This window comes from Ralstonia sp. 110700041-2 (assembly GCF_056280165.1).
Map to the genome: position 1 here is coordinate 56,629 of NZ_JBSFAI010000021.1, position 57,303 is coordinate 113,931.

Annotated in this window: 49 protein-coding genes and 1 tRNA gene (2 of these 50 cut by a window edge); 41 read left to right on the forward strand and 9 right to left on the reverse strand. The window is 63.2% G+C overall.

Features of this window, described 5'->3' with window-relative positions; all coding sequences use genetic code 11:
* The 3 genes from ACUXH0_RS24990 to ACUXH0_RS25000 form a co-directional block, all read left to right on the forward strand.
* Positions 1-107: the 3' end of an ATP phosphoribosyltransferase regulatory subunit gene (locus ACUXH0_RS24990; RefSeq protein ID WP_012435324.1), read on the forward strand. It extends 1,057 nt beyond the left edge of the window; only the last 107 of its 1,164 coding nucleotides appear in the window; its start codon lies off the left edge, out of view; it ends in the stop codon at positions 105-107.
* A 95-nt stretch (positions 108-202) separates the two neighbouring features.
* The gene (locus ACUXH0_RS24995; protein WP_004626326.1) at positions 203-1,543 is read left to right on the forward strand and encodes an adenylosuccinate synthase; all 1,341 of its coding nucleotides are present in this window, start codon (positions 203-205) and stop codon (positions 1,541-1,543) included.
* A 115-nt stretch (positions 1,544-1,658) separates the two neighbouring features.
* Positions 1,659-2,231 carry a phosphoribosyltransferase gene (locus tag ACUXH0_RS25000; protein WP_004626329.1) on the forward strand — a complete coding sequence of 191 codons (573 nt, stop codon included), beginning with the start codon at positions 1,659-1,661 and terminating at the stop codon, positions 2,229-2,231.
* 370 nt (positions 2,232-2,601) lie between these two features.
* On the opposite strand, the gene ACUXH0_RS25005 is transcribed toward ACUXH0_RS25000, so the two are convergent.
* A tRNA-Leu gene (locus ACUXH0_RS25005) sits at positions 2,602-2,686 on the reverse strand.
* A 70-nt stretch (positions 2,687-2,756) separates the two neighbouring features.
* Between ACUXH0_RS25005 and rnr the strand changes: the two genes are divergently transcribed.
* The 3 genes from rnr to ACUXH0_RS25020 are packed head-to-tail and all read left to right on the forward strand — an operon-like array spanning position 2,757 to position 6,892.
* The gene (gene rnr / locus ACUXH0_RS25010) at positions 2,757-5,351 is read left to right on the forward strand and encodes a ribonuclease R (protein ID WP_012435325.1); all 2,595 of its coding nucleotides are present in this window, start codon (positions 2,757-2,759) and stop codon (positions 5,349-5,351) included.
* A gap of 39 nt (positions 5,352-5,390) precedes the next feature.
* Entirely contained in the window at positions 5,391-6,143 is a 753-nt protein-coding gene (gene rlmB / locus ACUXH0_RS25015) for a 23S rRNA (guanosine(2251)-2'-O)-methyltransferase RlmB (protein ID WP_004626332.1), read from the forward strand.
* Positions 6,143-6,892, forward strand: coding sequence for an SIR2 family NAD-dependent protein deacylase (locus ACUXH0_RS25020; protein WP_012435326.1), 750 nt, complete (start codon positions 6,143-6,145; stop codon positions 6,890-6,892). The genes rlmB and ACUXH0_RS25020 overlap by 1 nt, the downstream gene beginning before the upstream one ends.
* A 15-nt stretch (positions 6,893-6,907) precedes the next feature.
* On the opposite strand, the gene tal is transcribed toward ACUXH0_RS25020, so the two are convergent.
* A complete protein-coding gene (tal, locus tag ACUXH0_RS25025; protein WP_182594809.1) occupies positions 6,908-7,867 on the reverse strand; it encodes a transaldolase in 960 nt (319 codons plus the stop codon).
* 149 nt (positions 7,868-8,016) lie between these two features.
* On the opposite strand from tal, the gene rpiA reads away from it, so the two are divergent.
* Positions 8,017-8,703: a ribose-5-phosphate isomerase RpiA gene (gene rpiA, locus ACUXH0_RS25030; RefSeq protein ID WP_004626337.1), complete on the forward strand. Its 687-nt coding sequence runs from the start codon at positions 8,017-8,019 to the stop codon at positions 8,701-8,703.
* Positions 8,704-8,843: 140 nt separating this feature from the next.
* On the opposite strand, the gene ACUXH0_RS25035 is transcribed toward rpiA, so the two are convergent.
* Positions 8,844-9,119, reverse strand: a complete 276-nt coding sequence (locus tag ACUXH0_RS25035; RefSeq protein WP_004626344.1) for an oxidative damage protection protein — start codon at positions 9,117-9,119, stop codon at positions 8,844-8,846.
* A gap of 107 nt (positions 9,120-9,226) precedes the next feature.
* Positions 9,227-10,624, reverse strand: a complete 1,398-nt coding sequence (gene argA / locus ACUXH0_RS25040) for an amino-acid N-acetyltransferase (protein ID WP_004626346.1) — start codon at positions 10,622-10,624, stop codon at positions 9,227-9,229.
* Positions 10,625-10,695: 71 nt separating this feature from the next.
* Here argA and hrpA point away from each other — a divergent pair, with 71 nt between their 5' ends.
* The 6 genes from hrpA (at position 10,696) to ACUXH0_RS25070 (ending at position 19,406) form a co-directional block, all read left to right on the forward strand.
* Positions 10,696-14,697: an ATP-dependent RNA helicase HrpA gene (gene hrpA / locus ACUXH0_RS25045; protein ID WP_182594808.1), complete on the forward strand. Its 4,002-nt coding sequence runs from the start codon at positions 10,696-10,698 to the stop codon at positions 14,695-14,697.
* Positions 14,698-14,814: 117 nt separating this feature from the next.
* A complete protein-coding gene (locus tag ACUXH0_RS25050; RefSeq protein ID WP_182594807.1) occupies positions 14,815-15,810 on the forward strand; it encodes a YVTN family beta-propeller repeat protein in 996 nt (331 codons plus the stop codon).
* Between the two features lie 11 nt (positions 15,811-15,821).
* Positions 15,822-16,655, forward strand: a complete 834-nt coding sequence (locus ACUXH0_RS25055; protein ID WP_182594806.1) for a polysaccharide deacetylase family protein — start codon at positions 15,822-15,824, stop codon at positions 16,653-16,655.
* A gap of 1 nt (position 16,656) precedes the next feature.
* Positions 16,657-17,631 carry a sterol desaturase family protein gene (locus tag ACUXH0_RS25060; RefSeq protein WP_012435330.1) on the forward strand — a complete coding sequence of 325 codons (975 nt, stop codon included), beginning with the start codon at positions 16,657-16,659 and terminating at the stop codon, positions 17,629-17,631.
* Between the two features lie 77 nt (positions 17,632-17,708).
* A complete protein-coding gene (locus ACUXH0_RS25065) occupies positions 17,709-18,566 on the forward strand; it encodes an EI24 domain-containing protein (protein WP_004626355.1) in 858 nt (285 codons plus the stop codon).
* 21 nt (positions 18,567-18,587) lie between these two features.
* Positions 18,588-19,406 (forward strand): competence/damage-inducible protein A, encoded by an 819-nt coding sequence (locus tag ACUXH0_RS25070; RefSeq protein WP_182594805.1) that lies wholly within the window; start codon positions 18,588-18,590, stop codon positions 19,404-19,406.
* 16 nt (positions 19,407-19,422) lie between these two features.
* On the opposite strand, the gene ACUXH0_RS25075 is transcribed toward ACUXH0_RS25070, so the two are convergent.
* A complete protein-coding gene (locus ACUXH0_RS25075; RefSeq protein ID WP_004626360.1) occupies positions 19,423-19,899 on the reverse strand; it encodes a rhodanese-like domain-containing protein in 477 nt (158 codons plus the stop codon).
* 474 nt (positions 19,900-20,373) lie between these two features.
* Between ACUXH0_RS25075 and ACUXH0_RS25080 the strand changes: the two genes are divergently transcribed.
* From ACUXH0_RS25080 to ntrC, 4 genes are all read left to right on the forward strand, one after another.
* Complete coding sequence (locus ACUXH0_RS25080; protein WP_004626362.1) at positions 20,374-21,789, forward strand: 3-hydroxylaminophenol mutase; 1,416 nt, start codon at positions 20,374-20,376, stop codon at positions 21,787-21,789.
* 158 nt (positions 21,790-21,947) lie between these two features.
* A complete protein-coding gene (locus ACUXH0_RS25085; RefSeq protein WP_004626365.1) occupies positions 21,948-22,472 on the forward strand; it encodes a hypothetical protein in 525 nt (174 codons plus the stop codon).
* Between the two features lie 7 nt (positions 22,473-22,479).
* Positions 22,480-23,682 carry a nitrogen regulation protein NR(II) gene (glnL, locus tag ACUXH0_RS25090; protein WP_004626368.1) on the forward strand — a complete coding sequence of 401 codons (1,203 nt, stop codon included), beginning with the start codon at positions 22,480-22,482 and terminating at the stop codon, positions 23,680-23,682.
* Positions 23,683-23,752: 70 nt separating this feature from the next.
* Complete coding sequence (gene ntrC, locus ACUXH0_RS25095; RefSeq protein WP_182594804.1) at positions 23,753-25,261, forward strand: nitrogen regulation protein NR(I); 1,509 nt, start codon at positions 23,753-23,755, stop codon at positions 25,259-25,261.
* Positions 25,262-25,376: 115 nt separating this feature from the next.
* On the opposite strand, the gene ACUXH0_RS25100 is transcribed toward ntrC, so the two are convergent.
* Together ACUXH0_RS25100 and ACUXH0_RS25105 are read right to left on the reverse strand one after the other, a co-directional pair.
* Positions 25,377-25,706, reverse strand: coding sequence for a hypothetical protein (locus ACUXH0_RS25100; protein WP_182594803.1), 330 nt, complete (start codon positions 25,704-25,706; stop codon positions 25,377-25,379).
* A gap of 168 nt (positions 25,707-25,874) precedes the next feature.
* Positions 25,875-26,768 (reverse strand): HAD family hydrolase, encoded by an 894-nt coding sequence (locus ACUXH0_RS25105; protein WP_004626375.1) that lies wholly within the window; start codon positions 26,766-26,768, stop codon positions 25,875-25,877.
* A gap of 197 nt (positions 26,769-26,965) precedes the next feature.
* Here ACUXH0_RS25105 and ugpB point away from each other — a divergent pair, with 197 nt between their 5' ends.
* The 9 genes from ugpB (at position 26,966) to zapE (ending at position 39,207) form a co-directional block, all read left to right on the forward strand.
* Positions 26,966-28,282, forward strand: coding sequence for a sn-glycerol-3-phosphate ABC transporter substrate-binding protein UgpB (gene ugpB / locus ACUXH0_RS25110; protein WP_012435333.1), 1,317 nt, complete (start codon positions 26,966-26,968; stop codon positions 28,280-28,282).
* Positions 28,283-28,358: 76 nt separating this feature from the next.
* The gene (ugpA, locus tag ACUXH0_RS25115; protein WP_024973031.1) at positions 28,359-29,240 is read left to right on the forward strand and encodes a sn-glycerol-3-phosphate ABC transporter permease UgpA; all 882 of its coding nucleotides are present in this window, start codon (positions 28,359-28,361) and stop codon (positions 29,238-29,240) included.
* An 18-nt stretch (positions 29,241-29,258) separates the two neighbouring features.
* Positions 29,259-30,107, forward strand: coding sequence for a sn-glycerol-3-phosphate ABC transporter permease UgpE (ugpE, locus tag ACUXH0_RS25120; RefSeq protein ID WP_012435335.1), 849 nt, complete (start codon positions 29,259-29,261; stop codon positions 30,105-30,107).
* Positions 30,108-30,117: 10 nt separating this feature from the next.
* Positions 30,118-31,215, forward strand: a complete 1,098-nt coding sequence (locus tag ACUXH0_RS25125; RefSeq protein WP_012435336.1) for a sn-glycerol-3-phosphate import ATP-binding protein UgpC — start codon at positions 30,118-30,120, stop codon at positions 31,213-31,215.
* A complete protein-coding gene (gene ugpQ, locus ACUXH0_RS25130) occupies positions 31,212-31,964 on the forward strand; it encodes a glycerophosphodiester phosphodiesterase (protein ID WP_012435337.1) in 753 nt (250 codons plus the stop codon). The genes ACUXH0_RS25125 and ugpQ overlap by 4 nt, the downstream gene beginning before the upstream one ends.
* Before the next feature lie 291 nt (positions 31,965-32,255).
* Positions 32,256-35,120 carry a 2-oxoglutarate dehydrogenase E1 component gene (locus ACUXH0_RS25135; RefSeq protein ID WP_004626382.1) on the forward strand — a complete coding sequence of 955 codons (2,865 nt, stop codon included), beginning with the start codon at positions 32,256-32,258 and terminating at the stop codon, positions 35,118-35,120.
* A 134-nt stretch (positions 35,121-35,254) separates the two neighbouring features.
* Positions 35,255-36,505, forward strand: coding sequence for a 2-oxoglutarate dehydrogenase complex dihydrolipoyllysine-residue succinyltransferase (odhB, locus tag ACUXH0_RS25140; RefSeq protein ID WP_012435338.1), 1,251 nt, complete (start codon positions 35,255-35,257; stop codon positions 36,503-36,505).
* A 67-nt stretch (positions 36,506-36,572) separates the two neighbouring features.
* Positions 36,573-38,009 (forward strand): dihydrolipoyl dehydrogenase, encoded by a 1,437-nt coding sequence (gene lpdA / locus ACUXH0_RS25145; protein ID WP_012435339.1) that lies wholly within the window; start codon positions 36,573-36,575, stop codon positions 38,007-38,009.
* 100 nt (positions 38,010-38,109) lie between these two features.
* On the forward strand, positions 38,110-39,207 hold the full coding sequence (gene zapE / locus ACUXH0_RS25150) for a cell division protein ZapE (protein WP_012435340.1): 1,098 nt from the start codon (positions 38,110-38,112) through the stop codon (positions 39,205-39,207).
* Positions 39,208-39,227: 20 nt separating this feature from the next.
* Here zapE and ACUXH0_RS25155 read toward each other — a convergent pair whose 3' ends face one another.
* Positions 39,228-40,070 (reverse strand): 2-phosphosulfolactate phosphatase, encoded by an 843-nt coding sequence (locus ACUXH0_RS25155; RefSeq protein WP_012435341.1) that lies wholly within the window; start codon positions 40,068-40,070, stop codon positions 39,228-39,230.
* 176 nt (positions 40,071-40,246) lie between these two features.
* Here ACUXH0_RS25155 and ACUXH0_RS25160 point away from each other — a divergent pair, with 176 nt between their 5' ends.
* The 9 genes from ACUXH0_RS25160 (at position 40,247) to ACUXH0_RS25200 (ending at position 48,314) form a co-directional block, all read left to right on the forward strand.
* The gene (locus ACUXH0_RS25160) at positions 40,247-42,790 is read left to right on the forward strand and encodes a heavy metal translocating P-type ATPase (RefSeq protein ID WP_182594802.1); all 2,544 of its coding nucleotides are present in this window, start codon (positions 40,247-40,249) and stop codon (positions 42,788-42,790) included.
* Between the two features lie 10 nt (positions 42,791-42,800).
* Positions 42,801-42,980, forward strand: coding sequence for a cbb3-type cytochrome oxidase assembly protein CcoS (gene ccoS / locus ACUXH0_RS25165; protein WP_004626389.1), 180 nt, complete (start codon positions 42,801-42,803; stop codon positions 42,978-42,980).
* A 95-nt stretch (positions 42,981-43,075) separates the two neighbouring features.
* Positions 43,076-44,533, forward strand: a complete 1,458-nt coding sequence (ccoN, locus tag ACUXH0_RS25170; protein WP_012435343.1) for a cytochrome-c oxidase, cbb3-type subunit I — start codon at positions 43,076-43,078, stop codon at positions 44,531-44,533.
* Positions 44,534-44,543: 10 nt separating this feature from the next.
* Entirely contained in the window at positions 44,544-45,227 is a 684-nt protein-coding gene (gene ccoO / locus ACUXH0_RS25175) for a cytochrome-c oxidase, cbb3-type subunit II (RefSeq protein WP_012435344.1), read from the forward strand.
* A 3-nt stretch (positions 45,228-45,230) separates the two neighbouring features.
* Complete coding sequence (locus tag ACUXH0_RS25180; RefSeq protein WP_004626396.1) at positions 45,231-45,413, forward strand: cbb3-type cytochrome oxidase subunit 3; 183 nt, start codon at positions 45,231-45,233, stop codon at positions 45,411-45,413.
* 12 nt (positions 45,414-45,425) lie between these two features.
* Positions 45,426-46,349, forward strand: a complete 924-nt coding sequence (gene ccoP / locus ACUXH0_RS25185) for a cytochrome-c oxidase, cbb3-type subunit III (protein WP_012435345.1) — start codon at positions 45,426-45,428, stop codon at positions 46,347-46,349.
* On the forward strand, positions 46,346-47,809 hold the full coding sequence (gene ccoG, locus ACUXH0_RS25190; protein WP_004626400.1) for a cytochrome c oxidase accessory protein CcoG: 1,464 nt from the start codon (positions 46,346-46,348) through the stop codon (positions 47,807-47,809). The genes ccoP and ccoG overlap by 4 nt, the downstream gene beginning before the upstream one ends.
* Positions 47,810-47,835: 26 nt before the next feature.
* Complete coding sequence (locus ACUXH0_RS25195; protein ID WP_012435346.1) at positions 47,836-48,063, forward strand: FixH family protein; 228 nt, start codon at positions 47,836-47,838, stop codon at positions 48,061-48,063.
* The gene (locus ACUXH0_RS25200) at positions 48,060-48,314 is read left to right on the forward strand and encodes a hypothetical protein (RefSeq protein WP_004626404.1); all 255 of its coding nucleotides are present in this window, start codon (positions 48,060-48,062) and stop codon (positions 48,312-48,314) included. The genes ACUXH0_RS25195 and ACUXH0_RS25200 overlap by 4 nt, the downstream gene beginning before the upstream one ends.
* Before the next feature lie 21 nt (positions 48,315-48,335).
* Here the strand turns inward: ACUXH0_RS25200 and fnr are convergent, their stop codons facing one another.
* Positions 48,336-49,064, reverse strand: coding sequence for a fumarate/nitrate reduction transcriptional regulator Fnr (gene fnr, locus ACUXH0_RS25205; protein ID WP_080633364.1), 729 nt, complete (start codon positions 49,062-49,064; stop codon positions 48,336-48,338).
* Positions 49,065-49,240: 176 nt separating this feature from the next.
* On the opposite strand from fnr, the gene ACUXH0_RS25210 reads away from it, so the two are divergent.
* From ACUXH0_RS25210 to infB, 6 genes are all read left to right on the forward strand, one after another.
* Complete coding sequence (locus ACUXH0_RS25210) at positions 49,241-49,984, forward strand: sulfite exporter TauE/SafE family protein (RefSeq protein ID WP_182594801.1); 744 nt, start codon at positions 49,241-49,243, stop codon at positions 49,982-49,984.
* A 487-nt stretch (positions 49,985-50,471) separates the two neighbouring features.
* On the forward strand, positions 50,472-51,314 hold the full coding sequence (scpB, locus tag ACUXH0_RS25215) for an SMC-Scp complex subunit ScpB (protein ID WP_012435349.1): 843 nt from the start codon (positions 50,472-50,474) through the stop codon (positions 51,312-51,314).
* A gap of 90 nt (positions 51,315-51,404) precedes the next feature.
* On the forward strand, positions 51,405-53,189 hold the full coding sequence (locus tag ACUXH0_RS25220) for a pseudouridine synthase (protein WP_012435350.1): 1,785 nt from the start codon (positions 51,405-51,407) through the stop codon (positions 53,187-53,189).
* Positions 53,190-53,395: 206 nt separating this feature from the next.
* Positions 53,396-53,884 carry a ribosome maturation factor RimP gene (gene rimP, locus ACUXH0_RS25225; RefSeq protein ID WP_004626417.1) on the forward strand — a complete coding sequence of 163 codons (489 nt, stop codon included), beginning with the start codon at positions 53,396-53,398 and terminating at the stop codon, positions 53,882-53,884.
* Positions 53,881-55,356: a transcription termination factor NusA gene (gene nusA, locus ACUXH0_RS25230; protein WP_004626418.1), complete on the forward strand. Its 1,476-nt coding sequence runs from the start codon at positions 53,881-53,883 to the stop codon at positions 55,354-55,356. Before rimP ends, nusA begins: the two co-directional genes overlap by 4 nt.
* A gap of 62 nt (positions 55,357-55,418) precedes the next feature.
* On the forward strand, positions 55,419-57,303 hold the 5' portion of the coding sequence (gene infB / locus ACUXH0_RS25235) for a translation initiation factor IF-2 (RefSeq protein WP_012435351.1). It continues 1,010 nt past the right edge of the window; only the first 1,885 of its 2,895 coding nucleotides appear in the window; it begins with the start codon at positions 55,419-55,421; its stop codon lies off the right edge, out of view.

The window sequence follows — 57,303 nt, forward strand, 5'->3', positions numbered from 1 at the left end:
AGTCGCTGCCGGGCCACCCGGAAGACCTGGAGGAATTCGCCTACGACCGGCAACTCGTCGAAGAGAGCGGCCGCTGGATCGTCAAGCCGCGCAACGCTTCGATCTGAGGCTGTTGCATAACGTTGTGTAAATACCCCGTAATTTCAGGGAAGCCCCTGGCAACAAGGGTAGAATACGTTTTTAACCCATCTGCAAATTCAACATGTCCGCACCAGCAGTGAGCCAAGGACGCAATGTCGTCGTCATCGGCACCCAATGGGGTGACGAAGGTAAAGGGAAAATCGTCGATTGGCTGACCGATCATGCGCAAGGCGTGGTTCGTTTCCAGGGCGGACATAACGCAGGCCATACCCTCATCATCGGCGGTAAGAAGACGATTCTGCGTCTGATCCCGTCGGGCATCATGCGTGACGGCGTCGCGTGTTACATCGGCAACGGTGTTGTGCTGTCGCCTGAGGCGCTGTTCAAGGAAATCGACGAGCTTGAATCCGCCGGTGTGCAGGTGCAGAACCGACTGCGCATTTCGGAAGCGACCAACCTGATCCTGCCGTACCACGTGGCCATCGACAAGGCGCGCGAAGCCAAGCGCGGCGCCGCCAAGATCGGCACCACCGGTCGCGGTATCGGCCCGGCGTACGAAGACAAGGTGGCCCGCCGCGGGCTGCGCGTGCAGGACCTGTTCGACCCGGCTTACTTTGCCGAGCGTCTGCGCGAGAACCTGGATTTCCACAACTTTGTTCTGACGCAGTACCTGAATCATCCGGCGCTGGACTTCCAGCAAACGCTGGACGAGATGCTGTCCTACGCCGGCCGCCTCGCCCCGATGGTGACGGACGTGTCGGCTGAACTGTTCGCTGCCAACGCCGCCGGTAAGAACCTGATGTTCGAGGGCGCGCAAGGTACGCTGCTCGATATCGACCACGGCACCTATCCGTTCGTCACGTCGAGCAACTGCGTGGCGGGTAATGCCGCCGCGGGCGCGGGTGTCGGCCCGGGCCAACTGCATTACATCCTTGGCATCACCAAGGCGTATTGCACGCGCGTGGGTTCCGGCCCGTTCCCGAGCGAACTGTATGACGCGGACAACCCCGCGCGCCAAGATCCGATTGGCGTGCGTCTGGCCAATGTCGGCAAGGAATTCGGCTCGGTCACCGGCCGGCCGCGCCGCACGGGCTGGTTGGATGCTGCCGCGCTGCGCCGAGCGATCCAGATCAACGGTGTGTCGGGCCTGTGCATGACCAAGCTCGATGTGCTGGATGGCCTGGAAACCCTCAAGCTGTGCGTTGGCTACATGCTCGATGGCAAGCAAATTGACATCTTGCCGCGTGGCTCCGATGCCGTGGCGCGTTGCCAGCCGATCTACGAAGAATTCCCGGGTTGGAACACCTCGACCTTCGGTTTGAAGGAGTGGGATGCGCTGCCCCAGACCGCTCAGGCTTACCTGAAGCGCGTCGAAGAAGTGGCCGGTATTCCGATTGCCATGATTTCGACCGGTCCTGACCGGGACGAGACCATCCTGCTGCGTCATCCCTACAAGGACTGACGCGCAGCTCCCAGATTCGCCCGGTGATTTGCCGGGCGAATTTGCATGGAGCCCGTTTTCAACAGAACACGATAGCGGCAACTCACGCCGTATTGACGATACGAAGAGGTACACCATGAACCAGCCGATCAACGACGACTCGCACCTGTGGGTGTCCTGGGACGACTACCACGGCCTGATCGAGCGCTTGGCGCTCGTCGTGCACGAGTCGGGCTGGAAGTTCGACAAGATTCTGTGCCTGGCGCGCGGCGGCTTGCGTGTTGGCGATCAGCTTTCGCGCATCTACGATCTGCCGTTGGCCATCCTGGCGACCAGCAGCTATCGCGAAGCCGCCGGCACGCAGCAAGGCGATCTCGACATCGCGCAATACATCACTATGACGCGTGGCGAGCTGTCCGGCCGCGTGCTGCTGGTGGACGATCTGGTGGATTCGGGGGTCACGCTGGAGCGTGTCGGGCGTCACCTGAAAGAGCGTTATCCGGCCGTGACCGACGTGCGTACCGCTGTGCTGTGGCACAAGGGGTGCTCGAAGATCAAGCCCGACTATGCCGTTCAGTTTCTGCCGACCAACCCCTGGATCCATCAACCATTCGAGGAATACGATACGCTGCGTCCCCACAATCTGGCGGCGTGGATCAAGCGCGGCAAGTCGCGCCCGGCTGGCAACGGTGAGGCGCCGGGGGTTTGAGGCGTTGGTCGATTGCGTCGAGGCGCGATGGAGTGGCGTGTGCGGCTTGCGTCGTGCGTGCCACTTCGGTAACCTGATGTCACGGGCGCAGCGTTGGCCCGAAACCCGCGTACGGATTGGCTTTGCAGGAGTTGTCCAATGCGAGCTGCGCGGTTGATCGAAGCGTGGTGTGTCTTTTGTGGACGCATTGGCTTCGAGCCCACCCAGCGTTGGGGCAGGTGAGGCCAGTGATCCTGGTTCGGCCCTGGCGCGATAGCCAAGACACAATGCACGTCGCCCTTAGCGGAATGTCGCGTCAGCTACTGAACAACAACAATCCGGCCGCGGAAAAGAAAAACGGCGCAACTTGCGTTGCGCCGTTCCTAAACTCTGGTGCCCAGGAGAGGACTCGAACCTCCACGGAGTTACCCGCTAGTACCTGAAACTAGTGCGTCTACCAATTCCGCCACCTGGGCAGGTGTGCGTGTACCGAAGCTGTAATTATTACGGGATCCTGCGATCCTGTCAACACTCTAGAAGAAAAAATTGAATCAACCGACTTATCCGATCCCGAGCCGCGAGGAAATCCTCGGTGTGCTGCGCACGTCGGGGTCTCCGCTGTCTGCCACCGATATTGCCAAGGCGCTGTCGGTCACGCGCAAGGAGCATGACGGCTTTATCAAGCGTCTGACCGCCATGGAGCGGGACGGTCAGATCGAACTCAACCGCAAGGGGCACTACGAACTGGCGCACCAGCCCAATTTCATCGAAGGCCGGGTAATTGGCCATCGCGATGGCTTCGGCTTTTTCGTACGCGATGACGGCGAGCCCGATATCTTCCTGCCCGAACGAGAGATGCAGAAGGCCATGCACGGCGACCGCGCCCTGGTGCGCACCGTCGGCTACGATCGACGCGGGCGTTCGGAAGGGCAGATCGTCGAGATCCTGCAGCGGGCCAACAAGCGCGTCATCGGCCGGTTGCTTTCTGAAAGCGGCACGCTGGTCGTGGCGCCCGAAGACAAGCGGCTCGGCCGCGACATCCTGATCGCGCCCAAGGGCCAGGGCAAGGCCAAGGTCGGTCAGGTGGTGAGCGTTGAGATCCTGGAGTATCCGGATCGCTACGTGCAGCCGATTGGCCGCGTGGTCGAAGTGCTGGGTGAGATTGATGACCCTGGCATGGAGATCGAAATTGCCGTGCGCAAGTACGGCGTGCCGCACGAGTTTTCTGAGCCGACGCAACGCGAGGCGGAAGCGCTGTCCGACGTGGTGCGCGATGCCGATCTGGCTGGCCGCATAGACTTGCGCGATGTGTCGCTCGTCACCATCGACGGAGAAGATGCGCGCGACTTCGATGATGCTGTCTATGCAGAGCCGGTCAAGATCGGTCGCACCAAGGGCTGGCGCCTGATTGTGGCGATTGCCGACGTGTCGCATTACGTGCGGCCGGGGCATCCGCTGGATGCAGACGCCATTGATCGCGCGACTTCGGTCTATTTCCCGCGCCGCGTGATCCCGATGCTGCCGGAGAAGCTCTCCAACGGCTTGTGCTCTCTGAATCCGGAGGTGGACCGCCTGTGCATGGTCTGCGATGCGGTGATCACGGCCAAGGGCGAGATCAAGGCCTATCAGTTCTATCCGGCGGTGATGCACTCGAAGGCGCGCCTGACCTACAACGAGGTCTGGGCCATCCTGTCAAACGTAAAGGGTCCGGAAGCGGCCAAGCGGGCGCCGCTGGTGCCGCATCTGCAAGACCTGTACGAGCTGTATCAGACGCTGCTCAAGGCACGCCGCGAGCGTGGCGCGATCGACTTCGACACCACCGAGACGTACATCGTCTGCAACGCCCAGGGCAAGATCGAGCAGATCCTGCCGCGCACCCGAAACGATGCACACAGGCTGATCGAGGAGTGCATGCTGACGGCCAACGTCTGCGCGGCCGAGATGCTGGAGAAGTACAAGCACCCGGCGCTGTACCGTGTCCATGCAGGTCCGACTGAGGAAAAGCTGCAGGCTCTGCGCGCCTTCCTGAAAACCAGCGGCTTGACGCTGGGCGGTGGCGACAAGCCGCAGGCCGCCGATTACGCCGAACTCATGGAAAAGGTGGCCGCCCGTCCTGACGCACCGATGCTGCAGACCATGTTGCTGCGCTCGATGCAGCAGGCGGTCTACAGCCCGGACAACATCGGTCACTTCGGTCTGGCGTATCCCGCGTATGCGCACTTCACGAGCCCGATCCGCCGCTATCCGGACCTGCTGGTGCATCGCTCCATCAAGGCGATTCTGCATCGCACGCGTTATGTGCCGGCGCTGGCACCGGGCGTGCTGTTGAACAGCGCGCTATCGCCCAAGGCGCGTCGTCTGCAGGCCGAAGCTGAGAAAGGCGTGCCGGCTGCGGTTGTCAACAAGGCGAAGGTCGAAGCGATCTGGCATGAGCTGGGCGTGCATTGCTCGGCCAACGAGCGTCGCGCCGACGAAGCCTCGCGCGACGTCGAGGCGTGGCTCAAGTGCTACTTCATGCGCGACAAGCTCGGCAACGAGTTCTCGGGCACCGTCAGCGCCGTCACCTCGTTCGGCATCTTCGTGCAGCTCGACGAGTTGTACGTGGAAGGTCTGGTACACGTGACTGAGCTGGGCAGCGATTACTTCCAATACGACGAAGCGCGCAACGAGCTGCGCGGCGAGCGCACGGGCATCCGTTATCGCCTGACCGACCGCGTGCGCGTGCAGTTGCTGCGCGTCGATCTGGATGCCCGGAAGATGGATTTCCGCCTGATCCAGGAGCCGTCGACCAAGGCGCTGCGCCCGGCCAAGGTGACCGGCGCGCCCGAAGCCTCGGTGGCGCGTCAGCCTGCCGGGGCGACGCCGGCGCCGCCGGTTGGCCGCAAGAAGCCGCGCCAGTTGGCCGCATTGTTGGGCGGTACGGCCAAGCCGGAGGAGTCGTTCGACGAGACGCTCGATCGCGTCATCGAAGAGCAGCCGGTGTTCGAGCCGGGTAGCCGTGCACTGCCCCCGGGCCATGCCCACGCAAAGCCTGCGCGCAAGAAGCAGACGGCGCGTGGCACCAAGCCCAAGGGTGGCGCCAAGACCGCTGCGCCGCGCAAGGTGGCAGGCAAGGCCCCGCGCAAGACCAAGGGGCGTTAAAGCGGCCGGGGAGCGAGGGCGGGCGGGTACAATCGCGCCATGTCTAAATCCAAGCTCCTCATCGGCTTTCATGCCGTCACCGCCCGACTGCGCCACGGCGCCAAGTCGATCGACGAAATCTACTTCGAGGCCAACCGCCGCGACCGCCGCATGCAGGATTTCCTGAAAGCGGCGGAAGCAGCGGGCGTGCGCCTCATTCCCGCTGACGCCGACCGTCTGCGCGGCATTGCCGGTACCGACCGCCACCAGGGCGTGGTTGCCAAGGCAGAGTCGCTGTCGTTGGCGCTCAATCTTGATGAACTGCTCGACGGCATCGAAGGCACGCCGCTGCTGCTGGTGCTCGACGGTGTGACGGACCCGCACAACCTCGGCGCTTGCCTGCGCGTGGCCGATGCTGCCGGCGCGCATGCCGTGATCGCGCCGAAGGACCGCAGCGTTGGGATCAACACGACGGTCGCCAAGGTCGCCAGCGGCGCGGCTGAAACCGTCCCGTATATCACCGTGACCAACCTGGCGCGCACGCTGCGTGAATTGCAGGAGCGCGGCGTGTGGGTGATCGGCACGGCTGACGAGGCCGAACAGGATCTCTACCAGGCAGACTTCAAGGGCCCCACCGCCATCGTGATGGGCGCCGAAGGCGAAGGCATGCGCCGCCTCACGCGTGAAACGTGCGACGCGCTGGTCAGCATTCCGATGGCCGGCAGCGTTGAAAGCCTGAACGTGTCGGTAGCCAGCGGGGTTTGCCTGTTTGAGGCTGTGCGCCAACGCGCAGCGGCACCTGCCAGGAAGTAATGAGCATCGAACCCTCGGTCGCATCCGATGCGGCCGCATTGGCCCAGGCCCGCGCCTGGGTCGAGGCCGCCCAGCACGTCATGGTGCTCACGGGCGCGGGCGTCTCGGCCGAATCCGGTGTCCCTACGTTTCGTGATGCCCTGACTGGCTTGTGGTCGCGCTTCAACCCGGAAGACATGGCGACCGAGGCCGCGTACCGCAAGCACCCCCGCATGGTGTGGGACTGGTATCAGGAGCGCCGCGAGCGTGTGCTGCAGGTGCAGCCGAATCCGGCCCATCTTGCAATTGCCGCGCTAGCCAAGCGCAAGGCGGTGACGCTCGTCACGCAGAACGTCGACGGTTTGCATCAGCGCGCCGGCAGCGAAGGGGTGATCGAGCTGCACGGCAACCTGTTTGCCAACAAGTGGTTGGGTGGCTGCGGCAAATGCGATATCGCCACCGCCGAGCCGGGCAGGCCGCCGCGTTGTGCGACGTGTGGCGCGATGCTGCGCCCGGGCGTGGTGTGGTTTGGCGAGCAACTGCCGCTGGTCGCGAACTACCGTGCTGAAGAGGCGGCCAATACGTGCGACGTTTGTCTGGTAGTTGGCACATCCGGCATGGTATATCCGGCCGCTGGCTTGCCGGGGCTGGCGAAGGACCATGGCGCCAAGGTGATCGTCGTGAATCCGGAGCCAAGCGCCCTGGATGCAACGGCGGACCTCGTGATCCACCAGCCGGCGGGCGTGTGCCTGCCCGCCATGCTGGGATAAGACCCGGCTTTCTTCTTACGCCGCTGCGCGCAGCGGCTCAATCAACGCTTCCAACTTGATCGCGTCCGCTGCAAACAGGCGGATGCCTTCGGCCAGCTTTTCGGTGGCCATGGCGTCCGCGTTCATGTGCCAGCGGAACGATTTCTCGTCAGCCGGCAGGCGCACGATATTGGCCGCGTTGGCGTTGTCCGGAGACAGCTTGCGCTCGACCGGCGCGTCGGACTGCTGCAGTTGGGCGAGCAGATCCGGGCTGATGGTCAGGAGGTCGCAGCCAGCCAGTTCGACGATCTGCGAGATATTGCGGAAGCTCGCGCCCATCACTTCGGTCGGGTAGTCGAACTTCTTGTAGTAGTTGTAGATGCGCAGAACGGACTGCACGCCGGGGTCGTTCGGGCCGCCTTGGGCGATCGGGTCCCAGTTGGCGCCGGCATCCTTTTTGTACCAGTCGTAGATGCGGCCGACGAAGGGCGAGATGAGCTGCACGCCTGCTTCCGCGCACGCCACGGCCTGGGCCAGCGAGAACAGCAGCGTCATGTTGCAGCGGATGCCTTCGGCACGAAGCTGATCTGCTGCGCGGATGCCTTCCCACGTCGACGCAATCTTGATCAGCACGCGCTCGCGCGCCACGCCGCGCGCTTCGTACAGCGCAATCAGATGCTTCGCCTTGGCGACCGTCGCCTCGGTGTCAAACGACAGGCGAGCATCGACTTCGGTGGACACTCGGCCCGGGATGATCGACAGGATCTCGCAGCCGAATGCCACGAGCACGGCATCGATGATGTCTTCCACGCTGTCGCTGCGAGCGTCGCGCACGGCCTGTTCGAGCAGCGGGCGGTATTCGGCTTTCTGCACAGCCTTGAGGATCAGCGACGGATTGGTCGTTGCATCGTGCGGCGCGTAGGCGCGCATGGCCTGGAAATCGCCCGTGTCGGCGACGACGGTGGTGAACTGCTTGAGTTGATCGAGCAGAGTCATGAAGCGAGTCCGAAGTACGTTCCTGCGTTGCGCTGGAGGTGGAAGGATGAATCGATTGTACTCCGCAGGTCTCGCTCCGCCAGACGGCCGAGAGCTGTCGTGTTGATCCGGTACACTAGCGGGCTTTCCGATCCGACCGAGTGTTTGCGATGACGCAGGATGAACTGAAGGCGCTGGTGGCACAAGCCGCCGCAGACTACGTATTGGCCAACGTGCCCGAGGGCGCCGTGCTGGGTGTCGGCACCGGCTCGACGGCCAACCTGTTCATCGACGCGATGGCGCCGCACAAGGCACGCTTCGCCGGTGCGGTGTCCAGCTCCGAGGCTTCGACGCGCCGCCTACAGGGCCACGGCTTTACGGTGCTCGATCTGAACGAAGTCGACGCCATCCCCGTCTACGTGGACGGCGCTGACGAGATCGACGCCTCGGGCGCCATGATCAAGGGCGGCGGCGGTGCGCTCACGCGCGAAAAGATCGTTGCCTCGGTCGCCAGCGTGTTTGTCTGCATCGCCGATGGAAGCAAGCTTGTCGAGACGATGGGTGCCTTCCCGCTGCCGGTGGAAGTGGTGCCCATGGCACGTGCGGCCGTGGCGCGCCAACTGGCTGCGCTGGGCGGTCAGCCGCGCCTGCGCATGACCAAGGAAGGCCAGATCTACAAGACCGATAACGGCAACGTGATCATCGATGTGGTGGGCCTGCGCATTGCCGATCCGAAGGGCCTGGAATCGGTGGTCAACGAGATTCCGGGCGTGGTGACGGTCGGCCTGTTTGCCAAGCGCGGCGCCAATGTGCTGCTGCTGGGGACCGAAGCGGGCGTGCAGCGTCGCGATTTCTGATCGCTGTTTGCGCATTGTCGAAAAGCTGCTCATGCAAATGGGCAGTTTTTTTTGCGCCCGTTGCGGCACGTTCAATGGCGTTGCCCAAACAAAAAGCCGTTCAGTTTGCGCTGAACGGCTTTGTTGTTGATGGCGGCAGATCAGGCCGAGGGCGGCGGCACGTAGCCGGCGGCTTCATCTGCACCATCGCCAAAGAAGTACTTCTCGGTCTGCTTGAGCAGGTACTGGCGTGCGCGCGAATCGGCCATGTTCAGGCGGTTTTCGTTGATCAGCATGGTCTGGTGCTTGAGCCAGCCGGCCCATGCTTCCTTCGAGACGCTTTGCCAGAGTTTCTTGCCCAGTTCGCCGGGCAGGGGCGGGAAGTCGAGACCTTCGGCTTCCTTGTTGAGCTTGACGCAGTGGACCATGCGGGCCATGGGGGTTCCTCTTGTGTGGCGGAAGCGCCGCTCAAGCGCGACGCAGGTGCCGCTATTGTAAAGGTCGCGCGCCGCCGGGCTTGGATTCCACGACGCACGCCAAGGGTTTAGAGCTTCTTCATCAGCACCATCGAGCGCCGCTGCCAGTTGTACAGCTTGCGGCGGTCTTCCGGCAGATCGTCCACGCTGGCACGTACGAAGCCGCGCTTGAGGAACCAGTGTTCCGTCCGCGTGGTGAGCACAAACAGGCGCTTGAGGCCCAGCGCTCGGGCGCGCACTTCGGTGTGCTTGAGCAGGCGTTCGCCGTCGCCGGTGCCTTGGCTGTCGGGGGAGACGATCAGGCAAGCCATTTCGGCCATGCCGTCCTTCGGGTACGGATACAGCGCCACGCAGCCAAAGATGATGCCGTCGTGCTCGATGACCGAGAAGTTGGCGATGTCGCGCTCCAGCAGCCGGCGTTCGCGCGGCACCAGCGTGCCGTCAGCTTCGAGCGGTTCGATGAGCGAGACGATGCCGCCCACGTCATCCAGCGTGGCATCGCGCAGGTATTCCAGATCGGTGTGCGACACCATGGTGCCCACGCCGTCGTGCAGGAACAGCTCCAGCAGGATGCTGCCGTCCAGCGCGAACGGAATGACATGTGCACGGCGCACGCCACCACGCATCGCCTTGACGATGTGCTGCAGGTAGTACGCCGTGTCGTGCGACAGGCTGCCGTCGCGCAGGCGTTCGATGGCCGTTTCCATCGACAGATCCTGTTGCAGCTTGCCCACGCGGTCCATGATGCCGGGCAGCTCCGTGATGAAGATGAGCTTGTCGGCCTTGAGCGCCGTGGCGGTGTTGGCGGCCACGTCTTCCATCGAAAGGTTGAACGCCTGGCCCGTGGGCGAGAAGCCCAGCGGCGAGAGCAGCACGATCTTGCGGTTGGACAGTGAGTGCTGGATCGATTCCGCGTCGATCTTGCGCACCAGCCCCGTGTGCTGGAAGTCCACGCCGTTGACGATGCCCACCGGCCGCGCCGTTACGAAGTTGCCGGATACGACCGACATGCGCGCGCCTGCCATCGGCGTGTTGGGCAGGCCCTGGCTGAAGGCGGCTTCGATATCCAGGCGCAGTTCGCCGGAGGCTTCCTTGGCGGATTCCAGCGCAGCGCCGTCCGTCACGCGTACGCCATCCACGAACGTGGTTTTCACGTTGCGCAGGGCGAGCTGTTCTTCCACCTGCGGGCGCGAGCCATGCACCAGCACGATGCGCATGCCCATGGCGTGCAACAGGGCGACATCGTTGACGAGCGCGCCCAGCATGCCGGCCTGGACCAATTCGCCGCCAAAGCCGATCACGAAGGTTTTGTCGCGGAAGGAATGGATGTACGGCGCCACCTCGCGCAGCCAGTCCACGAACTGCTGCTGTTCGGGCGTGGGCGGGATCGGAGCGATATCGACGGGGGCGGGCGTGTGCGCCACCAGGGAAACGCCGGGGGCAGGGGCGGAGGAACGAGCGGTCACGGGCGGAGGAGGAAAAGCGGCACGGGGCGCGGGCCGGCGCGGGAAAGATGCGCGGATTATAATCCCGCCCGATGTCAGATTCCCACGCCCAGCCGCCCCGGCCACGCCCGCCGGCGCCCTCTCAGAAACCGCCGAAAGACACGCCGCCGCCCGAGCGCAAGCCCGGTGGCAATGCGCGTCCGCAGCGCCGCCAAAAGCCCACGCCAGAAGAACTCGCCGCGGCGCTCGAGGCGCGCCGCGCACGTGCGAACCGCGTCCCGCCGATCACGTTTCCCGAAGCGCTGCCTGTGTCGGCCAGGCGCGACGAGATCGCCCAGGCCATTGCCGCGAACCAGGTGGTGATCGTCTCGGGCGAGACCGGCTCGGGCAAGACCACGCAGTTGCCGAAGATCTGCTTGTCGATCGGGCGAGGCATCGGCGCGGGCGGTACCGGGCTGATCGGTCATACGCAGCCGCGCCGGATTGCCGCGACGTCTACCGCCAAGCGCATCGCGCAGGAAATCGGCACGCCGGTGGGCGAGCACGTGGGCTTCCAGGTGCGGTTCAATGACACGCTGTCGGCGGGCGCGTCGGTCAAGCTGATGACCGACGGCATCTTGCTGGCCGAGACGCAGAACGATCCGTTGCTGCGCGCCTACGACACGATCATCATTGACGAGGCGCACGAACGCAGCCTCAACATCGACTTCCTGATCGGCTATCTCAAGCAGCTTCTGCCGCGCCGCCCGGATCTGAAGCTGATCATCACCTCCGCAACCATCGACGCAAAGCGGTTTGCCGAGCACTTTGCCGGCCCAAAGGGGCCGGCGCCGGTCATCGAAGTCAGCGGGCGGTTGTATCCGGTCGAGGTGCGCTACCGCCCGATCCAGCGCGACGAGAAAGACAAGGAGCGCGATCTTTACGAAGCGCTCGTCGATGCGGTCGATGAACTCGCCCGCGAAGGCCCGGGCGACGTGCTCATCTTCCTGCCGGGCGAACGCGAGATTCGCGAGGCGGCCGAGGCGCTGCGCAAGCACCATCCGGCGCATACCGAGATCCTGCCGCTCTTTGCGCGCTTGTCCGTGCAGGAGCAGGAACGTGTGTTCCGGCCGTCCAACGCACGCCGCATCGTGCTGGCGACCAACGTGGCCGAGACCTCGCTCACGGTGCCGGGTATTCGCTACGTGGTCGATACGGGGCTGGCGCGCGTCAAGCGCTATTCCTATCGCAACAAGGTCGAGCAACTGCAGATCGAGCCGGTGTCGCAGGCTGCGGCCAACCAGCGTGCCGGTCGTTGCGGCCGGGTGGCCGATGGCGTCTGCATTCGCCTGTATGACGAGGCGGATTTCATTGCGCGGCCGCGTTTCACCGATCCGGAAATTTTGCGGTCGTCGCTGGCGGCAGTCATCCTGCGCATGAAGGCACTGCGGCTGACGGACGTCGAGCAGTTCCCCTTCATCGAGCCGCCGCTGGGCCGTGCGATTGCCGATGGCTATCAGCTCTTGCAAGAACTCGGTGCCGTCGACGATGAGAATGCGCTGACCCCGCTGGGCAAGCAGGTCGCTCGCTTGCCGCTGGACCCACGCGTGGCGCGGATGATTCTGGCCGGCCGCGACCACCAGTGCCTGCGCGAGATGCTGATCATCGCAAGCGCCTTGTCCGTGCAAGACCCACGGGAGCGCCCGCAAGAACTGCAGCAGCAGGCGGATCAAGCGCACCGCCAGTTTGCCGACGAGAAATCGGAGTTCCTCGGCTGGGTGAAGCTCTGGAAGTGGTTTGAAGAGGCCGTCGCGCACAAGAAGTCGAACAAGCAGCTGCAGGAGCAGTGCCGTTCGCACTTCCTGTCGCATGTCCGGCTGCGGGAATGGCGCGACGTGCATTCGCAGTTGCACACCACGGTGGCGGAGCAGGGCTGGAAGCTCAACGAATCCGATCCGACGTATGAACAGTTGCATCTGGCGCTGCTGACGGGCCTCCTTGGCAACATCGGTGTGCGCATCGAGGAGGCGGATGGGAAAGGCCGTGAATACCTCGGCGCGCGCGGCATCAAGTTCTTCCTGTGGCCGGGGTCGGTCATTGCGCGCAAGGCGGGCAAGTGGGTCGTAGGCGGCGAACTGATCGAGACCAGCCGCCTGTTCGGTCGCACGCTGGCACGCATCGAGCCGGAATGGGTCGAGAAGGTCGGGGCGCACCTGTTGAAGGTGTCGTGGAGCGATCCGCATTGGGAAAAGAAGGCCGGCCAGGTGATGGCCTTCGAGCGCGGCACGCTGTACGGCCTGCCGATCTATCAACAGCGCCGCGTGCACTTTGGGCCGATGCAGCCGAAGGAAGCGCGCGAGATGTTCATCCGCCGCGCGCTGGTCGATGGCGAGTTCGACACGCGCCTGCCGTTCTTCACGCACAACCAGCGCCTGGTGCGCGAGATCGAAAACCTCGAACACAAGTCACGCCGGCAAGACGTGCTGGTGGACGACGAGTTGATCTACGCGTTCTACGACAGCCAGATCCCGGCGGACATTTACAACACCGTGTCGTTCGAGCGCTGGTATGCCGAGGCCGCCAGCGCGGGCGGCAAAAGCGGCCAGAAGCTGCTGTACCTGAATCGCGATGACCTCATGCGGCATGAGGCGGCCGGCATCACGACCGACCTGTTCCCGAAGGTGCTGCCGATTGCCGGTATCGACATGGGCCTGACGTACCACTTCGAGCCCGGCAGCCCGCGCGATGGCGTGACCCTCACCGTGCCGCTGTATGCGCTTAACCAGGTCCCTGCGCAGCGCACCGAATGGCTGGTCCCGGGCATGCTCAAGGAGAAGGTGCATCTGCTGCTGAAGAGTCTGCCGCAGAAGCTGCGCCGCCATTGCGTGCCGTTGCCGGACTACGCCGCCGGCTTCGTGTCGCGCGTGCGGCTGGGGGATGGCGATCTGCTCGACCGCTTGATCGCCGACGTGCGCGAGCAGACCGGCATCGCGCTCAAGCGCGCCGACTTTAAGCTCGAGACGCTGCCCGCGCATCACTTCATGAACTTCAAGGTGATCGACGAGCACGGCCGGCAGCTCGACATGGGCCGCAATCTGGCCCAGTTGCGCGCGGAACTGGGCGGACGCGCGCAGCAGACCTTTCAGTCGATCGCCGCGCAGGATGCTGCCGTGGCTGGCACCCCGAGCGAGGGCACCAAGGCAGGCCAAGCCGGCAAGAGTGGCAAGGCGGAAGCCCCGGCCAACGCCGCGCTGTACTCGGGGCTGACCACCTGGAATTTCGGCGAGTTGCCGGAACTGCTGGAAGTCCGCAAAGGCAGCCAGACGCTGTTCGGCTATCCGGCACTCGTCGATGCCGGCGATCACTGCGACGTGGAAGTTTTCGACGACCCGGCGCAAGCCACGCGCATCCATCGCCTGGGCTTGCGCCGGTTGTTTGCGATCCAGCTGCGCGAGCCGTTGAAGTACCTGGAAAAGAACATCCCGGGCCTGTCGCAGATGGCGATCCAGTTCATGAACCTGGGCACGCAGGACGATCTGCGTGACCAGATCCTGGATGCCACGCTGGAGCGTGCCTGCCTGCAAGACCCGCTGCCCATCGATGACGCCAGTTTCGGTGCCCGCAAGGACGAAAGCCGCGCGCGCCTGACGTTGCTGGCGCAGGAAATTGCACGGCTGGTCGGCGCCATCCTGGCCGAATATGCGCAACTGCCGCGCAAGCTGCAGATCGCCAAGCCGTTTGCTGCAGCCACCGCCGACATCGACGCACAGCTCAAGACGCTGATGCACAAGCGTTTTATCGAGGCGACGCCGTATGCGCAGTTGACGCACTTTCCGCGTTATCTGAAGGGCATCGCGCTGCGCATCGATAAACTCAAGGCGGACCCGGCCCGCGATACGCAACGCATGCAGGAGATGGCGCCGCTCATCCAGCAATACCAACGCGCGGAAAAGGCGCTGCGCGTGCAAGGGCAGGGCGGCAACGACCCGCGCATGGAGGAATTCCGCTGGATGCTTGAGGAGCTGCGTATCGCTCTGTTTGCACAGGAATTACGCACGCCGGTGCCGATGTCGGTCAAGCGGCTGCAGAAGGTGTGGGAATCGATGCAGCGATAGCTGCACGATGCTTTCTTGCTGGCGGGGAAAGTTCCCGTTTTCTTTTTTTGATTTGTGTCAGCGGTGGCATAAATGCCAGCGTTAAAATGACTGGCTAAGTTGCTGAATCTTCTCGTTATGTCTGCCTTGCGCGCCTCGTTTGCCTCCCATTGGTTCTCCACGCTGGTCCTGTCGGTCGCTGCTCTGATGGCCGCGCATGCGGCGCGTGCTGAAGTCGTCACCGTGCTCAATTCGGGCGACGCAAGCGTCTCTTTGATCGACAAGGACACCCGCAAGGTGTTGGAGACGTTCCCGATCGGCAAGGAGCCGCACCACCTGATCGCCACGCCCGACGAAAAGTCGTTGATCATCGCCAACGCTGTGGGCAACGAGCTGGTGTTTCTCGATCCCGTGACCGGCAAGATTCAGCAGCGCGTGCCGCGCATCGACGATCCATACCAGATCGGCTTCTCGCCCGACCAGAAGTGGTTTCTGACCACCGGCAACCGGCTGGACCGCATTGATATTTACCGCTGGGACGGCCATGCGCTGACCATCGCCAAACAGATTCCAGCGGCGAAGACACCCAGCCACATCGCCTTTACCGCCGACAGCAAGATCGCGTTCGTCACCGTGCAGGATTCCAATGAAGTGATGGCCATCGACCTGCCCACGCAGACCGTGATGTGGCGCATGACCATTGGCTCCGCGCCGGCCGGCGTGTGGGTCACAACAGATCAGAAATACCTGCTGGTCGGCATGACCGGCGCCGATTACGTCGAAGTGATCGACTGGCACAACCGCACCAGCGTCAAGCGCATCCCGACTGGCAAGGGCGCGCACAACTTCCGCGCGCTGGGCGACAAGCGTCACCTGTTCCTCTCGAACCGCGTGTCAGGCACGATCAGCATCATCGATCAGCAAACGCTGACCAAGGTGGGCGACATCACAGGCCTGCCGCCCGGCCCCGACGACATGGAACTGACCGCCGACGGCAAGCAACTCTGGGTGACCTGCCGCTGGGCCAAGCGCGTGGCGATCGTCGACGTTGCAAGCCGCAAGGTCGTGGAAGAGATCAAGGTCGGGCGATCGCCGCACGGCATTTACTTCCGCACGCGCGCTCCACTGAATTGAGCGTCACGACCATGAAGCCCGGCCTGTCGATGTTGCGCACGGCCGCCGCTGCCACAGCGGCGCTGGGCCTGTGCGCGTTGGCCGCGGCTGCACCCGGTGGTGTGAACGCCGGTGCGTGCAAAGGCACCGTTTACCTCACTTTCGACACCGGCAGCATGAGCCAGGCGCAGTTGATTGCCGATACGCTGCGTCGCCATCGCATCCACGCCACGTTCTTCCTCGCCAACGAAAAGACCATCCACGGCGACAGCACGCTGGATGACGGCTGGGCCCCGTATTGGAGATCGCTAGCCGCCGACGGCCACGCCTTCGGTACGCACACCTTCGATCACGTCTACTACAAGGGCGAGGCAGGTGCGGGCAAGGTCCGCTTCCGCCCGCAGTTTGGCGAGGAGGGTGGCCGCAATGTCGTGTGGAGTGAGCCCGAATTCTGTGCGGAGCTCAAACGCAGCGCCGAGCGCTTCAAGGCCATGACCGGTCAGCCGATGGACCCGCTGTGGCGTGCGCCGGGTGGTCACTTTTCGGCGACGACAGAGGCTTGGGCGAAGCAATGCGGGTTCGCCCACGTGGCCTGGGCGCCCGCCGGTTTCCTGGGCGACGAGTTGCCGTCCGAGCATTATCCGAACGACGCGTTGCTGCAGAAGGCGCTGTCCAGCTTGCGCGATGGCGACATCACCATGGCGCACCTTGGCATCTGGTCGCGTAGGGATCCGTGGGCGCCGGCTGACCTTGAGCCGCTGATCACCGGCCTGGAACGCAAGGGTTTCTGCTTCGCCACGCTGCGCGATCATCCGCAGTACCAAGCCTGGTTGGGTGCCCACCCGGCACACACAGCGGCCCGCTGACATGTTTGACTGGATCGCCGACACCTTCACGCAAGCGCAGGATGTGCTCTTCCAGCACGTCGTGATGCCGATCACCTATACCATCGGCCTGGGTGGTTACGTTGAAGATGCCTACCCCGGCACCGAATGGCTGCTGATGGGGCTGCTGCAGATCGCGGTGCTGCTGCTGATCTTCCGCCCGCTGGAGCGCTGGCGCCCGGTAGAACCGGTGCAAGATCGCAAGGCCGTGCGTGCCGACATCTTCTACACGCTGTTCCACCGTCTGGGTTTCTTTCCGCTGTTGCTGTTCTTCACGCTGCACCCGCTGATCGACGCTCTCGACGGCAAGTTGCGCTTCTGGGGCTGGGCGCATCTGAACGTGGAAGATTGGTGGCCGGGCGTGACGTCGGTTGCCATCGTCAGCTTTCTGATCTATCTGGTGTTGTTCGACCTGCTCGACTACTGGTATCACCGTCTGTCGCACAAATTCCATTGGTGGTGGAACCTGCATTCGCTGCATCACAGTCAGCAGCAGATGACGCTGTGGTCTGATGACCGCAACCACATCCTCGACGATGTGCTGCGTGGTGCGGTGTTTGCCACTGCGGCGCTGGTTGTTGGGGTGGAACCCTCGCAGTACGTGCTGCTGGTGGCCATTTCGCAGTTGCTGCAAAGCTTGCAGCACGCCAACGTGCGGCTGCATTTCGGCTGGCTGGGCGATCGGCTGCTGATCTCGCCGCGCTTCCATCGGCTGCATCACGCCATTGGACTGGGGCATGAGGTGCCGGGCAAGCCTGGTGTGCTCGGCGGCTGCAATTTTGGCGTGCTGTTCCCATGGTGGGACATGCTGTTCGGCACCGCCATCTTCTCGCCCGAGTACCACGCTACCGGTATCCGCGATCAACTTCCCTCCCCGCAAGGGCGCTCGCGCGACTACGGGCGCGGCGTGCTGCGTCAGCAGTGGCTTGGCCTCAAGCGCCTGTTCGGCCGCGCGTAAAGCCCGGGCGGGACGGCGCGCGCGTGATTTCTGCACGCTATGCTAGGCTGTTCGCTCTCTGATTCCCCCATTTCTGCATGAACGACCTGATTCGCTCATTTGGCCGCGCGCTGCTTTCGCAACTGCATCCGCGCATGCTGTTCCTGACGGTACTGCCTTTCGCCGTGGCCGTGGTGGTCTGGGGCGGGGTACTGTATTTCGGCTGGGACGCCATGAACGGCATGGCCCGCAACGCCGTGGAAGGCTGGGCCTTCATGGGCTGGATCAAGAGCGGCCTGAACGCGATCGGTATGGCGGGGTTGTGGTCCGCGATCGCGCCGCTGTTGGTGATCACCTTGCTCGTGCCGGTGATTGTCGTGTCGATCCTCGTGCTGGTGAGCGTGGCGTCGGTGCCGGTGGTCATGCGCTATCTTGATCGCAGCTATCCGCAGCTTGAGCGTCGCAAGGGTGGCTCGGTGCTGGGCAGTCTTACGCATGCTCTGCTATGCACGCTGGTGGTCATTCTCGTGGCCATCGTCACGCTGCCATTGTGGCTGATTCCTCCGTTTTTCGCGCTGATTCCGCCGCTGCTGTGGGGTTGGCTCACGTACCGCTTGATGACGTACGATGCGCTGGCTGATCACGCGACTGCAGAAGAGCGCCGCGCGATCATGCAGCGCTACCGGGTGCCGCTGCTAGGCATCGGCGTCGCCGTTGGCATGCTGGGCTCGGCGCCGACGCTGCTGTGGGTGTCGTCGGTGGTGACGATTGTGCTGTTCCCGATCATCGCCATCGCCGTGATCTGGCTGTATGTGCTGATCTTTATTTTCTCGGCGCTGTGGTTTGGCCACTTCTGCTTGCGTGCGCTCACGCGTCTGCGTGCTGAAGCGCCGCCTGCGCGCATGGTCGAGGCCAGCGTGATAGAAGTCACTACCATTGAACTGCCTCGCGAATAATCAGAAACCATCGGAACTGACATGGCTTTCGGCATGATCATCATCGGCGACGAGATCCTCTCCGGCCGCCGCGAAGACAAACACCTGCGCAAGCTGATCGAAGTGCTCGGCGAGCGCGGCCTGACATTGGAGTGGGCCGAGTACGTCGGCGACCAGCCCGCGCGCATTACAAACGTACTCAAGCGTACGTTCGCCAGCGAGGACGTGGTGTTCTGCACTGGCGGCATTGGCGCCACGCCCGATGACCACACGCGCCAATGCGCGGCCGCCGCGCTGGGCGTACCGTTGGAGCTGCATCCGGGAGCGCGCGAGCAGATCACGCTGCGCATCGCCGAGTCGGCCAACGGTGACCCGGTCAAGGCGGATGTCTCAACGCCCGAAAACCAGCACCGCTTCAAGATGGGTGAGTTTCCCCAGGGCGCGCGCATCATCCCGAATAGCTATAACCGCATCCCCGGGTTCTCGGTGGCGCATCACCATTTCATGCCGGGTTTTCCGGTGATGGCATGGCCGATGATGGAGTGGGTGCTCGACACCTATTACGCTGATCAATTCCACCGCGCGCCGCGCGAGGAGCGCTCGTTCCTGGTGTTTGGCCTGCCGGAGTCGCGGCTTACACCGCTGATGGAGCGCATCGAAGCGGAGTTCGATGGCGTGAAGGTCTTCAGTCTGCCCAGCGTGGGGGATGCAGCGCGCGGTGAGCGCTATGCCCGCTCGCACATCGACCTGGGCGTCAAGGGCTCACCGGAAGCCGTGGCGCGCGCCTATGCGATGCTGCGAGAGGGCGCGGTGGCGCTGGGTGGTGAGATTTTCGAGGCGGACGCCAGCGCGGCGTCCTGACGCTCACCGGCGCGCCTCAGGCACCGTGCCAGGGCAGGCCTCGGAAACACCAGCCCTCCACGGTCTTGCGGTGGCCTTCGGTGTCTTTTGCACCCTCAAAACCTTCCAGCACATCCATTGCTGCCGCGTAACCGGCCTGTGCGGCGGCCGTTGCTGCATGCTTGGAGCGCGCTGCGCTGCGGCACAGGAACAGCACTGGCGCATCTTTCGGCACGGCAGCCTCGAGCGCGCTCAGGAAGTTGGCGTTGCGCGCGCCGCCCGGATACTGATTCCACTCCACATGGACAAACTGGCCCGGCGAAATGTCGGGCGTGCCAACCCAGTCGAGTTCAGCGCGCGTGCGCACGTCCACCAGGCGCGCCTGCGGGTCGGCGGCCAACAACGCGGCAGCCTCTTGCGGCGACAGCGCGCCGAAGTACGGCAGTTGGTCTGCCTCACGGCGGGCGGCGGCAGCCTCTAGCAGGGACTCGCGGGTAAGCGTGGTGGCAGTCATGGTGATCAAGGGGCGGGTGAAAGAGGAAGCAATCATTCTAGCGCCGCCGTCACATAGCGCGGGTAAAAATCCCCGTGATGGTGCGTGCTCGATCTACTTGCACAAAAGAGGTGCTGATAGCATTTTGATGCACCGTTTATGTGCGTTGGCTATGCTGCTTGAACAGCCTTAGCCCTATCAGCGGGAATTCGGCGGGAGGCGGTTCGGCCGGATTGCAGGGCGTGCGCACCGTGTCAGGCATGGGCTGGCGCAGTGCTGCACTGTTTGCGGGAGAGCTTGCCTGTTGTTGGGCCGGAATTGGCATAGTTTCTGCTAAGATTCCCGCGGTCTTTTTCAGGGGCGTCCGTCCGTGTCGGACGACCTTGCTGGAAAGAAGATGTTTCGGAGTGAGGGCGGGTTGCGGCCGATTGCGCAGCGATCCGTCACACAACCGGCTCACAATACTTTGCGTTATTGCGCTACCAGGAGAATGGCATGTCCCAAAGCATTGCAGACGTGATGAAGCTCGTGAAGGAAAACGACGTCAAGTTCGTCGATTTCCGCTTCACCGATACCAAGGGTAAGGAGCAGCACGTCTCGGTCCCCGTTTCGCATTTCGACGAAGACAAGTTCGAAAGCGGTCACGCATTCGACGGCTCGTCGATCGCCGGCTGGAAAGGCATCGAAGCGTCGGACATGCTGCTGGTGCCGGATGCAAATACCGCGCACATCGACCCGTTTTACGAAGAGCCGACCCTGGTCCTGACCTGCGACGTGGTCGAGCCGTCGGACGGCAAGGGCTACGACCGCGACCCGCGCTCGATCGCCAAGCGCGCTGAAGCCTACCTGAAGAGCACCGGCCTGGGCGACACCGCCTACTTTGGTCCGGAACCCGAATTCTTCATCTTCGACGGCGTGACCTGGAACATCGACATGCAGGGTTGCTTCGTGAAGATCAATTCCGAAGAAGCTCCGTGGTCGTCGGGCAAGGAGTTCGAACACGGCAACTCGGGCCACCGTCCGGGCAAGAAGGGCGGCTACTTCCCGGTTGCCCCGATCGACACGTTCCAAGACATGCGCTCGGAAATGTGCCTGATTCTGGAATCGCTGGGTATTCCCGTTGAAGTGCACCACCACGAAGTGGCAGGCCAAGGTCAGAACGAAATCGGCACGAAGTTCAGCACGCTGGTGCAACGCGCCGACTGGACCCAGCTGCAAAAGTACGTGATCCAGAACGTCGCGCACACCTATGGCAAGACGGCGACGTTCATGCCGAAGCCGGTCGTGGGCGACAACGGTTCGGGCATGCATGTTCACCAATCGGTGTGGAAAGATGGCCAGAACCTGTTCGCAGGCAATGGTTACGCTGGCCTGTCGGAATTCGCGCTGTATTACATCGGCGGCATCATCAAGCACGCCCGCGCGCTGAATGCCCTCACCAACCCGGGTACGAACTCGTACAAGCGTCTGGTGCCGGGCTTCGAGGCTCCGGTCAAGCTGGCTTACTCGGCACGTAACCGTTCGGCTTCGATCCGCATTCCGTACGTCGCCAACCCGAAGGGCCGTCGTATCGAGACCCGCTTCCCGGATCCGCTGATGAACCCGTACCTGGGCTTCTCGGCGCTGCTGATGGCCGGTCTGGATGGCGTGCAGAACAAGATCCACCCGGGCGAAGCTGCCGACAAGAACCTGTACGACCTGCCGCCGGAAGAAGACGCAAAGATCCCGACCGTGTGCTCGAGCCTGGATCAGGCCCTCGAGTACCTGGACAAGGACCGCGAATTCCTGACCCGCGGTGGTGTGTTCTCCAACGCCATGCTCGACGCCTACATCGAGCTGAAGATGGAAGAAGTCACGCGCTTCCGCATGACGACGCACCCGCTCGAGTTCGAGATGTACTACTCGCTGTAATCTGCGAGCGCCCCGAGCGATATGTCGGGGCGAAGAGACGGTTGTGAGAGGAGGGGCGGCGCAGGTCGCCCTTCCTTTTTATGAAGCGGAGTTTTGTGGCTAGAATGAGCGTCCGCCGGACTCCGGCGCCCGATCGACGTATCCGCCAGGTTCCATTCATGTTCCGTCCTTCCCCACGCATCGCATCCGGACTGCTTGCCGCCGCCGCGGCGGTGTTTGCCACGCTGTCCGTGCAGGCGCCCGCGTACGCTGATGATGTCTATCTGTGCACCGGCCCGAACGGCGTGCCGGAGTACCGCAACAGCGGCAATGTGAAAGGCTGTAAGAAGTTGACGCTGCCCGATGTAGTAACCGTTCCCGGTACGCGCAGCCCGCGCAGCGCAGGGGCTGCACCCGCACCGGCGCAAAACAATGCAGGTGGCGGTTTCCCCCGCGTGGACAACGCCACGCAGAAGGCACGTGACGGCGAACGCCGCCAGGTGCTGGAGGCCGAGCTGGCAGACGAGGAGCGCAAGCTCCAGGCGTTGAAGACCGAATACAACAACGGTCAGCCCGAGCGCCAGGGCAACGAACGTAACTATCAAAAGTATCTGGACCGCACCGCGCAGTTGAAGGGCGACATCGAGCGCAGCCAGGCCAATGTCGATTCCATCCGCCGGGAGCTGGGCAATCTCAAGGACTAGATGAACCATGCGTCGACTGATCCGCAAAGCGGCACGCCGCGATGAACAGGAACAGACGACGCCATCCGCGCCGTCACCCTCCGCCGCCGGTGTGGAGGTCTCCGTAGGCGAGCCCATCGACGGGCCGCCGCCGATTCCGTTTTCACATGGTGCACCGCCATCATTCCCTGGGCTCGACGCGGTGCCCAATCCCATCCTCTTCGTCCGCCATCCGGCGCTGACGGTCTTCTACGCCAACCCCGCCGCGGAAGCCGCGTTGGCCGTGTCTCGCCGCCAGCTGGTGGAGATGTCGCTGTACGAGCTGTTTGCCGACCCGTCGGAGCTGGGCGAGATGATCGCCACCGTGGCGGCTCGCCAGTTCGATGCCAAGCGGCGCGACGTGTCACTTGAGCGCGTCGGCCATGAGCCGCTGCACGCGCACGCCGTCGTGGGCGCGCTCGACTTTGTGCCCGGATCGGTGCTGCTTGAGCTGCTGCCCAACGAGCAGAAGATCCGTAGCGAGCGCGAGGAGCGTCTGCTCGACCTGACTTCCGCCAACAAAGAGCTGATCCGCAACCTTGCGCACGAGATCAAGAATCCGTTGGGCGGTATTCGCGGCGCGGCGCAGTTGCTGGAGTTCGAACTGCCGGAGCGCTCGCTGCGCGAGTACACGCAGGTGATCATCAAGGAATCCGACCGGCTGCAGACGCTGGTCGACCGCCTGCTGGAACCGCACCGGCATCCACATATCGTTGGCGATGTGAACATCCACGAGGTGCTGGAGCGTGTGCGCTCGGTGGTGCTGGCGGAGTTTCCGCAGGGCTTGCGGATCGTGCGTGACTACGACGCGAGCCTGCCGGAGTTTCGCGGCGACAAGGAGCAGCTCATCCAGGCCGTGCTCAACATCGTTCACAACGCAGCGCATGCGCTGGGCCCTCGCATTGCGCAGGGCGATGGCGAGATCATTCTGCGCACACGCGTCGCACGCAAAGTTACGATTGCAAAACGTCTTTACAAGCTGGCATTGGACTTGCATGTAGTGGACAACGGTCCTGGTATCCCGGACGACATCCGCGAGCGAATCTTCTTCCCGCTGGTGTCCGGCAGGGAGGGGGGAAGTGGGCTGGGCCTGACACTCGCGCAGACGTTCGTGCAGCAGCACGATGGTCTGATCGAATGCGAGAGCAGGCCAGGCCAGACGGATTTCCGCATTCTCGTGCCGCTGCACTGAAGCGCCTCAGCTTCAATAACGCAGCGCGAGGCGGCCCAGGCGAGACGAAGTCAAGCAGACGAACCAACACATGAAGCCAATCTGGATAGTCGACGACGATCAATCCATCCGCTGGGTCCTTGAGAAGGCGCTGGCGCGTGAGAGCCTGCTCTCGCGCAGCTTTACCAACGTGCGCGATGCGCTCAACGCGCTCGACGAAGAAACACCGCAAGTTCTGATCTCGGACGTCCGTATGCCGGGCGGCTCGGGGCTGGATCTGCTGCAGGCCATCAAGGCCAAACACCCTGGACTGCCGGTCATCATCATGACCGCATATTCGGACCTGGACAGCGCCGTGGCGGCGTTCCAGGGCGGCGCGTTTGAATACCTGGCCAAGCCGTTCGACGTGGATCGTGCGGTCGAACTGATCCGCCGCGCGCTGGAAGAGAGCCTGCGCGAGGAGGAAATCGACGATCGCCTGAGCGATGCGCCTGAGATTCTCGGGCAGGCGCCGGCCATGCAGGACGTGTTCCGCGCGATCGGGCGGCTGTCGCAGTCCAACGTGACAGTGCTGATCACCGGCGAATCCGGCACGGGTAAGGAGCTGGTGGCACGGGCGCTGCATAAGCACAGCCCGCGTGCGAACGGCCCCTTTATCGCACTGAACACCGCGGCGATTCCGAAAGACTTGCTGGAATCCGAGCTGTTTGGCCATGAGCGCGGCGCCTTTACTGGCGCGCAGACCATGCGCCGCGGCCGCTTTGAGCAAGCCGAGGGCGGCACGCTGTTCCTCGATGAAATCGGCGACATGCCGTTCGATCTGCAGACGCGCTTACTGCGCGTGCTGTCGGACGGCCACTTCTATCGCGTGGGCGGCCACAACCCGCTCAAGGCCAACGTGCGCGTCATCGCGGCCACGCACCAGAATCTTGAAACCCGCGTCAAGGACGGTCTGTTCCGCGAGGACTTGTTTCACCGCCTGAACGTGATCCGTCTGCGCTTGCCGGCGCTGCGCGAACGCCCGGAAGACATCACGCTGCTGGCGCGCCATTTCTTGCAGAAGAGTGCCAAGGAGCTGGGCGTGGAGCCCAAGCGCATGTCGGACGATGCGCTGGCGCATATCGCCACGCTGCCGTTCCCCGGCAACGTGCGGCAACTGGAAAACCTCTGCAACTGGCTCACTGTGATGGCGCCGGCGCAGACCATTGAAAGCAAGGATCTGCCCGCCGACCTGGTGCGAGGCAACGCGCAGATGCTACCGGTCATGGGCGAGGCCGCGGCTCGCCCAGCCTTCATCGGCGAGCCGTCGCATGGTGGCGAACCGTATGGTGTTACGCCGTCGGTCGATACGTTGCTTGCAAGCTCTGCAGCGGGGGCATCCATCGCAGCAGGTTGGGAGCGCGCGCTCGCGGGCGAGGCCAAGGCCATGCTCGAAGCGGGCCAGCCCGACGTCATGGACGCACTTACGCGACGCTTCGAGAAGGCGATTCTTGAGGCTGCGCTGGGTGTCACGCGCGGGCGTCGTGTTGAAGCGGCAACGCGTCTGGGCATCGGCCGCAACACCATCACGCGCAAATTGCAGGAGCTTGGCTTCGACTGACGTGCCGTCAGCGGGGCCAGTCCACTGGATATCGTCGAGCTTGGCGATTGGGATTGGGCGGATTTCCGATAAGGGAATCCGCCCTTTTTTTGGCGGCCGAGAATGCGTGCTGCGCTTAGTGCAGCTTGTGCTTGAGCTGCGACAGCTCTTCATGCGCGCGAATCACGGCAGATTCCACGGAATGGTCCACCTTGCCGCTGGCGTTCTGGCAGGCCATTTTTGCGCGGTCGGAACAGGCTTCGAGCTTGTCGATGGCTTCTACGAAAGTCAGCTGGTCTTCAGCGCCTTCCAGGCGCGAGTGGCATTGGCGGGCTTGGTCGTCCAGTTGCTGGATCGATTGCTTCAGCGCGTCAGGCACGTCCTTGTGCGAGGCGCAGGTCCGGGCCAGTTCGGCGATGGTGCTTTCCGCATGTTCAAAACGCTGGCGCAGTTTCTCTGGTTGCATGGGGGGCTCCTGTCGGTTGCGTTAAAAAGGCGTTGGCGCCGCATGCACCGTTATGAGGCCGTCACATGGTGCAAAGCGGTGCAACGCCCAATTTCGGCGCAAGCGGCATGCCGCGTGCGGCAAGCGACGCTGGGTCTCCAGCGCGTGTTGCGGTGCAGGAATGCCGCGTCAGTCGCGCGGCGCGGGGAGGGCTAGGGAACGCGCTTCCAGGATGCGCTCGGCGACTTCGGCAAAACCGCCGCCGCCTTCGGCCTCGGTGAGGTACGCGGGGGGCACGGGCAGCGTATCGATCACGTCCAGCACATTGGCCACACCCACCGAGAGCGGGAAGAACTCGAACATTGCCGCATCGTTGGCGGAGTCGCCCACGAACACCCAGCGTTCGCGCTCGGCATGCAGGTCGAGACCGAATGCGCGGCGCGCGAGCGACACGCTGGCGCTCAGCTTGTCGTGCTTGCCGAACCAGCCGTTGACGTGAATCGAACTGACGGTGGCGTGCATCCCGTGCGTACGCATGATGTCGACGATGTGCCGCACGGCGTGCTGCGGCAGCGGCGGGACTTGTTCGGCATGGTCGACGGCCAGATCCGCCGCGTGCCAGGCTTGATCCGTCGCCAGCGCTGAACCCGGCACGGCACGCCGGATCTCTGCACCCACTTCACGGATGCGCTCGAGGTTGCGTGCGCGCGTTTGCGCGTCGTCCACGAAATCGGTGGCCAGATGCCCGCGCGAATCGACGCGCATGGCAAACGCGCCGTTCTCGCCGATCACCGCATCAACGGGCCACAACCGCGCAATGACTTCGCACCAGGCAATCGACCGGCCGGTGACGGGCACGACCTTGATGCCGGCGCGATGCAAGCGCTCCAGCGCCGAGTACGTGTGCGCGGGCAGCTTGCCCTTCGTCGTGAGGGTTCCATCCACGTCGGTGAAGATGCCGGTGATATTGCGCAGTGCATCATCCGAGAGCTGATGCAGGGCCAGCGGAACACGCCGGTCGGCAACGAGGGGCGCGGTTCCAGGCGAGTCTGGAGCGGCAGGAGTGGTGGGTGGAGCGAGCATGCTGCGAGTGCAATAGAGAGTGTCTTCAACCCATTCTAACGGCCGTTGCAAGCCAAACCTTGGAGGGATTTCCCGATTTCTTTGTGACAGAAAGGCAAGTAACATCCCGCTGTCATAAAAATGACCGACCGTGCATATACAGTCGGCGCGCCGTGGGCAGAGCGAGGGAGCCCGCCGGGTCGAAACAAGGAGAAATGATGTCGATCAAGAAGATTGCGGGGGCGGCGGCAGTACTGGCCGCGTGTACGTTTGCGCAAGGCGCGTACGCAGTGACGGAAATCCAATGGTGGCATTCGATGGAAGGCGCCTTGAACGACAAGGTGAACGAGATCGCCACCAAGTTCAACGCCAGCCAGTCCGACTACAAGATCGTGCCGGTCTACAAGGGCCAATACGATGAATCGCTGGCTGCGGGCATTGCGGCGTTCCGCGCCGGCAATGCACCGGCCATCCTGCAAGTGTTCGAGGTTGGTACCGCAACGATGATGAACGCCAAGGGCGCCATTGTGCCGGTGGCCAAGATCATGAAGGACGCCGGCGAGAAGTTCGACCCGAAGGCCTATGTGCCGGCCGTGGCGGGCTACTACACGTCGAACAAGGGCGAGATGCTGTCGTTCCCGTTCAACAGTTCGACGACGATCATGTATTACAACAAGGACGCCTTCAAGAAGGCTGGCCTTGACCCGAACAAGCCGCCCGCAACGTGGCAGGAAGTGGCTGTCGATGCGGCCAAGCTGAAGGCAGCTGGTGTGCCCTGCGGTTACACGACCGACTGGCAGTCATGGGTGCATCTGGAGAGCTTCTCGGCGTGGCACAACGTGTCGTTCGCGACCGAGAACAACGGCTTTGGTGGCGCCAAGGCCCGCTTGAACTTCAACGGTCCGGTGCAGATCAAGCACATCGAGAACCTGCTCGACATGCAGAAGAAGGGCTACTTCACCTACGCCGGCCGCAAGGACGAGCCGAAGGCGAAGTTCATCGCGGGTGAGTGCGCCATGCACACGGGTTCGTCGGCAGCGCTGGCGAACATCCGCAAGAACGCCAAGTTCAACTTCAGCCCGGCACCGCTGCCGTATGAAGCCGGCGTGCCGGGTGCCCCGCAGAACACGATCATCGGCGGCGCTTCGCTGTGGGTGATGGGCGGCCACAAGGCTGAAGAGTACAAGGGCGTGGCGAAGTTCTTCACGTTCCTGTCGCGTCCGGAAATGCAGGCCGACTGGCACCAGTCGACGGGTTATCTGCCCGTGACGCTGGAAGCGTATGAGCTGACCAAGAAGTCCGGCTTCTATGAGAAGAACCCGGGCGCCGACGTGGCCGTCAAGCAGATGATCGTCAAGACGACCGACAAGTCGCGCGGCATTCGTCTGGGCAACTTCCCGCAGATCCGTCAGGTGATCGACGAAGAGCTGGAATCCGTCTGGGCGGGCAAGAAGACGCCGAAGGAAGCGCTGGACACGGCAGTGTCACGCGGCAACGAGCTGCTCGTCCGCTTCGAGAAGACCGTCAAGGAATAAGCGCCGATTCGGCGCTCGTCTAAACCGCCGGCCTCGTGCGCTTGCACCGGCCGGCGGTGCGTTTTTGGAATGTCGCATGGAAAAACGCGTCGTTTTCCGATCGCGCTGGCTGCCGTATGTGCTGGTCGCCCCGCAGATCGTCGTCACTCTGGTGTTCTTCTTCTGGCCCGCGGGGCAGGCGCTGTATCAGTCGCTGCTGCGCCAGGATGCCTTCGGCATCAACCTCGAATTCGTGGGGCTGGAGAACTTTCACGACCTGTTTGCCGATCCGACCTATCTCGGTTCGTTCAAGACCACGGCCGTATTCGCCATTGGCGTCGCGCTGGTCGGTCTCGGCACCTCGCTGGCGCTGGCGTACTTTGCTGATCGCGCGTTGCGTGGCGCCACGTTCTACAAGACCCTGCTGATCTGGCCGTATGCGATTGCACCGGCTGTGGCGGGTGTGCTGTGGAGCTTCCTCTTCAACCCGTCACTGGGCATCGTGTCGTTCGTGATCCGCAGGATGGGCGTGGACTGGAACTTCGTGCTCAACGGCGGGCAGGCACTGACGCTGGTGGTCATCATCGCGGCGTGGAAGCAGATCAGCTACAACTTCCTCTTCTTCCTGGCTGGGCTGCAGAGCATTCCGAAGTCGCTGATCGAAGCAGCCGCCATTGACGGTGCCGGGCCGTGGAGGCGCTTCTGGTCGATCGTCTTTCCGCTGCTGTCGCCCACCACGTTCTTCCTGATGGTGGTGAACGTTGTGTATGCGTTCTTCGACACCTTCGCCATCATCGATTCGGTCACGCAGGGCGGCCCGTTCAAGGCGACGGAGACGCTGGTGTTCAAGGTTTATCAAGACGGCGTGCGCGGTCTGGATATCGGCGGATCGGCGGCTCAGTCGGTGATCCTCATGGGCTTGGTCATCGTGCTGACGATCGTCCAGTTCCGTTACGTTGAACGCAAAGTCCAATACTGAAAGGAGGGCAACCGCACCATGATTGAACGCCGTCCGCTCCTGGACTTCCTCACCCACGTCGTGCTGATTCTCGGTGTGATCGTCGTGGCGTTTCCGGTGTACGTCGTATTCGTCGCGTCGTCGTTGACGGCCGAAGACGTGCTGCAGGCGCCCATGACGCTGATCCCCGGTCCGCATCTCATCGAAAACTACCGCACGGTGCTCACGTCGGGCATGGGCAACTCGGCCACGCCGGTCGGCACCATGCTCATGAACAGCCTGATCATGGCGTTGGGCATCTCGCTCGGGAAGATCGCGATCTCCATCATCTCGGCGTTTGCGATCGTCTATTTCAAGTTCCCGCTGCGCAAGACGTTCTTTTGGCTCATCTTCGTCACGCTGATGCTTCCGGTGGAAGTGCGGATCCTGCCCACGTACAAAGTGGTGTCGGATCTCGGCATGCTGAACAGCTACGCGGGCCTGACGATCCCGATCATCGCGTCGGCCACCGCCACGTTCCTGTTCCGGCAGTTCTTCCTGACGATTCCCGATGAATTGGCGGAAGCTGCGCGCATCGATGGCGCCGGCCCGCTCAAGTTCTTTTGGGACGTGGTGCTGCCGCTCTCGCGCACCAGCATCGCGGCATTGTTCGTGATCCAGTTCATCTACGGCTGGAACCAGTATCTCTGGCCGCTCCTGATCACGACGGAAAAGAACATGACGCCCATTGTGCTGGGCGTGACGCAAATGATCTCCCGCTCCGGCGATTCCGCCACCGACTGGAACCTGCTGATGGCCACCGTGATGCTGGCCATGTTGCCGCCCGCGGCAATCGTGATCGGCATGCAGCGGTGGTTCGTGAAGGGCCTCGTCGAAACCGAAAAGTAAAAGAAGCAAGATGGCAAAACTTTCGCTACGCAACGTCCAGAAGCACTATGCCAACCTCCAGGTCGTGCACGGCATCGACATGGAAATCGGCGACGGGGAGTTCATCGTCATCGTCGGGCCCTCGGGCTGCGGCAAATCCACGCTGCTGCGCATGGTGGCGGGCCTGGAGCCCATCACCGGCGGCGAGGTATGGATTGGCGACCGCGTCGTCAACGAACTCGAGCCGGCCGAGCGCGATATCGCGATGGTGTTCCAGAACTACGCGCTGTATCCGCACATGAGCGTGTTCGACAACATGGCCTACGGGCTGAAGATCCGCGGCTTGCCCAAGAGCGATATCCAGGCGCGCGTGGAGCAGGCGGCGGGCATTCTTGAACTCGGCAAGCTCTTGGATCGAAAGCCGCGCCAGCTCTCGGGCGGCCAACGCCAGCGTGTGGCCATGGGCCGCGCGATCGTGCGTGAGCCGGCAGTGTTCCTGTTCGACGAGCCGCTCTCCAACCTGGACGCCAAGCTGCGCGTGCAGATGCGCCTGGAGCTGAAAGATCTGCATCGCCGCTTGCGCACGACGAGTCTGTACGTCACGCACGATCAGGTTGAGGCGATGACGCTGGCCGATCGCATGATGGTGCTCAACGGTGGCCGGGTCGAACAGATCGGCACACCGCTGGAGGTGTACTCGCGTCCGGCCAGCACGTTCGTGGCGGGCTTCATCGGCTCTCCGCCGATGAACCTCGTGCCCGTGTCGCGCAATGCGGGTGGTGGCACGCAGATTCGGGTGGACGGAGCGAAGGAGAGCGATGCCGCCGCCACGCTCGGCCACTTGCCGATGGGCCTTCATCTGCCCGAGCGCGCGCTCATGGGTTTGCGTCCCGAACATATCGAGTCGTGCTCGGCTGACGAGGCCATCGCCTTCATCGACGTGCGCGTGGTGGAGGCCCTCGGCGCGGATGCATTCGCGTACGGCGCCCTGGCCGGCCATCCGGTCGTGGTCCGCCTTGAGCCGCACGCCAGCGTAAAGGCGGGCGACAAGCTACCCATCACCGCGTCGGCCGAGCATCTGCATTGGTTCGACCCCCAAACCACGCGCCGCATCGAGGCCCTGGCATGACCGGCGCGCGCGCATTGCCGGCGTGGCCGTATCCGCGTGCCATTGCTCACCGTGGGGCAGGGAAGCTGGCGCCGGAGAACACGCTGGCGGCCTTCCGCCACGGCGCCTCGTTCGGCTACCGCATGTTCGAATTCGACGTGAAGCTCTCTGGCGACAGCGCATCGGTCCTGTTGCACGACGCCACGCTGGATCGGACCACGAACGGCGCCGGCCGCCTCGATGCGCTCACGCTCGGGCAGATCGCGCAACTGGATGCGGGCAGCTGGCACAGCCCAGCCTACGCTGGCGAGCCAGTGCCCACGCTGGCCGCCATCGCGCGCTACCTGCGCGCCAACGGATTCCTCGCCAATATCGAGATTAAGCCGGTGCCGGGCGTCGAGTGGCGCACGGGCGCTGCTGTCGCGCTCGACGCCCGCACGTTGTGGGCCGGCGCCGAGGTGCCGCCGCTGCTGTCGTCGTTTTCCGAAGATGCGCTGGCTGCGGCGCGCGAAGCTGTGCCGGAATTGCCTCGCGCGTTGCTGCTCGACAAGCTCCCGGCCGATTGGCTCGATCGCCTGCGCGCATTGGATTGTGTTGCGCTCGACGCCAACCATCGCGAACTGACGCCCGAGATCATTGACCAGGCACACGCCGCAGGCTTTCGCGTCTGCTGCTATACCGTCAACGACCTGGATCGCGCACACCTGCTTTGGAGCGCGGGACTGGACAGTTTGATCACCGATTGGGTAGATCGTATTTCGCCCGCCTGAATGTGACGGAAGCATGGTTTTGACGTGGCATAACAAGGATCGTTTGTCACGTCAAAGAATCAGAATATTGCTTATAAACATGCTATGCTTCTGCCTCGTGAAGACTTAGGTCCTTCCCGCACAACTTGTCTGTAAAAGCTGTCTCGGTACCCCCTTTCTGCCATGCGCGATCCGGTCCGACCAGGTGATTTCAGGCGATTTAGTTTGCGATCCGCTAACCGGTCAAGCCGTGTCGCGGAAGGTTGATGAACCCGCTGAACTCCGGCAGACCCGGAGAAAAGTGAGCGCCCCATGACAGAGCTGTATAAGCAGTACCTGGACACTTCGTACCTGTCCGGCGGTAACGCCGCCTACGTTGAAGATCAGTACGAAGCGTACCTTCAAGATCCCACGTCCGTTAGCGAGGCACTGCGCGCGTACTTCGATGCGCTGCAGAACGTCCCCGCCGTCGACGGTTCCAACGCCCGGGATATCCCCCACGCCCCCATCGTCACATCGTTCGCAGAGCGCGCCAAGCATGGCCCGATCCGCACGATTGTCGCGTCTGCCGATTCCGATATGGGTCGCAAGCGCGTGGCGGCGACGCAGCTGGTGGCTGCCTACCGCAATGTGGGCCTGCGTTGGGCCGATCTTGACCCGCTCAAGCGTCAGGAGCGCCCCCCGGTTCCGGATCTGGACCCGGCTTTCTACGGTTTCACCGAAGCCGACCAGGACATCGTTTTCAACGCCAGCAATACGTATTTCGGCAAGGAATCGATGAGCCTGCGCGAGCTGGTCAATAACCTGCGCGAAACGTACTGCGGCTCGATCGGCGCTGAGTTCATGTACATCAGCGACCAGGCGCAAAAGCGCTGGTGGCAGGAGCGTCTGGAAACCATCCGCTCCAAGCCGACGTTCTCGGCTGAAAAGAAGAAGCACATCCTGGAACGCCTGACGGCCGCTGAAGGCCTCGAGCGTTTCCTGCATACGAAGTACGTCGGTCAGAAGCGCTTCTCGCTGGAAGGCGGCGAGAGCTTCATCGCGGCGATGGACGAACTGATCCAGCATTCCGGCGCCAAGGGCGTGCAGGAAATCGTGATCGGCATGGCCCACCGCGGCCGTCTGAACGTGCTGGTCAACACGCTGGGCAAGATGCCGGCCGACCTGTTTGCCGAATTCGAAGGCAAGCACGTGGACGACCTGCCGGCCGGTGACGTGAAGTACCACAAGGGCTTCTCGAGCGACGTGACCACCCCCGGTGGCCCTGTCCACCTGTCGCTGGCGTTCAACCCGTCGCACCTGGAAATCGTCAACCCGGTCGTGGAAGGGTCGGTCAAGGCGCGCCAGGAGCGCCGCGACGACAAGCACGGCGCGCAAGTGCTGGCTGTGCAAGTGCACGGTGACGCGGCCTTCGCCGGCCAGGGCGTTGTGATGGAAACGCTGAACCTTGCGCAAACGCGTGGTTATGGCACGGGCGGCACGATCCACATCGTCATCAACAACCAGATCGGTTTCACGACGTCGGACCCGCGCGACTCGCGCTCGACGCTGTACTGTACCGATGTGGTCAAGATGATTGAAGCGCCGGTGCTGCACGTCAACGGCGACGATCCGGAAGCGGTCGTGCTGGCCATGCAACTGGCCGTGGACTTCCGTACGGAGTTCCAGAAGGACATCGCGGTCGACATCATCTGCTTCCGCAAGCTCGGCCACAACGAGCAAGACACGCCGGCAATGACGCAGCCGCTGATGTACAAGAAGATCGGCACGCACCCTGGCACGCGCAAGCTCTACGCAGACAAGCTTGTCACGCAGAACACGCTGAAGGCAGAAGAGCCGGACGCCCTGGTGCAGGAATTCCGCGCCGCCATGGACGCGGGCAAGCACACGGTTGATCCGGTGCTGTCGAACTTCAAGAACAAGTTCGCAGTGGATTGGCTGCCGTTCCTGAACCGCAAGTGGACGGATGCAGCCGATACCGCCGTGCCGATGGCCGAACTCAAGCGTCTGGCCGAGCGCATCACCGCCATCCCCGATCACTTCAAGCTGCACCCGCTGGTTGAGAACGTCGTCAACAACCGCGCCAAGATGGGCAAGGGCGAGCAGGCGCTGGACTGGGGCATGGGCGAGCACCTGGCTTTCGCATCGCTGGTGGCGTCGGGCTACCCCGTGCGCATCACTGGTCAGGACGCCGGTCGCGGTACGTTCACGCACCGCCACGCCGTGCTGCACGATCAGAACCGCGAGCGTTGGGACGCCGGCAGCTACATCCCGCTGCAGAACGTGTCGGAAAGCCAGGCTCCCTTTACGGTGATCGACTCGGTGCTGTCGGAAGAGGCCGTGATGGGCTTCGAGTACGGCTATTCGTCGGCTGAGCCGAACACGCTGGTGATCTGGGAAGCCCAGTTCGGTGACTTCGCCAACGGCGCACAGGTGGTGATCGACCAGTTCATCTCGTCGGGCGAAGTGAAGTGGGGCCGCGCCTCGGGTCTGACGCTGATGCTGCCGCACGGCTACGAAGGCCAAGGTCCGGAGCACAGCTCGGCACGCCTGGAGCGCTACCTGCAGCTCTGCGCAGACCACAACATGCAAGTGGTGCAGCCGACCACCCCGGCGCAGATCTTCCACCTGCTGCGTCGCCAGATGATCCGGATGTTCCGCAAGCCGCTGATCATCCTGACGCCGAAGTCGCTGCTGCGCAGCAAGGACGCTGTGTCGCCGTTGTCCGACCTGGCCAAGGGCCATTTCGAGACGGTGATCGCCGATACGGCCGAAGATCTGAACGCCGCCAAGGTCAAGCGCGTCGTGGCCTGCTCGGGCAAGGTCTACTACGACCTGGTCAACGCCCGTAAGGAACGCGGTCTGACCGACACGGCCATCATCCGCGTGGAACAGCTCTATCCGTTCCCGCACAAGGCGTTCGCAGCCGAGCTGAAGAAGTATCCGAACCTCGCTGAAGTGGTGTGGTGCCAGGACGAGCCGCAGAACCAGGGCGCCTGGTTCTTCGTGCAGCACTACATCCTCGAGAACATGACCGAGGGTCAGAAGCTGGGCTACGCAGGCCGCCCGGCATCGGCATCGCCGGCTGTGGGCTACTACGCCAAACACAACGAGCAGCAAAAGGCGCTGATCGATGCCGCGTTTGGCAAGCTCAAGGGCTTCGTGCTGAACAAGTAAGCGACATCTGCACCAAGGCGGCAGCTTCGGCTGTCGCCTTGACGCATCTTCGCTCCCGAATTCCACCGTCTATCGAATTAGCGCGGCTCCCGAACGAGAGGAGCACGTGCACATGAATCCAAGGAAGCACCGAAATGGCTATCGTTGAAGTCAAGGTCCCGCAGTTTTCCGAGTCCGTTGAAGAAGGCACGCTGATCTCCTGGAAGAAGAAGCCGGGCGAAGCCGTGGCCCAGGACGAAATCCTGATCGAAGTCGAGACCGACAAGGTCGTGCTGGAAGTGCCGGCCCCGTCGGCTGGCGTGCTGGCTGAAGTGCTGGTGGCTGACGGCGCAACCGTGACGTCGGAGCAGCTGCTGGCCAAGATCGACACCGAAGGCAAGGCAGGCGCCGCCGCTCCGGCTGCTGCTGCTCCGGCTCCCGCAGCCGCTGCACCGGCACCGGTTGCTGCTCCGGCCGCCGCCGCTACGGGTGGCGTGGCCATGCCGTCGGCTGCCAAGCTGATGGCTGAGAACAACCTGTCGGCTGGCCAGGTGGCCGGCACGGGCCGCGATGGCCGCATCACCAAGGGCGACGTGCTGGGTGCCGTAGCCGGTGGCGCCAAGCCGGCTGCTGCTGCCGCTCCGCAGGCTGCACGTCCGGCGCTGCAGCAAGTGGCTGCACCGGTGGACTTCGCCGCCCTGGGCGACCGTCCGGAAGAGCGCGTGCCGATGAGCCGCCTGCGCGCCCGTATTGCCGAGCGCCTGGTGCAGTCGCAATCGACCAACGCCATCCTCACCACCTTCAACGAAGTCAACATGAAGCCGGTGATGGACTTGCGCGCCAAGTTCAAGGACCAGTTCGAGAAGACTCACGGCGTGAAGCTGGGCTTCATGTCGTTCTTCGTGAAGGCGGCTGTCCACGCGCTGAAGAAGTACCCCGTGATCAACGCATCGGTTGACGGCAACGACATCGTCTACCACGGCTACTTCGACATCGGTATCGCTGTTGGCTCGCCGCGCGGCCTGGTGGTGCCCATCCTGCGCAATGCCGACCAGATGAGCCTGGCCGATATCGAGAAGAAGATTGCTGAATTCGGCCAGAAGGCCAAGGACGGCAAGCTGACGCTGGACGACCTGACCGGCGGTACGTTCTCGATCTCGAACGGCGGCACGTTCGGCTCGATGCTGTCGACCCCGATCATCAACCCGCCGCAATCGGCCATCCTGGGCGTGCACGCCACCAAGGATCGCGCCGTAGTGGAGAACGGCCAGGTCGTGGTTCGCCCGATGAACTACCTGGCCATGTCCTACGACCACCGCATCATCGACGGCCGCGAAGCCGTTCTGGGTCTGGTGGCGATGAAGGAAGCGCTGGAAGACCCGGCCCGCCTGCTGCTGGATCTCTAATCGACCGCGTTGATGACACGAGACGCCGCCCACGCTGTGCGGCGGCGTCCGAATCGAGGATTTCTCCATGAGCAAAGAATTTGACGTGCTGGTGATCGGCGCCGGCCCCGGCGGTTACATCGCCGCCATCCGCGCTGGCCAGCTGGGCCTGAACGTGGCCTGCTGCGAAGACAACCCCTACGACGATCCGAAGGGCGAGCCGCGCCTGGGTGGCACCTGCCTGAACGTCGGCTGCATTCCTTCGAAGGCGCTGCTGGCCTCGTCGGAAGAGTTCGAGAACGTGAATCACCACCTGGCCGATCACGGCATCACGGTGGATGGCGTCAAGGTCGACGTGGCCAAGATGCTCAAGCGCAAGGACGACATCGTCGGCAAGATGACGAAGGGTATCGAGTTCCTGTTCCGCAAGAACAAGGTGACGCTGCTCAAGGGCCATGGCAAGTTCGTCGGCAAGACTGACGCCGGCTATCAGGTCGAAATCGCAGGCAAGGCCGGCACGGAAGTCGTGACCGCCAAGCACGTGATCATCGCCACGGGCTCGAAGGCTCGCCATCTGCCGGGCGTGAAGGTCGACAACGTGACCATTGCCGACAACGAAGGCGCACTGAAATTTGGCGAAGTGCCGAAGAAGCTGGGCGTGATCGGCGCTGGCGTGATCGGCCTGGAACTAGGCTCGGTGTGGCGCCGTCTGGGTGCCGAAGTGACGATTCTCGAAGCGCTGCCGAGCTTCCTCGGTGCGGCGGACGAATCCGTCGCCAAGGAAGCCAACAAGCTGCTGACCAAGCAGGGCCTGAAGATCAACGTCGGCGTGAAGGTTGGCGAGATCGAATCGTCGGCCAAGGGCGTGAAGGTCAACTACACCGACGCTGCCGGCGCTGCGCAAGTGCTGGAGTGCGACAAGCTGATCGTGTCGATCGGCCGCGTGCCGAACACCGACAACCTGGGCCTGGAAGCGATCGGCCTGGCGGCGGATCAGCGTGGCTTTATCGAAGTGGACGACCACTGCGCGACCAAGCTGCCGAACCTGTGGGCGATCGGCGACGTGGTGCGTGGCCCGATGCTGGCGCACAAGGCAGAAGACGAAGGCGTGGCTGTGGCCGAGCGCATCGTCGGCCAAAAACCGCACATCGACTACAACTGCATTCCGTGGGTCATCTACACGTACCCGGAAATTGCATGGGTGGGCAAGACGGAGCAGCAGCTCAAGGCCGAAGGCCGTGAGACCAAGGCCGGCCAGTTCCCGTTCCTGGCCAACGGCCGTGCGCTGGGCATGGGCGCATCCGACGGTTTCGTGAAGGTCATCGCCGATGCGAAGACCGATGAAATCCTGGGCGTGCACATCGTCGCAGCCAACGCCTCGGACCTGGTTGCCGAAGCCGTGGTAGCGATGGAGTTCAAGGCTGCGGCCGAAGACATCGGCCGTATCTGCCATCCGCACCCGTCGATGTCGGAAGTGATGCGCGAAGCTGCGCTGGCTGTCGACAAGCGTCAGCTCAATATGTAAATCGCAAGCCGCAAGGCAAGCACGATGCCCGGTGAATCCACAAGATTGCCGGGCATCGGTCCATTTGGGCGCGCAAACGGGCCCCAAGAAGATCAAGCAGATGAATGTCCAGGAAACCTACCTACAGGAACTGAAGGCGCGCGGCTATCGGCCCGACGAAGCGCAGCAACGCGCCGTCGACCGCCTGCAGCGGTGTTACGACGAATGGGTTGCCTACAAGGCCCGTCGTTCGAATGCGCTGCGCAAGATGCTCGTGCGGCCCGATTTGCCCCGTGGCGTCTACATGTGGGGCGGGGTGGGGCGCGGCAAGTCGTTCTTGATGGATGCGTTCTATAGCTGCGTGCCGTTGGTGCGCAAGACGCGACTGCACTTTCACGAGTTCATGCGCGAAGTGCATCGCCAACTGGAAGAGCTGCGCGGTCGCGCCGATCCGCTGGACGAACTGGCCCGCCGCATCGCCAAGCGCTACCGCCTGATCTGCTTTGACGAATTCCACGTCAGCGACGTTGCCGACGCAATGATCCTGCATCGCTTGCTGGATCAGCTGTTTGCCAACGGCGTGCAGTTTGTGATGACGTCCAACTATCGGCCCGACTTGCTGTATCCGGACGGCCTGCATCGCGACCGCGTGCTGCCGGCCATTGCGCTGCTGCAGGAGAAGCTCGACGTCCTCAACGTCGACGCAGGCGTCGACTACCGCAAGCGGGCGATGGAGCAGGTGCAGGCGTACTACACGCCATTGGGCGCCAAGGCCAACTCGGCGTTGCGCGATGCGTTTACGGCGGTGGCCGGAGTGTCGGACGAGTCGCCGGTGCTGCGCATCGAGCATCGTGAGATTCGGGCAGCCCGTAAGGCCGGCGGTGTGGTGTGGTTCGACTTCGCCACGCTGTGCGGGGGACCGCGCTCACAGAACGATTACCTGGAAATCGCGTCGCGCTTTCATACCGTCATCTTGGCCGATGTACCGAAGATGACGCCGCGCATGGCATCCGAAGCGCGCCGCTTCACGTGGCTGATCGACGTGTTCTACGACCACAAGGTCAAGCTGCTGATGTCGGCCGAGGTGCCGGCAGACGAGCTGTACACCGAAGGCCAGATGGCCAACGAATTCCAACGCACCGTGTCGCGCATCGTCGAGATGCAGTCGCGCGAATACCTCGAGGCACCTCGCCGCGAAGTGGACACGTCACTGACGTGATTGCGCTCAGTGCCGAGTGCCTAGTGTGACGTCGGTGGCGGGTTGCGGTGCGACGGCGGTGCCTGCGCGGGCCGCAGGTTTGCGCCAAAGAAGTCCTGCGGCAGGCGTTCGGTCTTGCGATTGACGTTGCGGAACGCGCCTTCCACCAGCATGGGGGCGACGTTGCTCACATCGGTTTGCGAGGCCATGGTCACGTCTTCGGTAAAGCCGCGTTCGCACAGCTCGCGGCCCGATACCGAATCAAGCAGCCACGCTTTCATCATGCCGGTCTGCGACGCCTCGCGATAGATCGCGCGGGCCGCGAGCGCTTCCGGCGACAGCGCTTGCGGCAGGAACCCCGCCACCGTTTCCGACAGGTGGTGCACGATCGCACCGGCGGCCAGCCAGTCTTCCAGGGCTGGGCGCAGGCTGCCGTCGGCCCAGCGCTCTCCTGATGCCACCACGGCCACGCGTCGGCCCAGCCGCGAGGCCGCTTCAGCTACCGCACGCGCGTTGCGCAGGCAGCCAGCAAACGTCGGCGTCGATCCGGTGGCGAGTGCCAGCGTTGCCCCATTAGGCGAGGGCAGGACGAGGCTGCTGCCCATTGGCAATTCACGCAGCGACGCTGGCGAGAGCGTATAGCCCGCCTGGCTTCGGTTGTAGCCCGCCAGCATGGCACCTGCGCGGCGCGCGAAGGTTTCAGCGCTGGCGTCGCGCCATGGGTACGGATAGATCCGTGCCCCGCGCGCCACGGCCACGTCCACACAGGTGCAGAAGGACAGCACGTCCACGACGATGACGGCGTCGCAATGTGGCGCCAGCGCGGATGCTCCGTGCTCGCCCCATTCACAGTGGATGTTGTACAGGCTGAATTCGGTTGCCATGTCGCGCCCTCCTGTTTGCCTGGTTCAGCTATCCACTATAGGCGGCGATATTTTTTTATGGGAAGGTAGGGTGGTTGGAGTGCCTTGAGAATCGCATTTTCCGCTGATTGTTATTGCGCCGTGCTTGATGCGCATCAAGGGCGTGCCGGGGGAAGCTGGCTAGCATCGTCCTCATAATGACGTCGACATTCGCCCCCATCCATCCAACCGCGCCGGTTGACGGCAAAGGCTCGCCTATTGGCCCGAGCTGGGCAGGCGCGTCGCACATCACCTGCTATCACTGCGCGTCGCCTCTGGAGGGCGCCACCGCTCTCCATGCCGACATCGGCGGCAAGTCCCGGGAATTTTGCTGTGCCGGCTGCCAGGCTGTCGCGCAAACGCTGCACGCCGCGGGCATGGGCCACGTCTATGACGGCCCGATCGCCTTCGCCAAGCCCATCGAAGGGGACCGCCGCACAGAAGCCGAAGCGGTTTGGGCGACCTACGATCTGCCGGTCATGCGTGAGCGCTTCGTGCGCACACGCGCTGACGGTGCGGAAGAACTTTCCCTCGCCATCAGCGGCATGCGTTGCGCCGCATGCGTCTGGCTGATCGAGCGCGCGCTTTCGCGAGTGACAGGGGTGCGCGAGGTCACCGTCAATTACGCCACGGAACGTGCACGCATCGTCGGAGATGCAGGGGTGATGCGGTTGTCCGCGGTGTTTGCCGCCATTGCCGACGTCGGATATGAAGCGTGGCCGGACCAGCCATCCGCCCGCCGCACTGCCGAGGCGCGCGAACGCCGCAGCCTGCTGATCCGCTTGGGATTGGCAATGCTGGGCATGATGCAAGTCATGATGTACGCGTGGCCGGTGTACCTGCATGGCGGCGACATCCCCGTGAACCAGACCCGCCTGATGCAGTGGGCCAGCTTGGTGCTGACGGTGCCGGTGGTGTTGATTTCTGCGCGGCCCATTTTCATCAACGCGTGGCGGCAAGTGAGGCACGCGCACGTCGGCATGGACGCGCCCGTGGCGCTGGGGATCGGTGCCGCCTTCATTGCCAGCGTATTCGCCACGTTGCGCGGCCATGGCGAAACGTATTTCGATTCGGTGACGATGTTCGTCGCTTTCCTGTTGGCCGCGCGTTATCTCGAACTGCGTGCGCGGCAGAGCGCAGCTTCGGGCGCCGAGGCATTGGTCCGTCAGTTGCCGGCTACCTGCCGGCGCTTCAACGCCGTAAGCGGCGCCCTCGAAACGATCCCTGTTGCTACCTTGCAGCAAGGCGACTGCGTGGAAGTGCGCGCCGGTGAGGTCCTGCCTGCAGACGGAACCATTGAACACGGCACCACCGAGATCGACGAATCGCTTCTCTCGGGTGAAAGCGTGCCGCGTCCGCGCGACGTGGGCGCGACCGCGCTGGCAGGCAGCTACAACGTGGTCAGCGCCATTCGCGTGCGTGTGAACCGCGTGGGCACCCAGACGCGCCTTGCCGCCATCGTCGATCTGCTTGAACGCGCCTTGACCGACAAGCCCCGCATGGCTGAACTCGCCGATCGTGTCGCCGGGCGCTTTGTGGCAGTGCTGCTCGGCTGGGCGCTGCTCACCGCGATCGCGTGGTGGTGGATCGATCCGACACGCGTGTTTGCGGTCACTGTGGCGGTGCTTGTGGTGAGCTGCCCATGCGCGCTGTCGCTCGCCACGCCGTCTGCGCTGGCGGCGGCCAGCGGTGCGCTGGCACGGCGGGGTGTGCTGGTCACGCGGGGCCACGCCATCGAGAGCCTGGCAGCCGTGACGGATGTGCTGCTCGACAAGACCGGAACGCTCACCGAGGGGCGTTTGCGCTTGCTGAGCATCGAGACCTTCGCCGATGTGGATGCCGAGCACTGTCTTGCATTGGCATGCGCGATGGAGCAATCCGAGAACCATCCGATCGCCCAGTCGTTACGCGCCGGCACCTCGAATGCAATGCCGCTGCCCAGGTTGGGGCGCGTGACAAACGTGCCGGGGCAGGGCGTGTATGCCATGGCGGAGAACCGCTTGATGCGTCTGGGCACGCAGTCGTTTGCGGCCATGCACTACGCAAACCAGCCGGTTGCCACCATCCGTTACGGTGGGGAAGCACCAATGGAGGAGGTGCCGCCGGCGGCCGCATGCACGTCGGTCTGGCTCGGCCGCGATGGCCAACCGCTCGCGCGCTTCACGCTGGCCGATACGCCACGCGCCGACGCGCCTGCATGCCTGGGCGCGTTGCGTGCACAAGGATTGCGCTTGCATCTCGTTTCCGGCGATGCGCCTGAAACCGTGCACTGGTGGGCCAACCGCCTGGGCATCGACCACGCCGTGGGCGGGTCCAGCCCCGAAGACAAGCGCGCCTACGTGCATAAGCTGCAGGCAGACGGCGCCCGCGTGCTGGCCGTCGGCGACGGCATCAACGATGCGCCGTTGCTCGCACAGGCGCAGGTCTCCATCGCCATTGGATCAGGTGCGCCGTTGGCTCAGGCCGGTGCCGATGCCATCCTGACCGAACCGCGCCTGATTGCCATCAGCGAGGCCGTGTCGATTGGCCGCCGCACGTTGCGCGTGGTGCGCCAGAACCTCGGCTGGGCCTTTGCCTACAACGCGATCAGCATTCCGATGGCCACGCTCGGGTGGCTCTCGCCGCTGGCCGCTGGCATCGGCATGTCGGTGTCATCGCTGCTGGTGGCGCTCAATGCGTGGCGCCTGTCGCGCGCGGTCTAGGAGGACTGCCATGGAAACCCTGTTCCTGCTGATTCCGTTGTCGCTGATGCTCGTCGTGGCGATCGTCGGTGCGCTTTGGTGGGCCGTCGGCTCAGGGCAGTACGACGATCTGAGAGCGCCTGCTGAATCGATTCTGCTGGACCCCGATACCCCTGCACGCGACGCAGTGTCGCGGGACGGAACTGCCTGACCACATTGCCGGGGTTGCCTTGATGCACGTCAAGACTCTTTGGCGGCCCGGTTCTTAACATGACCACATCACACCAATTATCGTGGGGAGCAAGCATGGAATCATCCAGCGCGTTGCAGCACACCCAGACCTTCAACTATCGCGTGGTACGCCAGTTCTCGATCATGACGATCGTCTGGGGCATCGTCGGTATGGCGGTCGGTGCGCTGATCGCGGCCCAGTTGATCTGGCCGCAACTGAATTTCGGGGTGCCCTGGCTGTCCTACGGCCGGCTGCGTCCTCTGCACACGAATGCCGTCATCTTTGCGTTTGGCGGCAGCGCGCTGTTTGCGACGTCCTACTACATCGTGCAGCGTACCTGCCAGGTGCGCCTGCTTTCCGACAAGCTTGCCGCCTTCACGTTCTGGGGCTGGCAGGCAGTGATCGTGGCTGCCGCCATCACCCTGCCGCTGGGCTACACAAGCTCGAAGGAATACGCTGAGCTGGAATGGCCGATCGACATCCTGATCACCGTGGTGTGGGTGGTCTACGCGATCGTCTTCTTCGGCACCATCATCAAGCGCAAGACCCGGCACATCTACGTGGCCAACTGGTTCTTCGGCGCTTACATCATCACGATCGCGCTGCTGCATATCGTCAACAACGCTGAGTTGCCCGTGTCGATGTGGAAGTCGTACTCGGCTTATGCCGGCGTGCAGGATGCGATGGTGCAATGGTGGTATGGGCACAACGCTGTGGGCTTCTTCCTGACCACCAGCTTCCTGGGCATGATGTATTACTTCGTGCCGAAGCAGGCCGAGCGCCCGATCTATTCGTATCGCCTGTCGATCGTGCACTTCTGGGCGCTGAACTTCACCTACATGTGGGCGGGTCCGCACCACCTGCAGTACACGGCGCTGCCCGACTGGGCCCAGTCGCTCGGCATGGTGTTTTCGCTGATCCTGCTGGCGCCGTCGTGGGGCGGCATGATCAACGGGATCATGACCCTGTCGGGTGCCTGGCACAAGCTGCGCACCGATCCGATCCTGAAGTTCCTGGTCGTGGCGCTGTCGTTCTATGGCATGGCGACGTTCGAGGGCTCGATGATGTCCATCAAGACCGTGAATGCGCTGTCGCACTACACCGACTGGACAATCGGCCACGTGCACTCCGGCGCCCTGGGCTGGGTGGCGATGATCACTATCGGTTCGATGTACTACATGATCCCGCGCCTGTTCGGCCAGCAGAAGATGTACAGCACGCGCCTGATCGAGGTGCACTTCTGGGTGGCGACCATCGGCGTTGTCCTCTATATCGCCGCCATGTGGGTCGCCGGCGTGATGCAGGGCCTGATGTGGCGCGCCACCGAGGCTGACGGCACGCTGACCTACAGCTTTGTCGAGGCGGTCAAGGCAACGTACCCGTTCTACCTGATTCGCTTGGCTGGTGGCCTGTGCTTCCTGGGCGGCATGCTGCTGATGGCATTCAACGTGTTCAAGACCATCCAGGGCAGCAAGGCGATCGATGCACCGATTCCTCAATCGGCCCAGACCCCGATGGTCGCGGCTCAGTGAGGAGGGGAACATGAGCAACCAATCCAACAAGTTTTTCTCGCACGAGACGCTGGAAAAGAACATCGGCTTGCTGATTGTGATGACGCTCGTCGTCGTCAGCATTGCGGGCCTGGTGCAGATTTTGCCGCTCTTCTTCCAGCATTCGACCACTGAACCGGTCAAGGGCATCGCCCCGTATTCGCCGCTGCGGCTGGCGGGGCGCGACATCTACATTCGCGAAGGCTGTGTCGGCTGCCACTCGCAGCAAGTGCGTACGCTGCGCGCCGAGACCGAGCGCTATGGCCACTACTCGCTGGCCGGCGAGTCGGTGTTCGATCACCCGTTCCTGTGGGGTTCCAAGCGTACGGGCCCGGATCTGGCGCGCGTGGGACAACGCTACTCCGATGATTGGCATCGCATCCACTTGCGCGATCCGCGGGAGGTGGTGCCCGAGTCGAACATGCCGTCGTATGCGTGGCTCTCGAAGACGCCGCTGGACAACAGCGACATCGAAAAGAAGATGCACGTCCTGCGTCAGCTGGGTGTGCCGTATACGGATGCCCAGATCGCCGGTGCGCGCGAGCAACTCGCAGGCAAAACGGAAGAAGACGCCGTGGTCGCTTATCTGCAAGGCCTTGGCGTTGAGTTGCGTAACGTCCGGGACGTGGCTGTCGCTCCGGCTGCTGCGCCTGCCACTGTTGCTGCCAAGGAGTAAGCCATGGCCATGCTGAGTGCAATTGCGACTGCCGTCTTTCTCGTGCTGTTCGTCTGCATTACCTGGTGGGCATTCTCCGCGCATCGCCGCGCTGCAAATACGGAATCGGCCATGCTGCCGTTCCTGCTGCCCGATGAGGCCGAGGTCGCCGGTGCGCGCGCAGACGCGTCGCGCCCGCATCAATAAGGACACAGAATCATGAGCGACTTCATTTCGGAGTTCTGGGGGTATTACATCGCTGCGATCGCCCTTGTCGGCATCGTGTGGTGTGTCTGGTTGCTGTTTTCGCAGCGGCGCATTCAGATTGCGCCCGGTCATAGCGCGGGCGAGGACACCGGCCATGTGTGGGACGGCGACCTGCGCGAACTGAACAACCCGCTGCCACGCTGGTGGATGTGGATGTTCCTGCTGTCGTGCATCTTTGCGTTGGGGTACCTGATCCTCTACCCCGGGTTGGGTTCATACGGTGGCGTGCTCGGTTTCTCGACACGCGGCGAATTGGCCTCTCAGCGTGCTGCGGCCGATGCACAGGTTCGCCCGGTCTATGAACGCTATGCCGGCATGGATATCAAGCAAATCGCCGCAGATCCTCAGGCCCATGAGATCGGCCAGCGCCTGTTCCTGAACAACTGCGCGCAGTGCCACGGCTCTGACGCGGGCGGCTCAAAGGGCTTCCCGAACCTGACCGACAACGACTGGCTGTACGGCGGCGAGCCTGAGACGATCCTGACCACGATCACCAAGGGGCGTCACGGAGTCATGCCATCGCTGGCAGCGGTGGTGGACGGCAATCAGGCTGTCAACGTGGCCAACTACGTGCGCTCGCTGTCGGGCCTGGCTTACGACCCGATCAAGGCAGCGCGCGGTGAACCGACGTTCAAGTCGGTTTGCGCGGCCTGCCACATGGCAACCGGCAAGGGCAATCAGGCGCTCGGCGCCCCCAACCTGACCGACCGCGTCTGGCTGTACGGCAGTTCGGAAGCGACCATCGTCGAGACCATCCTCAAAGGCCGTGACAACACGATGCCGGCACACGAGAACCTGCTCTCGCCGGAGAAAATCCGCATGCTGGCGGCCTATGTCTGGGGTCTGTCGAACAGCAACACGAGTCACGCGCAATGAGCGACAAAGAACCAGCCTGGCGCCCGATGACGCCCGCCACTGCGGCGGCGGGCGCCGAGGACGCACCGACCGAGCAGATGCTCTATGAGGTCCGGCGCAAGATCTATCCGCGCGCCGTAACAGGCGCCTTTGCGCGTTGGCGCGTCTGGCTGGTGTTGGCCACGCAAGCCATCTTTTATGGCTTGCCGTGGTTTCAGTGGAATGGTCGCCAAGCAGTGCTGTTCGACCTGGGCGCTCGCAAGTTCTACCTCTTTGGCCTCGTGTTGTGGCCGCAGGATGTCATCTATCTGGCAGTGCTGCTGGTGCTATCGGCGCTGGCGCTGTTCCTGTTCACGGCGGTGGCGGGCCGGCTCTTTTGCGGCTACGCCTGCCCGCAGACGGTCTACACCGAAATCTTCATGTGGATCGAGCGCCATGTCGAAGGCGACCGCTTTGCCCGCATCCGGCTCGACGGTGAGCGTTGGAGCCTGCGCAAGCTGCGTCTCAAGGTCACCAAGCATTCGGCCTGGGTGCTGATCGCGTTGTGGACGGGCTTCACCTTCGTGGGCTTCTTCACGCCGATCCGCGATCTGGGCATGGAGACCTGGACGCTGTCGCTCGGCCCTTGGCAGACTTTCTGGATGCTCTTCTACGCATTCGCGACATGGGGCAACGCCGGTTTCATGCGCGAGCAGGTGTGCCGCTACATGTGTCCCTACGCTCGTTTCCAGAGCGTGATGGTCGATCCCGATACCTACGTCGTGACTTATGACACCCTGCGCGGCGAGCCGCGCGGCAGTCGTTCGCGCAACGCCGATTTCGAAGCGCAAGGTCTGGGTTCCTGCGTCGACTGCAGCATCTGTGTACAGGTGTGCCCGACCGGCATCGACATCCGCCAAGGGCTGCAATACGAATGCATTGGTTGCGGCGCCTGCATTGATGCCTGCGATCAGGTCATGGACAAGATGCGCTACCCGCGCGGTCTGATCCGCTATACGTCCGAACGCGCAATGCGCGATCGGCTCAGCCCGAAGGACGCCCGGCGACATCTGCTGCGTCCGCGCGTGCTGATCTATACCGGGATCATGCTTGTGCTCATCACCGGCTTCATCGTGGCATTGGCCATGCGTCAGCCGCTCAAGGTTGACGTGATTCGTGATCGTGGTGCACTGGCGCGTGAAGTGGACGGGGGCAAGATCGAGAACGTTTACCGCCTGCAGTTGATGAACGCGTCCGAGCTCCCCATGCGCGTGACCATCACAGCAGAGGGCATGCCGGAACTGGATGTGCAGGGCGGTCGTGGCGAGTCGACCACACTGGAGCTGCCACCGGCGGCCAACCGACTGCTGCCAGTGCGCGTACGCCGGCCGGCCGATGATGCCGCCCCCGGCTCGCACAAAATCCGTTTCGTCATCCACGCAGACAGCGGTAGCGCCAGCCTCGTACTGCGCGAACCGTCGAGCTTCATCGTGCCGCGCTGATGCGGCATCCCCAACAGGAGGCAACGATGCACGCAACGCAATCTTCCGCGCAGGCCCGTCCCTGGTGGCGCGAGCCCTGGCCGTGGCTCCTGATGGCTGGGCCGTTTGTCGCCATGATCGGCTGCGGCGTCACCATCTGGCTGGCGATGTCGCATCCCGACGCCGTTATTCACGACAACGTCGTGCGCCACGGTTTGGTCGTTGAAAAGACGACCGTCGCGCCGGCACATGGTATTCACGCGGAGGCCCGATGAAGCGTCGACTGCTGATGTGGATTCTGTGGCCGGCATTTCTGTCGGCCGCGTTGGCTGAACTGGTGGTCTTTGCAGTGGTGGACCCCGCCGACCTGCGTTTCTTCGGCGAACAGATCACCGTGTCGGCCCAGGCGGTCTACACGGTATCGTTCTTTGTGTTCTGGTTGCTGTGCGGATTGTCGAGCGCGCTGACGCTCTACGTGTCCCCGGGCATCGGCAAACTGGAAGCGCATGAACACCCGCTCGTGTGAGCGGGCGCCATGGAAGGAGCCTCAAGCGGCTTGACCGCTCATGACCTGGCGCAGGCCGGCCAGGTCGATCAGTTTGACGTGGCGTTGGCGGATCTGGATGAGACCCGCTTCGGCAAAGCGCGAGAACAGGCGGCTGACGGTTTCGAGCTTGAGGCCCAGATAGCTGCCCAGCTCTTCGCGGCTCATGCGCAGCACAAATTCGGTTGACGAATAACCCCGCTGGGCTGAACGCTTCGAGAGGTTGAGCAGGAACGCTGCCAGACGCTCCTCCGCACGCATGGAACCGAGCGTGAGCAGCATCAGATGATCCTGCGAGATCTCCTTGCTCATGATGCGCAGGAACTGATGCTGCAGCGAAGGCAGCCGACGCGAAAGGTGTTGCAACTCGTCGTAGCGCACCACGCAGACTTCGGTATCTTCGAGCGCGGTGGCATCCGACACATGGCGCATATCGCCAATGCCATCGAGCCCGACGATTTCGCCTGGCAGGTGAAACCCCGTGATCTGGTGCCGGCCGTCTTCGAGCGTCAGATGGGTTTTGAGCGTACCGAAACGAATGCCGTAAACCGCTTCCAGCGGCTCCCCCAGCGAATAGAGCGATTGCCCCTTCTTAATGCGGATGCGCTCGCCGACCAAATCGTCCATCTTGCGCACGTCGTCCGAGTTCATTCCCACCGGCAGGCAGATTTGCCCGAGTACACAGGTGGAGCAACGCGAGGCTTGGTCGGTAAGTGCGATTCGAGTGAGCACGGGCGGGGGCGAGTTTCGGGAGAGTGAAATGAGTAATTCTTGTGATGCAGCTCAGCTTATTATAACGGCGACCTTCTTGTCCTCGGACATTTCCGATGCGGCAAAACGCGTCAATTACGCTTAGTTCGCAACAGTAAAACAAAAACCTTGGTCCATATCAAAAGAGCGTCAGAAAGATGAGTGCTGCAGCGCTTCTGAGCGTTTTCCTCATCGCATTGCTCGGCGGTGTGCATTGTCTGGCGATGTGCAGCGGGATCGCACTTGCAGCCGAACGTGGAACTGTGGCGGTACGGGTCGTGTCGCGTCGCCGACTATGGTTCGAGCAGGTCGTCATGCATGCCGGCCGGCTGACCACCTACGCGCTGCTTGGCGCAATCATGGGTGCGATGGGCGCGACCTTCTGGCGCCAGCAATGGCTGCCGGTTCAACGCGGCTTGTTTGCCTTCGCCAGTGTATTGCTACTCACCTATGGGATTTTGCTGCTCGTGCGCTCCGCCGGAGATGCGTGGCGCAGTGTGTGGCTTGAGCGCTTGCTCGGCCGCGTCGCTGGCCGCCTGTCTCGGGGGGCTGCGACACTGGGCGGCACGCTGCAACGTCAGCCGCCGTTGCTACGCCGCTATATCACGGGTATGGCCTGGGGACTGGTGCCGTGCGGCATGGTCTACGGCGCATTGGCTGTGGCGTTGCTGGCAGGCAACGCTGCCTCCGGGGCTGTGGTCATGCTCGCCTTTGGTGCAGGTACACTGCCCAACCTGTTGATGATGTCTGGCTTCGCTGGGTGGCTGCGCGGCTTGTCGCGCCGCCGGTGGGTGCGTGGCGCGGCCGGCATCGCCATTGCGGGGTTCGGGATATGGGGGCTGGTGCACACGATCTGGCTGCCAGAGATGCTCAACGCACACGGATTCTGTCTGGTGCTGTAGTCGTTTAAAGCACGCGTAAATCGCCATCCGGCCTTGGATGGGAGGCTAGATCATCTTCCCGGTTGCGGCGCCGCTGGAAATTGCCCTACAATCGACAGCAATTCGATTCGCCACCCGCGTAAATCAACAATCCCAAGCGCGGCGCCAAGCGATGCCTTCCAGCGGTAGTGTCACCCTGGACAGTCGATTCGGGCGGACTGCCGTTCTTCTTGGTAGTCGTCCGGTGCAGTATCCGTCCACATGGCGGCGGAAGAAATTGCCCTTGTGGTGCCTGACCGGCACCGGATCAACTTGCTCCTCCGGCCCTTACTTTGCGGGCATAGCCACTGCGTTTCGGTGCAGGGCCCAATTGAATCAATTGGCCTTCGCGCGCCGGGCCCGGGCGGGCAATAGCAATCAGAAATGCCGCGAGCGTCGCGGCGGGACGACAAACCTCAAGCGTGACGGCGACTGGCCGCGCGCGAGCAATGACGAGCCGCTCAACCCGATGAATACCCAAGAGGCGAAGATCGTCCTCGAAACCGCGCTGATCTGCGCGCAGGACCCGTTGCGAGTCAATGACTTGCGCAAGCTGTTCGACGAAGATGTTTCCGCAGACACCATTCGTGTGCTGCTCGAAGAGCTGCGCCAGGACTGGCTGAATCGCGGTGTCGAACTGGTTGCACTGGCCTCCGGCTGGCGCCTGCAGAGCCGCCCCGAGATGCGTGTGTATCTCGACCGCCTGCACCCGGAAAAACCACCCAAGTACTCGCGCGCGGTGATGGAGACACTTGCGATCATCGCTTACCGCCAGCCGGTCACGCGCGGCGATATCGAAGACATTCGCGGTGTTACGGTCAACACGCAGGTCATCAAGCAGATTGAAGACCGCGGCTGGATCGAAGTCATCGGTCATCGCGACGTGCCGGGTCGCCCTGCGCTGTATGCGACGACCAAGCAGTTTCTCGATGACCTTGGCTTGCGCTCGCTGGACGAGCTGCCGCCGCTCGAAGATGCCCGCGCCCAGGCGCAGGCCAGCCTGCTGGAGCAGGGCGCCATTGAGTTCGAGGGCGGCGCAATTGCGGTGGAAGAGCTGACAGCGTTGGTCAACGACGCGCCGGAGGGCGCGGAAAGCGCAGCGGCTTCGGTGGAGGAACCGGCCGGATCGCCGGTTGCCGAGGCTTCCGTTGTGGTGGCCGGTGAAACGCCGGCGCAGCCTGAGATCGCGCCGCGCGAGGAACCGGCCCTGGAAACCGAGGCGCAAGCGGTGAGTGCGACCGAGGTTGCGTCAGGGCCTGAACACAAAACACCGGTCGAGTTGCCAGCAGCTCCCGCCAATGAACATTCGTAATGCCATGCCCGCCGTGCAGTCGGCGGATGGCTTGAACCCCTAGATTTGAAAGACGTTGTGAGCACCCAGCCAGATTCCATGGATACACGTATGCCGGCCGACGCCGACGCTCAGCCGCCGCGACAAGACGGCGGTGATGGGACTGAGGCCACCCCTCGCCGCAAGGGATTGCGCCGAGGCTTGCGCAACCTCGTGGCTTCGCGCCGCCAGCAGCAGGATGGTCGCCCTGAGGGCGAAGCCGCCGATGCGGGTGGTGCAGACGCCGGCCAGCCCGCGCAACCGCGCAAGACCCGCGCGCCACGGGCGCGCAAGCCGAAAGAGGCGGCTGGTGAGCCGGCGGTAGTTGCTGCAGAAGGTGCTGCGACGGCCGAACAGGCGCCAGCAGAAAACCAGGGCGAGAGACGTGGCCCGCGCGGCCGTTTCGGTAAGAACCGCCGCCGTCAAGGCGAAGGTCAGCCGCTGGAGCGCGCCGAGCGCAACGACCGTGTGGAAGGTGCTGGCGGTAAGAACACCGGGGGTCGTGGCAAGTCGCAGAACCGCAACGGCAAACCGCAAGGCAAGGCAGGCGGCGCGAACCAGAATCGCGGGGGCAAGGGGCTGAAGGGAGGCAAGGGCTCTGAAGACGTCTTCCAATACGTGATTTCCGGGGCGTACGACTCCGAGGCTGACACCGGCGGTGCATCGCAGCCTCCCAAGGCGCGCGAACTGACCTCCGAAGACGACGCTCCCAAACTGCACAAAATCCTGGCTGATGCCGGGCTTGGCTCTCGCCGCGACATGGAAGACCTGATCCTGCAAGGGCGCGTCTCCGTGAATGGCCTGCCGGCTCATATCGGTCAACGCATTCTCGCGACCGACCAGGTGCGCGTGAACGGCAAGCTGATCCAGCGCAAGTTGCCGAACAAGCCGCCGCGCGTGCTGCTGTATCACAAGCCGTCGGGTGAAATCGTCAGCCAGTCCGATCCGGAAGGTCGTCCGACGGTGTTCGACGCGTTGCCGCGCATGAAGACCGGCAAGTGGGTCGCCGTCGGCCGCCTCGACTTCAATACCGAGGGCCTGCTGATTTTCACGACCTCCGGCGATATCGCCAACCGGTTCATGCACCCGCGCTATGGTGTTGAGCGTGAATACGCGGTGCGTACGCTGGGTGAGCTGGCCGAAACTGACCGTCAGAAGCTGTTGCACGGCATCTCGCTCCAGGACGGCGAAGCCAACTTCCTGCGCTGCGTCGATGGCGGCGGCGAAGGTGTCAACCACTGGTACCACGTCGCCCTGACCGAGGGGCGGAACCGCGAAGTGCGGCGCATGTTTGAGGCGGTCAACCTGACCGTGTCGCGGCTGATCCGGACGCGCTATGGCAGCTTCGTACTGCCGCGCGGCCTTAAGCGGGGCCGTTGGCAGGAGGTGTCGGCCGAGGATGTGCGTACGCTGATGGGCACGCTGGGCATGAAGGTGCCGACGGCGAGTTCTGGCGGTGGGCAAGACCGCCAGGGCAATCGTCGCCGTGGTCCGGCGCCGGTGCTGATGGGGCCGATGTCCTCTGGTTTTGCGGGGGAAGCCAACTTCCAGTCGCGTGGTATGGGCGTTGAAAACGGTAATCGCGCGCAACCCGCGCAGCGCCGTCCGTCCAGCCCGCGTCAGCCGGATCCGATGCAGACGTCCATGGGCTACATCAATGTGGGAGGCCCGACCACGCTCACAGCGCGAACTCGTATGGGCGATCGTGCGAACGGCCGTGGCGGTGCGGGGGCGGGTGGTGGCATGCGTGATGGCAATCGCGCACCCGGCAACAAGCGCCCCGGAAAGAGCGCTGGCGGCATGCCGAACGGCAACAAGGCGCCACGCGGTGGTGGCAAACGCGGCGGTAAGCGTTAAAAATGCGGGCGTTGTGTGCGGCATTCGTCGCAACGCCCCATTTTGTGGCGGCTTCGGGGCAATTTTTGCCTTTTGCCTCGAAGCGTATTACAATGTGAGTCTAATCAAAAGTCATCCTGCAGAAGATGGGCGAATGATATGGGCGTTGCGCCCATTTTTTTTTGCTTCAGCAGGTTGGCCATACCGGGAAATTCTTCAGGAAAAACGTGCATCTGACTGATCTGATTGAGAAAACCCTCACCGCCATGGGGTACGAGCTGGTGGAAGTGGAGCGCGCGCCTGCCGGGCTGCTGCGCGTGTATATCGATCAGGCAGAGAACGGCGTCGTCATTGAAGATTGCGAAAAAGTGAGTCATCAACTCACGCGCGTGTTCGAAGTTGAAAACGTCAACTACGAACGGCTGGAAGTGTCGTCGCCTGGGCTGGACCGCCCGCTACGCACGCTGGCCGACTTCACGCGCTTCGCCGGCCTTGAGGCCAAGGTGACGCTGCGCTTGCCGGTGGATGGACAGAAGAATTTCACGGGAATCATTCAGGCTCCGACGGGCGAGCCAGGCCAGGAACGGATCGGCCTTGAGTTTGAGGGCAAGGAAGGCCCTGCGCTGCTGGGATTCACGCTGTCGGAACTCGACCGCGCCCGGCTGGTGCCCGTGCTGGACTTCAAAGGAAATCGAAACAAAGGGAACAAGCAATGAGCCGCGAAGTTCTGTTGCTCGTCGATGCGCTTGCGCGCGAAAAAAACGTCGACAAGGATGTGGTGTTCGGGGCGCTGGAGGCCGCATTGGCTTCGGCGACCAAGAAGCGCTTTGAAGAAGACGTGGATGTGCGCGTGGCGATCGACCGTGAGTCGGGCGAACACGAAACCTTCCGTCGCTGGCTCGTCGTTCCCGACGATGCAGGCCTGCAGGAGCCGGACAAGCAGATTCTGCTGTTTGAAGCCAAGGAGCAGGACGCTGACATCGAGGTCGACGATTTCGTCGAAGAGCAGATCGAATCGGTCGAGTTTGGCCGCATCGGCGCGCAGGCTGCCAAGCAGGTGATCCTGCAGCGCATCCGCGATGCCGAGCGCGAGCAGATCCTGAACGACTACCTGGATCGTGGCGAGAAGGTCATGACCGGCACGATCAAGCGCGCCGACAAGAAGGGCCTGATCGTAGAAACCGGTCGCGTCGAGGCGCTGCTGGCCCGCGACCAGATGATCCCGAAGGAAAATCTGCGCACGGGCGACCGTGTCCGCGCGTACATCCTGAATGTCGACCGTACCGCACGTGGCCCGCAGATCGAGCTTTCGCGCACCTGCCCCGAGTTCCTGATCAAGCTCTTCGAAAACGAAGTGCCGGAAATGGAACAGGGCCTGCTGGAGATCAAGGCCGCCGCGCGCGATCCGGGCGTGCGTGCGAAAATCGCGGTCGTTGCACATGACAAGCGCATCGACCCGATTGGCACTTGCGTCGGCGTGCGCGGCACCCGTGTGACCGCCGTGCGTAACGAAGTTGGTGGCGAAGCTGTAGACATCGTGCTGTGGTCGGAAGACCCGGCGCAGTTTGTGATTGGTGCGCTGGCGCCGGCACAAGTGCAGTCCATCGTCGTGGACGAGGAAAAGCACAGCATGGACGTGGTGGTCGACGAGGAAAATCTCGCCGTGGCCATCGGCCGTAGCGGCCAGAACGTTCGCCTGGCGTCGGAATTGACCGGCTGGCAGATCAACATCATGACGCCGGCAGAGTCTGCGCAAAAGCAGGCGGAAGAAAGCTCCGTCGTTCGCCAGTTGTTCATGGCGAAGCTGGACGTGGACGAAGAGGTTGCCGACATCCTGATCGAGGAGGGCTTCAGCTCGCTCGAGGAAGTGGCCTACGTGCCGCTGCAGGAAATGCTGGAAATCGAAGCGTTCGACGAAGACACCGTCAATGAGCTGCGTAACCGCGCTCGAGACGTGTTGTTGACGATGGAGCTGGCGAAGGAAGAAAGGGTCGAGAAGGTGTCGCAAGACCTGCGCGACCTCGAGGGGCTGACCCCGGAGCTGATCGGCAAGCTGGCCGAGGGGAACATCCAGACGCGCGACGACTTGGCCGAGCTGGCCGTGGACGAATTGGTCGAGATGACCGGCGTCGACGAAGAACAAGCCAAGGCGCTGATCATGAAGGCGCGTGAACACTGGTTTTCGTGAGTCGCATAAACGTTGATCGTTTATCGCAATCCTCACTGAAACCAAGCATCGAAAGGGTTTGAATGGCAAGCACAACAGTTGCCCAGCTCGCTGGCGAATTGAACCGTAGTGCATCAGCACTGCTGGAACAATTGCAGGCCGCGGGCGTGCAAAAGGCGACGCCGGAAGACGTCATCACCGAATCGGACAAGACCCGTTTGCTCGACTATCTCAAGCGAGCACACGGCAGCGCCGAGGATGGCGCGCGCAAGAAGATCACGATCACCAAGCGCGAAACCAGCGAAATCCGCCAGGCGGATGCCACGGGTAAGACGCGTACCGTGCAAGTGGAAGTCAAGAAGAAGCGCGTGCTGGTCAAGCGTGATGAGCCGAACGCGGCACTGGCTGAATCGGAAGCGTCTGAGGCTGCGCCGGTGGTCGATGCCGAGGAAGTCGCGCGTCGCGAGGAAGAACATCGTCGCCAGGCCGAATTGCTGGCCCGTCAGGAAGCCGAGCTCAAGGCGCGCCAGGAGGCGATGGAGCGCGAGGAAGCTGAGAGGCGCGCCCGTCAGGAGGCCGCCGAGGCCGAGCAGAAGCGTCAGGCTGAACTCGCTGCCAAGAAGGCGGAAGAGGAGGCCGTTGCTGCCCGCGCTGCTGCTGAAGCGTCGGACGAAGCCCCGCGCCGCAAGGCCGAGGAAGACGCCGCGCGTCTGGCAACCGAGCGCGAAGCGGCGCAGAAGGCTGCTGACGAGGCGCGCGTCGCTGCCGACAAGATCAAGGCTGAGGAAGACGCTGCGCGTAAGCGCCGCGAAGCTGCCGAAGCAGAAGCCCGCGCGATCCGCGAGATGATGAGCGCCCCGGCTCGCGTGCTGAAGACGCCCGCCGAGCGCAAGGCTGAAGAGGTCAAGAAGGCCGAGCAATCGGGCACGCTGCACAAGCCGGTCAAGCCGGCTGGCGAAGCACGTCCGGCAGCAGCCAAGAAGCCGGCAGCTCCGGCACCGGCTGCTGCACCGGCACCGGGCTCGCCGGCTGGTGACAAGAAGGGCGGCCGTGGCAAGTCAGGCTGGCAGGACGACAACCGTGGTGGCAAGCGTGGTGGTCTGAAGACTCGCGGCGATACCGGCGGTGGCGCAGACGGCTGGCGCTCCGGCTCCAAGGGCGGCCGCAACCGTCATGGCGACGATAACCGCAATGCCTTCCAGGCACCGACCGAGCCGGTCGTGCGTGAAGTGCACGTGCCGGAAACCATCTCCGTTGCCGATCTGGCACACAAGATGTCGGTCAAGGCCGCCGAAGTCATCAAGCAGATGATGAAGCTCGGCCAGATGGTTACGATCAACCAGGTGCTGGACCAAGAGACCGCGATGATCGTGGTCGAAGAAATGGGTCACCAGGCGGTCGCAGCCAAGCTGGACGATCCGGAAGCGATGCTGGTTGGGGACGTGCAGGAGCAAACCAACGCGGAAGCCGAAACCCGTCCGCCGGTCGTGACCGTGATGGGCCACGTCGACCACGGCAAGACCTCGCTGCTGGACTACATCCGTCGCGCCAAGGTTGCGGCGGGCGAAGCCGGCGGCATTACGCAGCATATCGGCGCGTATCACGTCGAGACCGATCGCGGCGTTATTACGTTCCTGGACACCCCGGGTCACGAGGCCTTTACGGCCATGCGTGCACGCGGCGCCAAGGCGACCGACATCGTGATTCTGGTAGTGGCGGCCGACGATGGCGTCATGCCGCAGACGAAGGAAGCCATCGCGCACGCGAAGGCCGCCGGCGTGCCCATCGTGGTGGCGATCACCAAGGTCGACAAGCCCGAAGCCAACCCCGACCGTGTCAAGCAGGAGCTGGTGGCTGAGAGCGTGATTCCGGAAGAGTACGGCGGCGATGTGCCGTTCGTGCCGGTGTCCGCCAAGACTGGCGAAGGTATCGACAGCCTGCTGGAAAACGTGCTGCTGCAAGCCGAAG

What these genes read in the sequence shown, in the direction of transcription:
- odhB (WP_012435338.1), top strand. Translation starts at nt 35,255, where the DNA reads ATGGCTATCGTTGAAGTCAAGGTCCCGCAGTTTTCCGAGTCCGTTGAA.
- ACUXH0_RS25195 (WP_012435346.1), top strand. Translation starts at nt 47,836, where the DNA reads ATGCACGCAACGCAATCTTCCGCGCAGGCCCGTCCCTGGTGGCGCGAG.
- ACUXH0_RS25050 (WP_182594807.1), top strand. Translation starts at nt 14,815, where the DNA reads ATGTCTGCCTTGCGCGCCTCGTTTGCCTCCCATTGGTTCTCCACGCTG.
- ACUXH0_RS25055 (WP_182594806.1), top strand. Translation starts at nt 15,822, where the DNA reads ATGAAGCCCGGCCTGTCGATGTTGCGCACGGCCGCCGCTGCCACAGCG.
- ugpA (WP_024973031.1), top strand. Translation starts at nt 28,359, where the DNA reads ATGGAAAAACGCGTCGTTTTCCGATCGCGCTGGCTGCCGTATGTGCTG.
- ccoS (WP_004626389.1), top strand. Translation starts at nt 42,801, where the DNA reads ATGGAAACCCTGTTCCTGCTGATTCCGTTGTCGCTGATGCTCGTCGTG.
- rlmB (WP_004626332.1), top strand. Translation starts at nt 5,391, where the DNA reads ATGTCTAAATCCAAGCTCCTCATCGGCTTTCATGCCGTCACCGCCCGA.
- ACUXH0_RS25155 (WP_012435341.1), bottom strand. Translation starts at nt 40,070, where the DNA reads ATGGCAACCGAATTCAGCCTGTACAACATCCACTGTGAATGGGGCGAG.
- ugpB (WP_012435333.1), top strand. Translation starts at nt 26,966, where the DNA reads ATGTCGATCAAGAAGATTGCGGGGGCGGCGGCAGTACTGGCCGCGTGT.
- tal (WP_182594809.1), bottom strand. Translation starts at nt 7,867, where the DNA reads ATGACTCTGCTCGATCAACTCAAGCAGTTCACCACCGTCGTCGCCGAC.
- lpdA (WP_012435339.1), top strand. Translation starts at nt 36,573, where the DNA reads ATGAGCAAAGAATTTGACGTGCTGGTGATCGGCGCCGGCCCCGGCGGT.
- hrpA (WP_182594808.1), top strand. Translation starts at nt 10,696, where the DNA reads ATGTCAGATTCCCACGCCCAGCCGCCCCGGCCACGCCCGCCGGCGCCC.
- ACUXH0_RS24995 (WP_004626326.1), top strand. Translation starts at nt 203, where the DNA reads ATGTCCGCACCAGCAGTGAGCCAAGGACGCAATGTCGTCGTCATCGGC.
- scpB (WP_012435349.1), top strand. Translation starts at nt 50,472, where the DNA reads ATGAATACCCAAGAGGCGAAGATCGTCCTCGAAACCGCGCTGATCTGC.
- ACUXH0_RS25200 (WP_004626404.1), top strand. Translation starts at nt 48,060, where the DNA reads ATGAAGCGTCGACTGCTGATGTGGATTCTGTGGCCGGCATTTCTGTCG.
- ACUXH0_RS25100 (WP_182594803.1), bottom strand. Translation starts at nt 25,706, where the DNA reads ATGCAACCAGAGAAACTGCGCCAGCGTTTTGAACATGCGGAAAGCACC.
- ACUXH0_RS25070 (WP_182594805.1), top strand. Translation starts at nt 18,588, where the DNA reads ATGGCTTTCGGCATGATCATCATCGGCGACGAGATCCTCTCCGGCCGC.
- ccoP (WP_012435345.1), top strand. Translation starts at nt 45,426, where the DNA reads ATGAGCGACTTCATTTCGGAGTTCTGGGGGTATTACATCGCTGCGATC.
- ntrC (WP_182594804.1), top strand. Translation starts at nt 23,753, where the DNA reads ATGAAGCCAATCTGGATAGTCGACGACGATCAATCCATCCGCTGGGTC.
- ACUXH0_RS25125 (WP_012435336.1), top strand. Translation starts at nt 30,118, where the DNA reads ATGGCAAAACTTTCGCTACGCAACGTCCAGAAGCACTATGCCAACCTC.
- ACUXH0_RS25210 (WP_182594801.1), top strand. Translation starts at nt 49,241, where the DNA reads ATGAGTGCTGCAGCGCTTCTGAGCGTTTTCCTCATCGCATTGCTCGGC.
- nusA (WP_004626418.1), top strand. Translation starts at nt 53,881, where the DNA reads ATGAGCCGCGAAGTTCTGTTGCTCGTCGATGCGCTTGCGCGCGAAAAA.
- ACUXH0_RS25000 (WP_004626329.1), top strand. Translation starts at nt 1,659, where the DNA reads ATGAACCAGCCGATCAACGACGACTCGCACCTGTGGGTGTCCTGGGAC.
- ACUXH0_RS25065 (WP_004626355.1), top strand. Translation starts at nt 17,709, where the DNA reads ATGAACGACCTGATTCGCTCATTTGGCCGCGCGCTGCTTTCGCAACTG.
- ccoN (WP_012435343.1), top strand. Translation starts at nt 43,076, where the DNA reads ATGGAATCATCCAGCGCGTTGCAGCACACCCAGACCTTCAACTATCGC.
- zapE (WP_012435340.1), top strand. Translation starts at nt 38,110, where the DNA reads ATGAATGTCCAGGAAACCTACCTACAGGAACTGAAGGCGCGCGGCTAT.
- ACUXH0_RS25180 (WP_004626396.1), top strand. Translation starts at nt 45,231, where the DNA reads ATGGCCATGCTGAGTGCAATTGCGACTGCCGTCTTTCTCGTGCTGTTC.
- ACUXH0_RS25035 (WP_004626344.1), bottom strand. Translation starts at nt 9,119, where the DNA reads ATGGCCCGCATGGTCCACTGCGTCAAGCTCAACAAGGAAGCCGAAGGT.
- ACUXH0_RS25060 (WP_012435330.1), top strand. Translation starts at nt 16,657, where the DNA reads ATGTTTGACTGGATCGCCGACACCTTCACGCAAGCGCAGGATGTGCTC.
- ACUXH0_RS25105 (WP_004626375.1), bottom strand. Translation starts at nt 26,768, where the DNA reads ATGCTCGCTCCACCCACCACTCCTGCCGCTCCAGACTCGCCTGGAACC.
- ACUXH0_RS25020 (WP_012435326.1), top strand. Translation starts at nt 6,143, where the DNA reads ATGAGCATCGAACCCTCGGTCGCATCCGATGCGGCCGCATTGGCCCAG.
- ACUXH0_RS25075 (WP_004626360.1), bottom strand. Translation starts at nt 19,899, where the DNA reads ATGACTGCCACCACGCTTACCCGCGAGTCCCTGCTAGAGGCTGCCGCC.
- ACUXH0_RS25220 (WP_012435350.1), top strand. Translation starts at nt 51,405, where the DNA reads ATGCCGGCCGACGCCGACGCTCAGCCGCCGCGACAAGACGGCGGTGAT.
- ccoG (WP_004626400.1), top strand. Translation starts at nt 46,346, where the DNA reads ATGAGCGACAAAGAACCAGCCTGGCGCCCGATGACGCCCGCCACTGCG.
- ugpQ (WP_012435337.1), top strand. Translation starts at nt 31,212, where the DNA reads ATGACCGGCGCGCGCGCATTGCCGGCGTGGCCGTATCCGCGTGCCATT.
- rpiA (WP_004626337.1), top strand. Translation starts at nt 8,017, where the DNA reads ATGACGCAGGATGAACTGAAGGCGCTGGTGGCACAAGCCGCCGCAGAC.
- ACUXH0_RS25085 (WP_004626365.1), top strand. Translation starts at nt 21,948, where the DNA reads ATGTTCCGTCCTTCCCCACGCATCGCATCCGGACTGCTTGCCGCCGCC.
- ugpE (WP_012435335.1), top strand. Translation starts at nt 29,259, where the DNA reads ATGATTGAACGCCGTCCGCTCCTGGACTTCCTCACCCACGTCGTGCTG.
- ACUXH0_RS25135 (WP_004626382.1), top strand. Translation starts at nt 32,256, where the DNA reads ATGACAGAGCTGTATAAGCAGTACCTGGACACTTCGTACCTGTCCGGC.
- glnL (WP_004626368.1), top strand. Translation starts at nt 22,480, where the DNA reads ATGCGTCGACTGATCCGCAAAGCGGCACGCCGCGATGAACAGGAACAG.
- ACUXH0_RS25160 (WP_182594802.1), top strand. Translation starts at nt 40,247, where the DNA reads ATGACGTCGACATTCGCCCCCATCCATCCAACCGCGCCGGTTGACGGC.
- ACUXH0_RS25080 (WP_004626362.1), top strand. Translation starts at nt 20,374, where the DNA reads ATGTCCCAAAGCATTGCAGACGTGATGAAGCTCGTGAAGGAAAACGAC.
- ccoO (WP_012435344.1), top strand. Translation starts at nt 44,544, where the DNA reads ATGAGCAACCAATCCAACAAGTTTTTCTCGCACGAGACGCTGGAAAAG.